General features: G+C 38.9%; 27 protein-coding genes (1 of these 27 running past the window's edge). 17 read left to right on the top strand and 10 right to left on the bottom strand.

All coding sequences use genetic code 11. The annotated features are described in order from the left end of the window. The 7 genes from F6K40_RS08570 to F6K40_RS08540 form a co-directional block, all read left to right on the top strand. A protein-coding gene (locus tag F6K40_RS08570; protein WP_293134153.1) for an anhydro-N-acetylmuramic acid kinase crosses the window boundary here: on the top strand, positions 1-114 show its 3' end. It extends 1,167 nt beyond the left edge of the window; 114 of the gene's 1,281 nt are visible here — the last part of the coding sequence; its start codon lies beyond the left edge, outside the window; the stop codon is at positions 112-114. Between the two features lie 378 nt (positions 115-492). Next, entirely contained in the window at positions 493-1,008 is a 516-nt protein-coding gene (locus tag F6K40_RS08565) for a DinB family protein (protein WP_293134151.1), read from the top strand. 1,772 nt (positions 1,009-2,780) lie between these two features. Next, positions 2,781-4,115 (top strand): P-loop NTPase fold protein, encoded by a 1,335-nt coding sequence (locus F6K40_RS08560; protein ID WP_293134149.1) that lies wholly within the window; start codon positions 2,781-2,783, stop codon positions 4,113-4,115. After that, positions 4,094-4,318, top strand: a complete 225-nt coding sequence (locus F6K40_RS08555) for a hypothetical protein (RefSeq protein WP_293134147.1) — start codon at positions 4,094-4,096, stop codon at positions 4,316-4,318. Before F6K40_RS08560 ends, F6K40_RS08555 begins: the two co-directional genes overlap by 22 nt. Positions 4,319-4,629: 311 nt before the next feature. Further along, positions 4,630-11,223, top strand: coding sequence for an nSTAND1 domain-containing NTPase (locus F6K40_RS08550; RefSeq protein WP_293134145.1), 6,594 nt, complete (start codon positions 4,630-4,632; stop codon positions 11,221-11,223). Between the two features lie 53 nt (positions 11,224-11,276). Beyond that, positions 11,277-11,567, top strand: coding sequence for a ribbon-helix-helix domain-containing protein (locus tag F6K40_RS08545; RefSeq protein ID WP_293134142.1), 291 nt, complete (start codon positions 11,277-11,279; stop codon positions 11,565-11,567). 263 nt (positions 11,568-11,830) lie between these two features. Then, entirely contained in the window at positions 11,831-12,466 is a 636-nt protein-coding gene (locus F6K40_RS08540; RefSeq protein ID WP_293134139.1) for a Uma2 family endonuclease, read from the top strand. 1,447 nt (positions 12,467-13,913) lie between these two features. On the opposite strand, the gene F6K40_RS08535 is transcribed toward F6K40_RS08540, so the two are convergent. After that, a complete protein-coding gene (locus F6K40_RS08535; RefSeq protein WP_293134136.1) occupies positions 13,914-16,916 on the bottom strand; it encodes an endonuclease MutS2 in 3,003 nt (1,000 codons plus the stop codon). Between the two features lie 1,077 nt (positions 16,917-17,993). On the opposite strand from F6K40_RS08535, the gene F6K40_RS08530 reads away from it, so the two are divergent. Further along, entirely contained in the window at positions 17,994-32,990 is a 14,997-nt protein-coding gene (locus F6K40_RS08530) for a hypothetical protein (RefSeq protein ID WP_293134133.1), read from the top strand. A gap of 327 nt (positions 32,991-33,317) precedes the next feature. Here F6K40_RS08530 and F6K40_RS08525 read toward each other — a convergent pair whose 3' ends face one another. From F6K40_RS08525 to F6K40_RS08510, 4 genes are all read right to left on the bottom strand, one after another. After that, positions 33,318-33,446, bottom strand: coding sequence for a hypothetical protein (locus F6K40_RS08525; protein ID WP_293134130.1), 129 nt, complete (start codon positions 33,444-33,446; stop codon positions 33,318-33,320). Positions 33,447-33,556: 110 nt separating this feature from the next. Continuing rightward, the gene (rodA, locus tag F6K40_RS08520) at positions 33,557-34,801 is read right to left on the bottom strand and encodes a rod shape-determining protein RodA (RefSeq protein ID WP_293134127.1); all 1,245 of its coding nucleotides are present in this window, start codon (positions 34,799-34,801) and stop codon (positions 33,557-33,559) included. A 371-nt stretch (positions 34,802-35,172) separates the two neighbouring features. Further along, on the bottom strand, positions 35,173-35,373 hold the full coding sequence (locus tag F6K40_RS08515; RefSeq protein ID WP_293134124.1) for a hypothetical protein: 201 nt from the start codon (positions 35,371-35,373) through the stop codon (positions 35,173-35,175). A gap of 51 nt (positions 35,374-35,424) precedes the next feature. Continuing rightward, on the bottom strand, positions 35,425-35,787 hold the full coding sequence (locus F6K40_RS08510; RefSeq protein ID WP_293134122.1) for a VOC family protein: 363 nt from the start codon (positions 35,785-35,787) through the stop codon (positions 35,425-35,427). Positions 35,788-36,666: 879 nt separating this feature from the next. Here F6K40_RS08510 and F6K40_RS08505 point away from each other — a divergent pair. The 4 genes from F6K40_RS08505 (at position 36,667) to F6K40_RS08490 (ending at position 42,052) form a co-directional block, all read left to right on the top strand. Then, on the top strand, positions 36,667-37,830 hold the full coding sequence (locus F6K40_RS08505) for a GuaB3 family IMP dehydrogenase-related protein (protein WP_293134120.1): 1,164 nt from the start codon (positions 36,667-36,669) through the stop codon (positions 37,828-37,830). A 245-nt stretch (positions 37,831-38,075) separates the two neighbouring features. Continuing rightward, positions 38,076-38,294 carry a hypothetical protein gene (locus tag F6K40_RS08500; protein WP_293134118.1) on the top strand — a complete coding sequence of 73 codons (219 nt, stop codon included), beginning with the start codon at positions 38,076-38,078 and terminating at the stop codon, positions 38,292-38,294. Between the two features lie 1,257 nt (positions 38,295-39,551). Further along, positions 39,552-39,878 (top strand): thioredoxin, encoded by a 327-nt coding sequence (trxA, locus tag F6K40_RS08495; protein ID WP_293134116.1) that lies wholly within the window; start codon positions 39,552-39,554, stop codon positions 39,876-39,878. A gap of 1,370 nt (positions 39,879-41,248) precedes the next feature. After that, positions 41,249-42,052, top strand: a complete 804-nt coding sequence (locus tag F6K40_RS08490; protein ID WP_293134113.1) for an SDR family oxidoreductase — start codon at positions 41,249-41,251, stop codon at positions 42,050-42,052. Positions 42,053-43,006: 954 nt separating this feature from the next. Here F6K40_RS08490 and F6K40_RS08485 read toward each other — a convergent pair. The 4 genes from F6K40_RS08485 to F6K40_RS08470 all read right to left on the bottom strand — a co-directional run bounded on the left by F6K40_RS08485 (position 43,007) and on the right by F6K40_RS08470 (position 51,453). Further along, positions 43,007-46,198, bottom strand: coding sequence for a tetratricopeptide repeat protein (locus F6K40_RS08485; RefSeq protein ID WP_293134111.1), 3,192 nt, complete (start codon positions 46,196-46,198; stop codon positions 43,007-43,009). Positions 46,199-46,696: 498 nt separating this feature from the next. Further along, entirely contained in the window at positions 46,697-47,653 is a 957-nt protein-coding gene (locus F6K40_RS08480) for a bestrophin family protein (protein ID WP_293134107.1), read from the bottom strand. A 1,329-nt stretch (positions 47,654-48,982) separates the two neighbouring features. Next, positions 48,983-49,366, bottom strand: a complete 384-nt coding sequence (locus F6K40_RS08475) for a DUF6173 family protein (protein ID WP_293134105.1) — start codon at positions 49,364-49,366, stop codon at positions 48,983-48,985. A gap of 578 nt (positions 49,367-49,944) precedes the next feature. Further along, a complete protein-coding gene (locus F6K40_RS08470) occupies positions 49,945-51,453 on the bottom strand; it encodes a UbiD family decarboxylase (RefSeq protein WP_293134102.1) in 1,509 nt (502 codons plus the stop codon). A 1,299-nt stretch (positions 51,454-52,752) separates the two neighbouring features. Here F6K40_RS08470 and F6K40_RS08465 point away from each other — a divergent pair. The 5 genes from F6K40_RS08465 (at position 52,753) to F6K40_RS08445 (ending at position 57,161) form a co-directional block, all read left to right on the top strand. Then, positions 52,753-52,995 carry a helix-turn-helix domain-containing protein gene (locus F6K40_RS08465; RefSeq protein WP_293134099.1) on the top strand — a complete coding sequence of 81 codons (243 nt, stop codon included), beginning with the start codon at positions 52,753-52,755 and terminating at the stop codon, positions 52,993-52,995. Positions 52,996-53,131: 136 nt separating this feature from the next. Next, positions 53,132-53,902: a hypothetical protein gene (locus F6K40_RS08460; protein WP_293134096.1), complete on the top strand. Its 771-nt coding sequence runs from the start codon at positions 53,132-53,134 to the stop codon at positions 53,900-53,902. Between the two features lie 14 nt (positions 53,903-53,916). Next, positions 53,917-54,606 (top strand): hypothetical protein, encoded by a 690-nt coding sequence (locus tag F6K40_RS08455; protein ID WP_293134094.1) that lies wholly within the window; start codon positions 53,917-53,919, stop codon positions 54,604-54,606. A 465-nt stretch (positions 54,607-55,071) separates the two neighbouring features. After that, positions 55,072-56,007, top strand: a complete 936-nt coding sequence (locus F6K40_RS08450) for an ATP-grasp domain-containing protein (RefSeq protein ID WP_293134092.1) — start codon at positions 55,072-55,074, stop codon at positions 56,005-56,007. Positions 56,008-56,252: 245 nt separating this feature from the next. After that, positions 56,253-57,161, top strand: a complete 909-nt coding sequence (locus F6K40_RS08445; protein WP_293134090.1) for a DUF1350 family protein — start codon at positions 56,253-56,255, stop codon at positions 57,159-57,161. 289 nt (positions 57,162-57,450) lie between these two features. Here F6K40_RS08445 and F6K40_RS08440 read toward each other — a convergent pair. After that, positions 57,451-57,671, bottom strand: a 221-nt coding sequence (locus F6K40_RS08440) for a hypothetical protein (RefSeq protein WP_293134087.1), incomplete at its 5' end; no start/stop codon positions are given.

Here is a 57,671-nt window from a genome sequence, read left to right as displayed (position 1 = left end):
TTAGCTTATTGGCGTTCCTTAGAAATTAAGAGTAATTTGCCAGAAGTTACAGGAGCAAAAGCCAAAGTCATGTTAGGAGAAATTCATCAACCAATTACAAGGAATAGGGAGTAGGGAGTGTGGGAAGTGTGGGAGGTGTGGGAGGTGTGGGAAGTAATAACAATTCGTAAAAATTATGATGTCAGTAGCTCTAAAGACTCTCCGACACTGAAAGAAAAATCGACAAATTTTGGTTAATTTCCCTATCTTCTTATCCTTTCATATAAAATTTGGTTATTCAATAATTACAAAATTACTTCCTCTTAATGCAGATGTTCTATTGAATACGAATTTAAAAATTCAATAGTTTAAATCCTTTCTTTCTCCTGACTCCTGACTCCTGACTCCTGACTCCATATCCCTTTCTCCCTAAATCGTTAACTTATAACATTTTGAAATAATCCTAGTAGGGAATAGGAAATAGGAAACTGCTGTAAAATAAATGGTTGAAAAATGAATAAAACCGATTATTTTCAAAGATTATCCCAATATAATTATTGGATGAACGAAAAAATCTATCTAGTTTGTGAATCAATACCGGATTCAGTACGTCGGGAAGATAAAGGAGCATTTTTTAATTCCATTCAGGGTACACTTAACCATATTTTATTAGCAGATAAACTCTGGTTAAGTCGCTTTCAAAATTATACTTTTGAGATCGAATCATTAAGACAAGAATTAATTGCTGAATTTAATTTATTGTGGCAAGAGCGTCAAAAAATTGACCGAGAAATTCAGACCTATATAGATTCATTAACAGAAGAAAAGTTAGCAGAATCTTTGACTTTTACAAGTAAGTCTCAGAAAGGAGAATGTAACTTTCCATTGTGGCATTTACTTCTCCACTTTTTCAATCATCAAACTCATCATCGCGGTCAACTTACTACTTTAATTAGTCAATGTGGTAAAGATTTTGGAGTAACAGATTTATTATGGTTGCCAGAAGCAGAATTGACAAACAGGGAGTAGGCAGTAGGCAGTAGGGAATAGGAGAAAATAATTGATTTCCTGTGCATGATTATTAGAGGTGTCTCAAGTAAACGCTCAAAAACTTATCATCTCATTCTGTAAAGCTCCTAAAAAATTTCGCCGAAGGGGTTGCGAATCGCCAAAAACTCTGATAATCTGAAGATTAGAAATGTTAGTTGTGGCAACTTGTCCCTACACATGACTTTTTATTCAACTAAAAAATCAGTAAGGTTGTAAGGAAGATATAGTTCTGAGTATTACCAGATTCAGAGCGATCGCCCTGATTATGACTACTGGTTATTAAACCAATTTCAGAGATATGGAAGTAGGGAGTAGGCAGTAGGGAATAGGAGAAAATAATTGATTATTTTCGAGGGATAATTGATTTCCTGTGCATGATTATTAGAGGCGTCTAAAGCAAACCCTCAAAAACTTATCATCTCATTCTGTAAAGCTCCTAAAAAATTTCGCCGAAGGGGTTGCGAATCGCCAAAAACTCTGATAATCTGAAGATTAGAAATGTTAGTTGTGGCAACTTGCCCATACACATGACTTTTTATTCAACTAAAAAATCAGTAAGGTTGTAAGGAAGATATAGTTCTGAGTATTACCAGATTCAGAGCGATCGCCCTGATTATGACTAATGGTGATTGAACCAATTTTAGAGATATTGGAAGTAGGGAGTAGGCAGTAGGGAATAGGAGAAAATAATTGATTTCCTGTGCATGATTATTAGAGGCGTCTCAAGTAAACGCTCAAAAACTTATCATTCTATGAAGCTCCTAAAAAATTTCGCCGAAGGGGTTGCGAATCGCCAAAAACTCTGATAATCTGAAGATTAGAAATGTTATTAGGGGTAACTTGTCCCTATGCATGATTTTTTAGTTGAATAAAAAGTCAGTAAGGTTGTAAGGAAGATATAGTTCTGAGTATTACCAGATTCAGAGCGATCGCCCTGATTATGACTACTGGTTATTAAACCAATTTCAGAGATATGGAAGTAGGGAGTAGGCAGTAGGGAATAGGAGAAAATAATTGATTTCCTGTGCATGATTATTAGAGGCGTCTAAAGCAAACCCTCAAAAACTTATCATCTCATTCTGTAAAGCTCCTAAAAAATTTCGCCGAAGGGGTTGCGAATCGCCAAAAACTCTGATAATCTGAAGATTAGAAATGTTAGTGGGGGTAACTCGCCCATACACATGACTTTTTATTCAATCAAAAAATAAGTAATGTGGAAAGGAAAAGATAGTTCTCAGTGTTACCTGATTCAGAGCGATCGCCCTGATGATGACTACTGGTAATTGAACCAATTTTAGAGATATTGGAAGTAGGGAGTAGGCAGTAGGGAATAGGAGAAAATAATTGATTTCCTGTGCATGATTATTGGAGGCGCCTCAAGTAAATCCTCAAAACTTATCATTGTGTGAAGCTCCTAAAAAATTCCGCCGAAGGGGTTGCTAATCGCCAAAAACTTTGATAATCTGAAGATTAGAAATGTTACTGGGGGTAACTCGCCCATACACATGATTTTTTATTCAACTAAAGAATAAGTAATGTGGAGTGGATCTAGATTTTCAAGAGGCGATCACGTTTGCAGTTTTAACTTGTTGGCGCTCTTGATAAACTCCCCGTAATTTGCCAGAAGTTATAGGAGCAAAAACTAAAGTTATGTTAGAAGAAAAAGAAGTAATTATTAATTATTAATTGTCAATTATTAATTATTGAAGTAAGTCTTGTTAGATTAAATTTAACTGAAGATTAAAAATATTATGGAACTAGATTTACAGAAATTTTATCAAGTAACAAACCCCAGTCAGGTTCTAAAAGCAGATAGTCCAGAAGACGAAAAATATTACATAGATTTTTCCCAAGTGCGCGGGGGTAAAATCATTGAAGAATTTAGAGATAATATTACATTCTTTTCTCCAGAAGAACCGACTTGTGAACTATTTACAGGTCATATTGGTTGTGGCAAATCCACAGAATTATTACGACTAAAAGCAGCATTAGAAAAAGCAGAATTTCATGTCGTTTATTTTGAATCTTCTCAAGATTTAGAAATGGGAGACGTTGATATTGGAGATATTATGTTAGCGATCGCTCGACGGGTAATAGAAAGTATTGAAAGTTTAGAAAAAATCACTTTACCTCAACTAAGAGGTTTCCAAAGAATTATTGATGGAGCAACCAGACTTTTACAAACAGAAATAGACTTGTCTGCTGAAGTAGCATTGCCTTTAGGAATTGGTAAAATTACCGCTAAAACTAAGAAGAGTCTAGAACTTCGCAAGAAATTGAGAGATTATTTGGAACCACAAACAGAGAATATTCTGGAAACTATCAACACAGAACTAATTGAACCTACTGTCGAGAAGTTAAAGCGATATGGCAAAAAAGGTTTAGTAGTAATAGTCGATAACCTCGATCGCGTAGAAAATATAATTAAACCAGGGGGTCGCCCTCAACCTGAATACTTATTTGTAGATAGAGGAGAAAATTTACGGCAACTCAAATGTCATGTTATCTATACTATGCCTCTGTCTCTAATGTTTTCCAATGATTACAATAGACTAACCAGTCGTCTAGCAGTGGAACCGAAAGTGCTGCCAATGGTGCCTGTGAGACTGCGAGATGGTAATGAATGTGCTTTGGGAATGAAAAATTTACGGCAGATGGTTTTGGCGAGAGCATTTCCTGACTTAGATCCTGAAGTGCGACTCGGTTTAATTTCGGAAATTTTTGATGCACCAGAAACACTCGATCGCCTCTGTCAAATAAGTGGCGGCCATGTTCGGGAATTATTACAATTGCTGCGTGGTTTAATAATGAAAGAACGGAAACTGCCACTTTCTCGTGAATTTTTAGAAAGAGTTATTCAAGATAAGAGTAATCAAATGAAGTTGGGGGTTGATGATAAAGAGTGGGAGTTGTTGCGTCAAGTACAACAAACTCAAGAGGTGAAGGGTGACAAGGAATATCAAATTCTGATTGGTACTAGGTTGGTGTATGAATATCGGGATAGTCAGGGATCTTGGTTTCAAGTGAATCCAATACTAGCAGAATTGGGCAGCTCACACGGATTATGGCACGGATCTGCGGATTAAGAGTTAGGCAGCTCACACGGATTATGGCACGGATCTGCGGATTAAGAGTTAGGCAGCTCACACGGATTATGGCACGGATCTGCGGATTAAGAGTTAGGCAGCTCACACGGATTATGGCACGGATACACGGATTAAGAATTAGAAAGTTCACACGGATTATGGCACGGATACACGGATTAAGAATTAGACGGATTAAGAATTAGGAAGATAAGGAAGACAAGCACTTCGCACAGTTTGAGGTATGCACCCATCCGTGTATTCGTGGCCGAATCCGAGTCTAGCCCCTTAGCGATGCACCCATCCGTGTATTCGTGGCCGAATCCGAGTCTAGCCCCTTAGCGATGCACCCATCCGTGTATCCGTGGCCGAATCCGAGTCTAGCCCCTTAGCGATGCACCCATCCGTGTATCCGTGGCCGAATCCGAGTCTAGCCCCTTAGCTATGCACCCATCCGTGTATCCGTGGCCAAATCCGTGTCTTGCCAACCTTAATAATTAATGGAAAATATAACAAAATGATAGAATTAAACAACCCAGAAAATCTTTCAGAGAAAAATCAAAATTCTTTAGAGCAATTAGCCTTTGCTCTTAATGTTGGAGGTAAAAATTTTTCTCTGATTTTAGCTCGTTGTAATTTCCAAAATTTGCAACAAGAAATCATACAAATACTAACGAATATCTGTTCTGTAAAAATTCAACAACTGCACTTAGAATCTTCGGCGATTACTCTCTATAGCACTATTGAAAAACAAATCGGAAAAGAACAACCGGAGGCTTTAATAGTATCAGGTTTAGAGTCAGCAAAAGCAATTGATAAACTGTTGATAAGTGCTAATAAAATTCGAGGAGAGTTTAGCGATAATTTTCACTTTCCATTGGTGCTTTGGGTGACTGATAATGTGTTAGCTGAAATGATTCGTTTAGCTCCAGATTTTTATAGTTGGGCAGCCACAGTTGATTTTGAAGCTTCCACTGATGATGTAGTTAATTTTATTCAGTTAACTACGGAGGATATCTACAAGAAAACATTGGAGTCTGGGGAGATTTTTGTTGACAATAATAGGTTTGATAGTGCAACAGTTATCCAACTCAAGGCAGCTTATCAAGAATTACTAAAAAATGGTGTCGTATTACCGTCAGATTTATCAGCAAGTCTAGAATTTTCTCTGGGTATATTAGCAAATAATTCGGCAGAATCTCGGCAACATTATGAGCAAAGTTTGAAGCTATGGCAACAAACTAATAATTTGGTAAAACAAGGATATTTATTATTTTATTTGGGTTTATGGTGGCGAAATTATGCTGATATAAATCGCCAGGAATATCAGGAAAGTTGTCAACGTGCAAAAGGTTATTTTGAGGAATGTATAGATTGTTTAGAATTTGATAAAAGAGAGGATTTAGTTGGTAGATTTATTAATTATTTAGCAGAAGTTAATCATCGACTTTTGGATTGGGATGAATTGGAAAAAGTTGCGTCAAAAGCTTTAAATATTCATCAAAGTCATCAAACAAAATTTAGGATAGCTAGAGCTTATGGATTTTTAGCAGAAGTTAAATCGAATCGGAAAGTTTGGCATGAAGCTCAAGAATTAGCTGACAAAGCATTGTCTTTTTTAGAAGAAGCTGTTGCTGAAATATCAAATTCTGGAGAGACATTTAATCAAGTATTAGATTGGGAGCTTCACTATCATAAAGGTTGGTATTTATTTTCCTTAGCTAAAGCTCAAAAAAATCTTGACCGATTAGAAACAGCTATTACAACTTTAGAAGATGCAAAAAAGATAACTAAGCCTGATTACGACCCCGAACTTTATCAGTTGATTCTGAAAGAATTGGGAAGTTGCTATTTCGACAAAGGAGATTATTTAACGGCATTTAATCAAAAACTAGAGCAACAAAAAATTGAGACTCAATTTGCTATTAAAGCTTTTATTGGAGCCGGGAAATTACAGCCAAGAAAACAACGATTAAATTTAGGTTTGTCAGGGATTGAAAAATCAGAAAATATAACTCAAGAAATAGCTACTTCTGGCAGGTTGCCAGATGTGGAAAAATTAGTAGAGCGGATTAAAGTTTCTCATCATAGATTCACAATTTTGTACGGCTCTTCTGGAGTTGGTAAAAGTTCTTTAGTGGAAGCTGGATTAATTCCAATTTTGAAAGGAGACTCTGTAGATACGAGAGATATTTTGCCAGTTTTGCAGCAAGTTTATACTGATTGGAAACAAGACCTTGGTGATAGTTTAGAAAAGGCTATTTCAGAGTTGGAAAATAGGGAATACGATCCCCCTAAATCCTCCTTGGAAAGGGAGACTTTGAAGAACATTGAAAATCCTCCTAAATCCCCCTGGGAAAGGGAGACTTTGAATAATATTGAAAATCCCCCTAAATCCCCCTTGGAAAGGGAGACTTTGAAGAACATTGAAAATCCCCCTAAATCCCCCTTGGAAAGGGAGACTTTGAAGAAGATTGAAAATCCCCCTAAATCCCCCTTGGAAAGGGAGACTTTGAAGAAGATTGAAAATCCCCCTAAATCCCCCTTGGAAAGGGGGACTTTGAACACTTCTCCCTCAGAAAGGGGGTGCTGTGAAGACTCTTCCCTTGGAAAAAGGTACGTTGAAAATCCTCCTAAATCTCCTTTAGAAAGGGAGTCTTTGAAGAACATGGAAAATCCTCCTAAATCTCCTTTAGAAAGGGAGTCTTTGAAGAACATGGAAAATCCCCCTAAATCCCCCTTGGAAAGGGAGACTTTGAAGACTTCCCCCTCAGAAATAGGGTGCTTTGAAGACTCTTCCCTGAGAAAGGGGTACGTTGAAAATCCCTCTAAATCTCCTTTAGAAAGGGAGACTTTGAAGACTCCTCCTAATGATGAGTTGCTGGCAATTTTAAAAGCCCAAGAAAAGCAGAATCGGACGACAGTTTTAATCTTTGACCAATTTGAGGAATTTTTCTTTAATAATAAGGATATAAATAGCCGTCAAGAGTTCTATAAATTTCTCCAAAAATGTCTGCAAATATCTTTTGTAAATGTAATTATTTCTCTGCGGGAAGATTTCATTCATTATCTTTTAGAATGCAATCGAATAGTAAGTTTAGAGCTGATTAATAACGATATTCTCAGTAAAAAGCATATCTATTATATTGGTGATTTTTCTATCGCAAATGCTAAGTCTGTAATTCAAGGAATAACAGCTCAAACTACTTTTACTTTAACTCCAGAACTAATAGATGAATTAGTTAAAGATTTAGCAGGAAATGTGAAAAATGTCAGACCAATTGAATTACAAATTGTGGGGTCGCAGTTACAAAATGAGAATATTACTACTTTAGAAGAGTATCAAGAAAGGGGTCCGAAAAAAGCTTTTGTAGGGCGGTATTTAGAAGAGGTAATTAAGTATTGTGGACCGGAGAACGAAAAGTTAGCAAAAGTAGTTTTATATTTCCTCACAGATGAGAATAATACTCGCCCGCTAAAAAGTCGGGTGGAGTTAGAGGAATATACAGAAAAACCGGAACGGATGGAATTAATTTTGACTGTTTTAGTTAAGTCTGGTTTGGTGTTTAGAATTCCCGCAAGTCCGTCAGATAATTATCAATTAGTTCACGATTATTTGGCATATTTTGTCAGGAAAGAAATGTCCGAAATGGCTCAGATATCTGTTGAATTGGAGAAGGAAAGAGAGCTGCGGAAACAGACAGAAAAAATGTTAACTGAGGCGTTACGAAAACAATTAAATACTGCCCGTCGTGCGGCTATTACTTTAGGGGGAATGGTTCTAACAATAGGAGGAGTTGCTATTGCTGCTACGTTATTCGGAGTTAACACTTATTTGTCAGGTTTAAGTGCTGCTTCTAAGGAAAATACAGAATTAGATCGGTTAGTATCTGCTATTCAAGTAGGAAAGAAATTAAAATGGTTATCTTTAGCAGCAACTCCAGGAACTAAACTGCAAGTTTTGTCAGAATTAAGTACAGCAATTCAGGAAGTAAAAGAGTTTAATAGATTTGAAAAACATAATGATGATGTAACTCATGTTAGTGTTAGTAATGATGAGAAAATGATTGCTACAGGAAGTAAAGATAATACGGTAAAAGTCTGGTCAGTTGATGGTAGTGAAGAAGAGACAACTTTTGATGAACATAGGGATGATATTACCCAGGTTGACTTTAGTTCTGATGGTAAAATGGTTGCTTCTGCTAGTAAAGATAATTTGGCAATAATTAGATGGTTGGATGATAGTAGAGAGCCTATTTCTTTACCACATGATGATGATGTATTGGATGTTAGTTTTAGTCCAGATAATCAATTTGTAGCTACAGGTTGTAAAGATGGAAAAGTGCGAATTTGGAGTTTAAAAGATGGTACGGAAGTTGATAGTTTTGACAGACATAATGCTCCTGTTGCCCACGTTACTTTTAGTCCGAATGCTAAAATTGTTGCTTCTGCTGATGATTATGATAATGTCAAGCTTTGGTTTATTGATGAGGAAGAAAAAGATGTAAACATCAAGAATTATACTACTACTGATATTAAGTTTCTAGATAATGAAACTGTTATATTGTCTAGTCGAGGCAATGATTTTAAAGTTTATAAAGTTGATGGAAAGCTGATTAAAAGGTATGGTGAATCTTTAGCAGATTACGAGCATAATATTATTAGTGATGATCGAAAATTTATAGCTACTGTTGATGATAATGATGATGATGTAGAAATAAAAACAGTAAAACAGAATATCAATATTTCTACAGGTAAAAACACTTCTCTAGACAGTCATAAAGAAAGTATTTCTCATATTAGTTTTAGCCCCAATAATAAATTTATAGTATCAGCCAGCAAAGATGACACAGTAAGACTTTGGAAACTGGATAATTGGTGGAAGTTTTTTTATCATCACGGAGATGGAAATTTTTTGGCTAAAGAACAGAAAAGTAGTTTTGATAAACTCTTAAATGCAACTATTACTCCAGTCAATCAAAGCGCTGTAAAAGTAGAAATTTGGCAGAATAGTCGAAGTTTAATAGCACCTATAATTATGGAAGAATTTGCTTATAATTTGAGTTTTAGCCCTAACAATAAAAATTTCATTACTAGCACTTTTTTTGACTATACTTATGCTCCAAATTTATCAAATATTGAGCGTGGAAAAATAGTTTCAAAAAACAACATTGATTCAGTGAAAAATATCAAAATTAGCCCTGATGGAAAAACAATTGCTGCTATTGGTTATGATAATAATGATAAGTTTATTTATTTATATAGTAGAGAAGGAAATTATATAAGAAAATTACAACATAACCAGGTAGAACAACTCTATTTCAGTCCAGACAGCAAAACTCTAGCTTCTATAAGTGAAAATAAAATTAGGTTTTGGAGTCTGAATGGCAAGTCAATCAGCCCTTTTGAAGGTCATAATGAAAAAATACAAAGAACTATTATAAGTAGAGATAAACAATTAATTGCAACTATAAGCCATAATCAAATAAAACTCTTGAATCTTAATGACAAATCAGTTATCAATTTAGGCGGGCATTATGGAAAAGTTGAAGAGATAATTTTCAGTCCAGATAGTCAGATTATTGCTTCTATTGGTGATGATAATTATGCTAAACTTTGGAGGAGGGATGGTACTGATATTCGCAAATTAGAACACAGAGATCAAGTAAAAAGTTTGTCTTTTAGTCGTGACAGTAAGAAGATTATTACTCTTAGCTACAACGAAAACAGACCGGAAAATAGTACGATTAAATTGTGGCAAAGCGATGGAACTACAATGAAGCAAAAAGATGGGACTCCAATGAAGCAAATTGATGATTACGGCATTAATAATTTTCAGTTGAATCCAGATGGTAATGTAATTGTTTCTACTTCTAATAATTTTGTTAAACTTTGGAGTCTTGATGGAAAATTAATTAAAGTGATCAAGGGACATTATGGAGTAATTAATGACATAGAGTTTAGCCCTGATGGTAAAATAATTGCTACAGCTAGTGACGATAAAACTATTAAGCTTTGGAGTAGCAAGGATGGTCAAGAAATAAAAACTCTTCGAGGGCATAAATACCCTGTTGAATCTATAGAATTTAGCTCTAGTGGAAACATCTTTGCTTCTATTGATGATGATGGTGACTATACTAAGGATAAAGAGACAATCATTTTTTGGGATAAAAAAGGTAATAGACTCAAAACCATAGAGGGAGACAGAATGAGTTTTCAAAACGAGAATAATACTATTACTTCTATTAGTTACAGTCCAAAGTGTGGAACTCTGATATTTTGGGAACGCGATGGCAAAAAACTAGAAGTTCCTGAAGAGTCTCAATTTTGTGAAGAGTTTTCTAGAATTCTAGGTTATAGTTACGATCGCCAAACAATAGCTTGGGGTAAAAGAGAACATCTTCTGAGACTTTGGAATCTTGATGGTGAATTAATCAAAACGCTCAAAGCTGATAATGTTTGGGTGAATAGTGTCAGTTTTAGCCCTGATGGAACAAAAATTGTCTCTGGTGGCGGCGATAAAATTATTAAAATTTGGAACAGCAAGAATGGTGAACAAATAAACACTATTGAAGAAAAGGATGAAGTAAACACTGTAAGTTTTAGCCCCGATGGTAAAAATATTCTCTCTGGCAGTGATGATAAAACGTTAAAACTTTGGAGTTTAGACGGAAGACTTATTCACACTTTTAAGGATCATACAAATGTAGTTACCAAGGCAATTTTTAGCCCTAATGGCAAGATTATTGCTTCAGTTAGTGATGATGTAATATTGTCGGATAGTAAAACTAAGGAAATCAAAAAACGGATTAAGAATGACAAGTCCGTTAAGAGCATCAATTTCAGTTCTGATAGTAATATCCTAGCCATCGAACACGACAATGGCAAAGTAACACTCCATCTACTCAATGGCATATTTACCAAAAAAACCCAACTCTACACAACCAATTCATTCTTAGGCGAAAAATTTAGTCCTGATGGGAAAGCGATCGCTGTACAAAACCAGTCAGGAGTCCTACTATTAAACGCAGACTTAGACGATCTACTCAACCGTGCTTGTAACTGGGCGAGTGCTTATCTCAAAACCACCAAAAATAATCTTTGCGATTAAGACCAGATTCAAAAATCCTACAATGTTCATTAACTTCATTATTATTGGAACGTATGGAAAACCTAACAATTTCTCTACCTGACTCCCTGCGAGTCTACGTCGAAGAACAACTACAACTTGGTAGTTATAAAAATGCCAACGAGTATTTTATTCTCCTAGTGCAGCAAGAGCAACAACGCCAAACCAAGCAACGCTTAAAAACAAAATTAATCGAAGGCATAGAATCTGGCACTGCCGAACCCATCACTGCACAAGACTGGGATGAAATTCGTCAAGCAGTGCGAGAAGCAGTTGCCCAAAGTCAAGAAAAATCAAATCTTTTAAATAACGAGCGCTCGATATAAAACAGGACTTACGCAAATTCTTGGACAATACGCTATCTGTAGAGGGCGAATGCCATTCGCCCCTACAATATCTTTAAATACTGAATATAGCAGTCGAAACAAAGGTTAGGACAGTTATAAATCCTGTTTGCGCAGCATTCCGTAGGAAAACCCTTTGATAGTCTGCTGTTCCCTGTTCCCTGTTCCCTATTCCCTAGCGCGTAGCGCTATAACACCGATGTTACCAGATTTGATATAACTGATAACTCATAACTGAAATACCCATGAACAAAACCCAAACTCAAATACCCACAGACACTTGGATAACTGCCACCTGGCAAGAATACATCCAAACCATTGAAAACTCCAGTTACGAAAAAGCCAAAAGTTACTACAACAACGGAAAATTCCGAATCGAAATGTCACCAGCAAACAAGCACAGTAAAGACCATATAGTTATTACTACCATAGTTAACTTATTTGCGATGGCAAAAAGGATTAAGGTAGATGGCAGAAATGAGTGTACTTATCGCAAAACAGGAATTCGAGCGGCTCAACCAGACGCTTCCTATTATTTTAGAGAAAATGCAGATGTAGTTTCTTGGGAAGCATCTACTATTGACCTAGATATTTATCCTCCACCAAATCTAGTTATAGAAGTTGCCAATACTTCCCTTGCTGATGATAAAGGGGAAAAGCGTTTGTTGTATGAAGCAATGAATGTTGCTGAATATTGGATAGTTGACGTGCAGAAGGTAGAAATTATTGCCTTTGCCATTGCTAATCAAGGCAGTCAAAGAATTAACCAATCTCAAGTTTTGCCTGGTTTAGCAATTTCTTTATTAGAGCAAGCACTGCAACGTAGTCGTCAAGAAAATCAACTCGAAATTTACACCTGGTTATTCAGTCAGTTTCAATAGCAGGGAACAGGGAACAGGGAACAGGGAACAGGGAACAGGGAGAATAGTTTAAAAAAAATTTTCCCTGTCTCAGATTCATCAGTCTATGTTCTAACCAATTTTTTCTTAACTTCAGGATTTTTATATAACGAGCGCTCGATCTTAAATAATCTTTCTGAAAAACCAAAATTTATGACAACAAAGCCACTCATAAGGGAATAGGGAATAGGAATGAGAAACATTTCCGCACTCTAACCAATTCTTTCTTAGCTTCAGGATTTTTAGATAGCGATCGCTCGATCTGAAAAAATCCTGCTATAACAGGACTTACGTAAAGAAACCGGGTTTTTATGATAAATCGTTGTTTTTATAATAGACATCGGCTTTGTTGTAATAGCCATAGAAAATCCGTTCCGCTTTTCGGTTGCCAGAGCCGACATGAAAGGCGAACCTAGTGACAGCTATATCACCCTCTTTCTATAGATTGATGTTTGATTCATTTATTGGCCAATAGTTAAATCGCTCAAAGCCTTTCCAGGTATAAGTTTCAGCCTTTTTTTAGTGCAAGAAAGAAAATATTGATGTTTGATTCATTTATTGGCCAATAGTTAAATCGCTCAAAGCCTTTCCACGTATAAGTTTCAGCCTTTTTTTATATCAAAGATCGATGTTTGATTTATTTCAGGACTTACGCAAAGAAACCCGGTTAAGAAAGTAAATCATTGTTTTTGACAATCAACATCTACGAGAAACCGGGTTTCTGGGTTCCCATGGCTTTAGTCCTGTTGATTTCCTGTTTGGATTATTGGATATCTCGAAAGTAAATGCTCAAGAATTATCATTGTGTGAAGCTCCTAAAAAATTGCGCCGAAGGGGTTGCCTTCCACCAAAAACTCTGATATTTTAAAAATAAGAAATGTTAGTGGTGGCAACTCGCCCATACGCATGATTTTTTATTCAACTCAAAAAAATCACTGATAGATAATTGAAAATTTGATTTCCTGTTTGGATTATTGGATATCTCGAAAGTAAATGCTCAAGAATTATCATTGTGTGAAGCTCCTAAAAAATTGCGCCGAAGGGGTTGTCTTCCACCAAAAACTCTGATAATATCAAAATAAGAAATGTTAGTGGGGTTAATTCGCCCCTACACATGATTTTTTATTCAACTCAAAAAAATCACTGATAGAAAATTGAAAATGACTCAATGAAAAAAAGAAGAGCTATTCACTTTTGAAGTTTTAACTGTCGATAACTCTTCAATCTCGGCTGTGTAGGTAGTTTTTACGTTTCGTTCCTAAATCCATCCGTGTATCCGTGGCCAAATCCGTGTCTAGCTGCTTTCCTACTTCAAATGAGCAATAGTCACCCCACTACCCCCATCACTTTTAGCTGTGTAGGTAGTTATTGCCTTTCGTTCCTAAATCCATCCGTGTATCCGTGGCCAAATCCGTGTCTAGCTCCTCCCCTACTTCAAATGAGCAATAGTCACCCCAGTACCCCCATCACTCTTACCAGCCAACTCAAAACGTTCCACCAAAGGATGTTCCTGCAAAAATTCATGGATACCCTGCCTCAACTTACCAGTCCCCTTACCATGAATAATCCACAACAAACCATATTCGATCGCCTTCGACAACGCCCGATCAACCTCAATTTGAGCATCCGCTACCCGACTCCCACGAACATCAATACTATTTTGAGAAGTACGAACAGCTAAACCACTCGAACTAACTTCCGACTGAGTTTCCTTAGACTTACTCTCTACCTTCTTAGTCTTTTGAGACTCCACATTTTTACTCTTTTTAAAAGACTCAACCTTCTCACCATCAAGAGATTCTACTTCTGCCAAATTAACCGTCATTTTCATCACCCCAAATTTAACAGTTAACTCATCATTTTCATTAGCAGCAGTCAACACCTGAGCAGTTTGCCCAATTTTCGGAATTCTAATGCGATCGCCTACTTTTGGCATAAAACCAGGTTTCTTGGGTGGAGGAGTACGAGAAGGCAAATATTTTTCAGAAATTTCATTAATAGCATTAGTCGCTTTCTGAGCATTTCTCGCAGTCAAGGGACCTTGTTGTAAATTCCGAATAACTGTCGCAATTTCCGCTTTTGCTTCAGCAATTTTTTCCTGTACCGCCACCTCTTGCGCTAATTTTAATTCCCGTTCCCGTTCCTTCAAAGCAGCAGCTTTTCGAGCAACTTCCTGATGCAAAAACTCAGTTTCTTGTAATAATTCAGAAGCTTCTTTTGCCTTAGTTTCTTGTTTTTGTCTTTGCTCTTCCAAACCAGCAATTACCTGATTTACATCCTCAGAACTTTCCCCAACATAACTTTGCGCTCTATCAATAATATCCTGTTTTAAACCTAATCTACCAGCAATAGTCATAGCATTAGAACGGCCAGGAATTCCCCAAAGTAGACGATAAGTTGGTTGTAAAGAATTAGTATCAAATTCTACTGAAGCATTTTCAAATCTTTCATCTTCATATTTGAGAGCTTTTAGTTCTCCAAAGTGAGTAGTTGCTACTGTTAATAATGTGTTGTCTGCCAAATATTTCAATAGAGAAATTGCCAAAGCACTACCTTCAGTCGGGTCAGTACCAGCACCAATTTCATCTAACAAAATTAGACTAGAAGATAAACGAGAATTTTCCTGGTTTTCATCCTCAGAAAAATCATTAACTTCTGAATCACTTTTATTCTCAGAAAAATCATCAGTACCGATTACTTTTAAATCTTGATTTTTGACTTTTAAATTATTTTCATCCTCAGATAAATCATCAAAATCTATTACTTCTGAATTACTTCTCAATTCTGAATTTTCAATTCTGAATTCTGAATTATTTTCATCCTCAGAAAAATCCTCAACTTCTAAATTATTTTCATCCTCAGATAAATCATCAAAATCTATTACTTCTGAATTACTTCTCAATTCTGAGTTCTCAATTCTCAATTCTAAATTATTTTCATCCTCAGATAAATCATCAAAATCTATTACTTCTGAATTACTTCTCAATTCTGAATTTTCAATTCTGAATTCTGAATTATTTTCATCCTCAGAAAAATCATCAACCTCTAAATTATTTTCATCCTCAGAGAAATTCTCAACATCTATTACTTTTAACTTTTGAATTTTGACTTTTGAATTAATAATTACTCCTGACTCCTGGTTTCCAACTCCTGACTCCTGACTCCTGACTCCTGACTCCTCTCCATTTATTGCTTCCAAAATTCTAATAATTCGCCGAATATGACCAGAAAAAGTAGATAAACTTTGCTCCAAAGACTGCTCATCACCAATATCAGCCAATATTTGCTCAAACCAAGGCAACTTGACAGGATCATCAGCAGGAATAAACAACCCTACCTTTGCCATCAGTGCAGCTAACCCCAAAGTTTTCAGAGTCACAGTTTTACCGCCAGTATTCGGACCAGTTATCGCCACCACTCTCACTGGCGGTCTAACATTCACATCAATAGGTACTACCGAACTTCCTTGTTCATGCTTATGTTGCCAAACCAACAAAGGATGTCGCAATTGACGCATAGTCATAACTTGCTCAGAGTCTGGATCAGTAAACTGAGGAGGATTAGCTCCCAACCACACACTATAACGAGCGCGAGCTGTAGCCAAATCAATAATCGTAGCGATCGCCAACAACTGCTCCAAATCTTCCTTAACCTCTGCCACTTGCTCAGTCAGAGCTTGCCGAATAGCTTCCTCCTCTCTTTGAGCTTGACGTTGCAGTTGTCGCATTTGATTATTAAGGTTGACAACTGCATTAGGTTCAATGTATAATGTCGAACCCGTCGTCGAAGTATCGTGGACAATACCAGGAACAGCATCCTTTTGAGGGGCCTTAACAGGAATTACAAAGCGATCGCCCCGTTGAGTAATAATAGGTTGTTGAATAGCATTAGCCTTGCTTTGTAAAATTCTGCGGAGAATATTATCAATGCGATCGCGGAGATGGTGCATTTTTTCCCGAATTCCTGCCAGTTTAGGACTAGCTCTATCCGTAACATCCCCCCGATCATCTATACAACGGTGAATTTCTTGTTCCAATTCTGGATAAGTTCGTAACTCGGCCACCAATTCCGGTAAAACAGACAACTCATATTCTGACTCATAACCATCTATTGTCCGACGCAACTTACGAACACCCGCCAGAGTTGTAGCAATAGCTAAAAGTTCAGCCCCAGAAAGTATACCACCTAATTCTGCTCTTTGCAGAGAATCACCAATATCTTCAATCCCATCAAAAGACAAACCCTGTGGGAGAAGAGTTTCTATTTTATAGACTTCCTGAGTTTGAGCTAATAAATTTATTGTCTCCGTCCTGGTGGACGGAATAGGTAGATGATGAGCTGCAACTACACCCAACTTAGTTGCCGTAAAAGTGGCCAAATGCTGACACAAGCGGGGCCATTCGAGTAATTCTAAAGTCTCAGATTGAATCAAGGCTTATTGATAAAGGATTATGAACTATGAAATATATTGTACTACAATTATCAAAATTGTGTTATAGCAGGGAACAGTGTTCAACAATTAATAATTAATAATTAATAATTAATAATTATAGGCGTAGTGGGCTGTTTTATCTTAAATGCTGCATTAGATTTTAGGTTGTGGGAAGACAAGGAAGACAAGGAGGACAAGGAAGACAAGGAGGTAAGGGAGAAAAAAGCCTATTGCACCATTTAAGATGAAACAGTCCAATAGTTTATTCTGACAAACTTTATCGCCTACATTCTGCACGACAAAACGTAGTATATAAGAAGGAGTCAGGAGAAAATCATAGCTGCCGTGATTGAGTAATCAATAGTCGTAGGGGCGAACGGCCATTCGCCCCTACTTACAGCAGTTTTCATTTCAGTAGACCACAGTAGGGACGTTCCATGGAACGTCCCTACGGGGTTTTGGTTGTGGCGATGTGGTTCATCAATCTGAAAAGCGCTGTAATTTTTGATTTGTAACTTGATGAACGAAAAAAGTAATTGAGATAATTTGCATATAAATACTTAAGAAGACTACGGATTTTATACTAATTTTTATGTTACATGAAGTGCAGAATGTGGGTTATCGGATTTAAAAATAGCAATATAATTTTCATTGTTTTTTATTCAGCTCAAAAAAAGTTAACGTGGCAAGGAAAAAATAGTTCTAACCACCTCATCTCAAAATAGCGATCGCCCATCATACCATTTCTAAAAAAGAATGCTACATAATATTTGCTGGAAAGGATAAGGTGTGAGAATTATGGGATGCTTGAGTAGAGGAAAAGCAGTAAAGAATATACTAAAATGCCTTGGATTGTTAAAAAAACACTTTCAGCCTGGGGAAATATTTGATTATTGAAGTGTAGCATTAGTTTTGGCAATTAGTATTAGATGAGGAGACTTCCCAAAAAGTAGTATAAATCTATTAATATTTAATATGTTAATATGAAATATTAATAGATTTGTAAATTACTAATTCTCCGGTAAAATATTCAAGTATAATAAACATTTAAAATATTTAAATGGATGCATCATGGATATGGAAATTAATAGTAATAACCTCAATGAAGCTTGGGCAATTAATAGCGAAGAGACCGATATATTAAATACTTTATTTCCTTCAGGGGGAGAGATAGGAAGCAATAGAGAAAACAGTATTCCTCTGCTGGCAAAAGATTCAATGGATTTAGTGCCGATAGAAATTTCTGGTTATGGCTATGGAGATTGGCCTGAAGTGGAAATTCTGGCTGAGGATTTAGAGATATCCAGCAATACAGATATTTTGGGCATTTCCGAAGAGCCTCTGGTGGGAGCCTCAGAATTCGAGGGCGATCGCTTACTGGGACCTCCAGCTATACCTAAGTCCCTGGAAGTTGGGGCGCTAAGTACAATTGCTGAAGAAGCGATAAACCAATGGTCCGATACAGAGTTGGGGCGATCGCTACCTATGAATTGGGATGAGGTGGTATTCGAGGTTGCAGATTTGCCGGGAGCAATTTTGGGGCAGGTTCAGGGAAACAGCGTTATTATCGACTCGACGGCTGCTGGTTACGGTTGGTTTGTCGATGAAACCCCGTGGGAGAATACAGAGTTCGACTTGTCTGGTACAGATTTGAAGGCGGAGGAAGGCAGTCCGGCTGAGGGCAAAATTGATTTGCTGACGGTGGTAGCTCACGAGTTAGGTCACTTTTTGGGGCTTGACGACTTGGCTTCAGAAGGAGAGTTGATGAGTGGTTCTTTGGGTGTGGGGGATCGCCGTTTGCCTAGCGATACACCAATAACCATGGAGTTTATCCCAGAAGAAGAGTTGAGTCTGCCTCACAATTTGGTAGTGGGGAATGGTGTGAAAAATGCTTTAGTTAGCGGTATCAATACACTAGCTGAGGAACTTGATAGTTACAGCGAAGATTTGGGCAATCAGTTATTAGCTTCTATTCCTGGTTTATTGAAAGACGGTGGCGAAGCTAATCCAGATGTCGCGGTAGGATTTTTGGGAGAATTTCAACTGGGTGAGTTATTAAAAGAGCAATTGAGCGATCGCCTCGATACAGGACTTATCGCCCAAGACATTGCTGATTTTATCGACGATCTTGATACGACTATCGGCAATCTTCAAATTAATTTTAATGAGGTTAGTTCGACTTCAGCGAGTGGGGAAACTGTTCTGGATTTTACTGTTGATTTAGAATTTAGCGATAACTATAAATTAGATTTAGGTCGCAATGCGGATTTATTTGGCATAGAAATTGATTTAGACACTTCGGCAGATGTTCTTTTGAATTCCACAGCTAGTCTGGATTTGACTTTAGGAGTTGTTGAAAGTAGCAATGATTTTTTCCTACGAGATGTTAATTTAGATGCCACAGCAGATATTAACTCCAGCAATATCAATCTGGATTTGAAAGTCGGTTTCCTGGAAGCTAAAGTCGAAAGTGGCAGCATGACTTTAGATGCTGATGTAAGTGCCAACCTGAAAGATCCCAATAATAGCGATGGCTTAAATCGGATTACTCTTCAAGAATTACAAGATACCGCTACTGACGTCATCATTAATGTTACTCCCACGGGAAATTTCCAAATGAATTTACCTGTAAAAGTTGAGGGAGTTCCTGGTTTGGAAGGAGATTTAGGAACGACGATTGAAGTTGATATTGATGCAGCGGATTTATTTAGCGAGGAAGTAAAACCAGACGGTAGCGACGATCAGCGCAGCGCCATACCTATTTCTGTCAATGATACTTTTGAGAATTTATTGAGTCCTTTTACTAATATTAGCAGTGGAGATATTATTGGGTGGTTTCGACAGTTGGGGAGCGAGTTAGGGCAACTCGAACTTTCCGACGCTCTGAATTTTACAGTTCCTTTTACGGACGGTACCAGTTTGGGCGAGCTTTTGGGATTGTCAGAATCTGTAGAAAGCGGTTTGACTGAGACAATAACTGATACAGAAGAAAGTGCTTTGTTTAATTCAGTTCAAAGTTTGGTAGAACTTTTAGAGTCGGTAGGAGTAGAACTCAATTTTGATAAAGCTACTGGAGAATTAACTTTTGATATTAGTCTAGACGGCAGCGATGCGGGTTTAGAACCAATAGATGTACCGATTGGTTTTGATGTGGATTTAGGAAAACTGGCTGGTTTTCAAACTAATTCAGATGCCAGCATAACTTTGACTCCTGATGTTGGTTTGGATTTTACTTTGGGGGTTGACTTAAATGAGGAAGGGACTCCAGTAGTAGCGATCGCTGCTTTTAATGACGAGTCTAATTTTGTTTTAGCTAGCGATGCAGTTTTTAATCTCAAAGTTGGCGACAACGCTCCTGTGGCAATTATTGTCGAGCAAACCAACACCCAGGATAATACAACTTTCAGCGATTTAGTCACAGATGTCGAAAACGCTTTAGGCAGTGTCGATGTCTCAGTCAGAGCAGTTACTCAAAATAATCAAGGTTTCTTTTTGTCTACAGAGGAAGCATTTTTACAAATAACTGATGTTAATAATGAGGCAGCAAGCAAATTAGGATTACAAGAAGGACAGACAGCAGCACGCATAGCAATGCTAGGTAATGAGGACTTGGTAGATGCGGACGGCAATAGTCAACCTATTGTTTTACCGAGCAATGGAGTTTTGCCAGGGGATGCAACTTTGACGATACAAATCGACGATCGCCCTACCGAAGCGATTACGATTAGTCGCAATGCAAGTAACACCAGTATCGCCGATTTAATTGAGGATATTAATGCCGAATTCAACGCTAATAGCAATTTAGCTGGTAAAGTTTGGGCGGGGGTAAATGGCGATCGCTTAGTAATAGCATTGGATGGCGAGGACGCCAAGCAATTAACCGTCCGAGGTACAAATGATGTCGCGCGAGAAATCGGCATTCCTGAAAATGGTATTGTTCAAGCTAGGAAAGTGATCGACTTTTTCATTGAAGATGCTGTTCTTGATGGCAGCTTAAATATTGCTGGCAACGAACTTGATACTAGGGCAGAATTTGGCTTTGTCGGGTTAAATATTAAAGACATAGAAACCACAGATGTTAAAGCAGAATTTGGCATCGACTTCCAAAATGCTTTGGGAGAAAAACGCTTTAATCTCTCAGAATTATTTGACGAAAACCAAGGAGTTCATTTAGGTGTCATTCTCACTGCTGACAATACTTTACCTGGAAGTGGAGTTCTCAGCAAAGAGGCAACTTTTGATCTGAAATTAGGAGAAGAGACGGTTTCGGTTACAGTTACCCCAGATAGCAACAATCAAACCACAGAAGATTTAATAGCTGATATCCAAAGCGCAGTCAATACCGCTCTTAACGATGCCGAAATAGATGCCACGGTTGAAGTCAAAGAAAATGAAGGCAAATTAGTTTTATCCGTAGGAACTTTAGCGGGATTAACTATGGAAATTACGGATGCTAACAACATAGCGTCCAACAACCTCGGTTTGAAAAAAGGTTTGAGCGCTTCCCAAGATCCTCTGATTGATTGGAGTGGAGAAGTTGCTCTCAAAGAAATTAGCGTTGATGCAGGAGTAACTGGTTTAGAGTTAAGTGGTTTAGAGGTTCCCATCGCGATTTCTAACTCCTCTATTTTCGGTCTCCCGAAACTGACTCCCGATTTTAGCAGTCTCAGCGATTTGACAGACTTTGGCGAATTGAGCTTTAGCAAAATAGTTGGTTATCTCGACGACATCGCTCTTTTCCTGACGGAAAACTTTGAGCAATTTGAATTTTTGAACGACGATCTGCCTTTAATTGGTATTAGCGTTAACGACTTCTTGGGATATATCGATGAATTCCAACAAGTTGTTAATGATTTTCAAGAAAATCCTGGAGGAACCGTTCAAGAATTAAACGTTCGCCTTGCTGAAGCTTTAGGTTTGCCAGAAGGTAGCGATTTGGTTGCTATTAACTATGAGGAAGCTAATTCCGTCTTGACTGTCGATCTCAATTTTGGTGAAAGTTTTACGAAGTCTTTACCCGTCAATTTAGATTTAGCAGAATTAGACTCCAACTTATCTGATGCTTTGAAATTACAAGGTTCAGCAGGTTTAGAAGCAGAGGGGAACGCCAACGCTAAATTTAGTATTGGTATCGATCTTTCCGACGAAAATAACCCAGTTTCTTTTCTGAACCTACCCAACACCGAAATCTCCGTAGAATTAGCTGCTAAAGGAGAAGATTTAGCATTTTCAGCAGGTTTAGGTCCATTAAGCGCGTCGGTAAGAGACGGAGCAGTAACCTTCGATAAAGATGGAAACGCAGAGACAGAAGATTTCGCTTCTTTAGAAGTCGCACTAATCGATCCCACCCCTGGAGACGACCGAATTTTATTTAGTGAAATTAGCCAAATTGATGCCGAATTAAAAGCTGAGGGTGGATTGACTTCTAATTTGCCGATTTTCTTCCCCACCGAGTCAAATCATGTCGGCGATATCGAATTTTCGGTTTCTGACTTACCCGGTTTCTTGAAAAATCCAACCAAAGGCGAGAATTTTGATTATAATTTTCCGGACTTGTCGGGAATTACCGATAATCTACAAAAATTTAGCTTGCTGGATAAAATCAATTTAGCTGTCGAAGGAGTTGACCTCTTCCTAGCAGGATTGCAAAATATTCTCGACGGAGAAATTTTCGGACTGGAGTTGCCTTTAATTGGGGATAATTTGAGCGACGCTAGCGAATTCATTGGAGATTTGCGCCGGAATATTTACGACACCCTCCGGGATACAGTAGATAACGTCGCCAAATCTCCCGAATTAATTCAAGAGAGTTTATTTGAGCTGCTCAACTCCGAAAATTTGCAACTGTTAAAAGATAGCAACGGCGACGGCAACATCACTGCTGCGGATATTGAAATTGTCGGCGATCCTGCCAACGATAATTTCGTTCAGTGGGAAATGACATTGGGAGGTACAGTCCAGTTAGATCGCGCAATTGATTTTGATTTTGGCATTCCCGCACTCGCTCTTGATGCTGAAGGAAACGTCGAATTAGGTTTAGATTGGGAATTAGATTTAGGTTTCGGTTTAAATGAGGAACAAGGATTCTATTTTATTCTCAACGACGAAGAAGACAACCCAGAATTAGAAGTCGATCTAGATTTGACTATTCCCGACTCCAAACTAACTGGTAGCTTGGCATTTTTGAAATTAGAAATCGAGGATAATAAAGAAGAAGGAGGCGACAAAACCAAATTTAACGCTAGTTTCGATATCGACTTATCGAAATCAAAAGGCAGCGACAATCCCAACAAAGTCGGATTGTTTGAAATAGACGACATGGAAATTACACCGAGTCTGACTGGTGGCGCCGACGTTAATCTCGATTTAACTGCTTCAGTGAATGGCGAACTTTTTGACAATCCAGAACTATCGGGAGTATTCCCCGGTATCGTCAGCGACTTCGATTTAGTCTGGAATTTTGACGCTAGCAATTTATCCAAAGACAAGGATTTTGCAACTTTAGAAACCGTCGCCTTTAACAACGTTAGTTTAGACTTGGGTTCCTTTATTTCCGACTTTTTAGGACCAGTTGCCAAAGAAGTTCAGAAAGTCACCAGACCGATTCAACCAGTTATTGACGCTGTAACTGACCCCATTCCGGTGATTTCAGATTTGGCAGGCAAAGATATTAGCTTATTAGATTTAGCAGAAGCTTTCGGTTATGCTGAAGTTGGGATGATTGAGGATATCGCTAACATTATTGAATTGGTGAATGCCATCCCAACTGATGCAGAAAATTTACTCATTCCCCTGGGTGATTTGGAATTAGTAGGACAATCAGGAGGAACGAATCGAACAGTCCGTCGCAGTTCTAGCGCTAGCAGTAACGCAGGTTTTAACTACTTAGACGACATCGCTAACATTGAGGATATTAACAACTTCCCAGGAGTTGATTTACAACAGACGGATGGTATTGATGGATTTATTAACAACTCCAGTGGTCAAACCCAAACTCTACTCCAAGGTTTACAAAATAAACAATACGGTGCTTTTGACTTCCCCATTCTCAGCGATCCGGGGCAAGTATTCGGTTTATTGTTAGGGAAACCAGCAGTTTTGGTGACTTACGATATGTCACCTTTAGAATTTGATTTTGAATACAGTCAAGATTTCCCGATTTTCGGACCTCTGTGGGGAAGGATTGGTGGAGGTGTTGGTGCCAACATCGATTTAGCTTTCGGTTTCGACACCTACGGTATCCAGAAATTTGCCGAAACTGACTACGAATATCCTTTAGATATCCTCCGAGGTTTTTACGTCAGTGATGGTGCCAACCCTGATGGCAGCGGTGCTGACGTTCCCGAATTAGTTTTGAATGGCAGTTTATATGCAGGAGCGCTGATCAACATAGCAGTTGCCAAATTAGGAGTTACTGGTGGTATCTATGGTAATATTGATTTTAACTTAAATGACCCCGATAGCGATGGTAGAGTCCGCATTGAGGAGATTTTGAACAATATCTATTTGGGAGCAAACAGCGATGAAAGCTTTTTGACTGATAACCCAATTACCGCAGTCTTTGATATTAGCGGTCAAGTGGTAGCTAGGTTAAAGTGGTTTATTGAGATATTGTTTGTTCTGGAGGAGGAAGGACAAATCGGACCGGATTTGCCCATACTAGATTTTGACTTGACACTGGAGCGTGAGGAAGTATTGGCAAGTCAAATCGGTGGCGGTGAGTTGCGGTTGAATGCGGGTAACTTTGCAGGCGATCGCCTCCACCAAAACACTGAGGATGCTGCTGAAAACTTTACCATTCGTCAAGAGGGTGGAAATATTATCGTTTCCTCCTTTGGCAACACTCAAACTTATGAAGATGTAACCAGTATTGTCGTTGAAAGCGGGGATGGCGATGATGTATTAGTATTTGACAATGTTAGTGTTCCGGTAGAAATAGACGCTGGTCCGGGTAACGACTTCGTGGACTTCCGAGGTTCCGACAGCAGTAACGTTACCGTTATCGGTGGTTTGGGCGACGATACCGTTCATGGTGGCGGTGGCAGCGACAGTCTCCTGGGTGGTAAAGGTACAGACCATATTACAGGTGGCGGTGGTGAAGACTTTGTTGATGGCGGTGAGGGAGCAGATATCCTCAGCGGTGATAGTGGCAACCCTGGTCAAGATACCATTTACGGCGGTGACGGCGATGATACCATCGGTGGCGGTGGCAACACAGATTATATAGATGCGGGCGCTGGTAACGATATTATCTGGGGTGATTCTTCCTACGATGAAATTGATACGAGAACTAATGCTCCAGCGGGAACTGAGGCAGCAGATACCATTGTCGGTGGTGAAGGTAAAGATACCATTTACGGTGAAGGCGGTACAGATTTAATCGGTGGTGGTATTGATGCTGATGTGATTGATGGTAATTCTGGCGAAGATGAAATTTGGGGCGATTCTGAATTTGAAGTAGATGGCACGCGAATTGCACCTTTGCCTCGTGAGGGAGGACGGGATACTATTTCCGGTGGGGAAGATGGCGATCTGATCTACGGCGAAAACGGCAGCGACTACATTCATGGTAACGCTGGCAATGATACGGTTGAAGGCGGATTTGGTACTGATACCATTTACGGCGACGAGGATAACGACTTGCTTTATGGACAAGGGGACGCCGATTTAATATTTGGTAACGCTGGCGACGACCAAGTGATCGGTCAACAGGGTAACGATGTTCTCTTTGGAGACAGCGGTACTGCTGGAGATACAACTATACTCACCGAAGTTGATGTGGCAACGGACGGCAACGATACTATTGATGGGGGTTCCGAAGAAGATATCGCTTTCGGTGGTGCTGGCGACGATTTGGTTATTGGGGACGAAGCGGAGAATAACGAAATCACCGGAAAAGACGTCCTCATTGGTGACGGAGGTCGTGTGATTATCGAAGAGTATCAGTTCAAATCAATTGAAACTATCGATCCAGAATTTGGTGGCAACGATGAGATTATAGCAAGTAGTGGCGACGATATCGCCTTCGGTGGTGCGGGTAACGATGTTATGCACGGAGCTTATGCAGCAGCGATTGCGGTGAATGAAGAAGCATCTGACGCAGACATTATGTTGGGCGATAACGGCAAGATTGCCTTTGTTGATGGTGAAGTAACGCGCATCGAAACTACGGAACCAGCAACGGGTGGTAACGATAGCATCAAAGGCAATGAAGGCGAGGATGCAATTTTAGGTGGTGCTGGCAACGACAGCATCTCCGGCAACCAAGACCGGGATATTGTCTTGGGCGATAACGGCGTTGTCGTCCGCGATGACGGCAGCGAAGAAGCTAACGATGTATTCTCTACATTCCCTGGCAATAACGGAGAAGACTACATCGAAGGTAACGAAGGTGATGACCTCCTCATAGGTGGTGACGGCAGCGACACTATTTCCGGTAATGATGGCGAGGACGTGGCAGCGGGCGACCATGCTTACATCCAGCGGAATGCCGAGAATATTGTCGAACGGACTACTACCATTGCTGAAGATGTCGGCGGTAACGACAGCATCGAAGGTAACGCGGGCGACGATATGCTAATGGGAGGTTTCGGTGATGACATTATGGAGGGCAATGCAGATAACGATATTATTCTGGGAGATAACGGTCGTGTTGTTGAAAATGATGGTAGTGAGGAAGCTAACGATATTATTAGTCAGTCTCCTGAATTTGGCGGTGAGGATACCATTAGCGGAAATGAGGGCAACGATATTATTATTGGCGGTTCCGGTGGTAACGATACTACCGGAGTCGGAGGCGACCTCTTGAGCGGTAACGTTGGTGATGATGTAGTGGTCGGCGATAATGCCCAAATTATTCGCGACGAAAATGAGGCAACAGAAAAAATTGAAACTATATTCCCAACGGACGGGGGCGACGATAGTATAGAAGGCAACGAAGACGACGATGCTCTCGTCGGCGGTTTCGGGATAGATACCATCCAAGGAGGGGAAGGCAAGGATATCGGTTTAGGCGATAACGGCAAATTTGACTATACCATCGACGGCGACCTCGAAAATCTGAATTTAGTCTCGACTACAGACCCGACTGCTGGTCATCGCGACTTTATCTTTGGCGGTAACGGTAACGATATGCTCTTTGGCGGCACCGACGGCGACGAAATCCGCGCTGGTGCAGACAACGATTTAGTATTCGGCGACCACGGTAAGGCAGAAGGAGTTATCGATCTGGCAGCATTACCGCTTAACCAGGAAGAACCACCATTTACCTTTACAGCGATCGATATTTTAACTGCAGACCAGGGTGGTAACGAACTAATCCACGGCGATGAGGGCGATGACATTATTTTAGGTCAGCAGGGAGAAGATACCTTGTATGGCGACGATGGCGAAGACGATATTATTGGCGGTCACAACGTTGCTGGTGGTCACGACGAGACCGACTACATTGATGGTGGGGAGGACGACGACGCCATAGCTGGCGATAATGCTTCCATCTTGCGACGTCCCGATGCTCTCAGTCCGCGAATGAGGTCTCTCAGTGGTGAAGTTATTTACGACGCAGAAGGTAACGCCCTGGTAACAGACGATGCTCAAACCAACCCTGATGCCACAACAGAACGGGATATCCAGTTGTTAGACCACACGGCAACTACTGATGCAAATAAATTTGGCGCCGATATTATTGCTGGCGGTGCCGACAACGACATAATCTTGGGTCAACTAGGCGAAGATAAAATCCAAGGCGACAGTTCCATTGCCGAAACTATTAGCGCGACAGACCCATCGGTTAGCGCAGATAGCGATGGCGACGATTACATCGAAGGCGGTGGCGACGAAGACCTAATCTTTGGTAACTCAGGTCGCGACGATATTATTGGCGACAGTTCTAGTCTCTTCGGAAACGACACTGCCGAAAAACGTCCTGCTGGAAAAGATTTAATTTTCGGCGATTCCGGTCTGCAAACAGAACGCAACGATGTCGGCGACCAATCTGCGGAAGGTCATAGTCGCGATAACGATGTCATTATCGGCGACAACGGCAATATTTATCGTATCGTTGGGACTAATGGCACCGACAGCGGAGCATATCTGACATTTACCTACGACAGTTACAGTAATTCCAAGCGACTGGTACCTCGCGCAGTCGAACTCCTAGATTACATTCCTGGTGGTGACGCCAACTTGGGAGCAGACGATTTAATTTACGGCGAAGCAGGAGATGACGAAATTTACGGCATGACAGGTAACGACGTAATTTTCGGTAACGCTCAGGATGACAATATTATGGGCGGTGTCGGACATGACCGGATTTACGGCGGTACTGGCGAAGACGGCATTTTAGGCGACGACGGTCTAATTTTAATCAACCGCAACGGCGAAACAGAAACCCTCTACGGTATCGACACAGCAACTCAGCAAAGTAGCATTAACTTACCAGGACCATTTATCGGGGCAGTTATCAATATTAGCGATCGCCTCAACAAACAAGCTCGGTTGCTCGCCTTCGAGTCCGGTGGCAACGACGTTATCTACGGTGGTTTGGGCGACGACTTCCTCCACGGTGGAGCAGAAGACGACGCAATTTCCGGCGCCGAAGCACTCGCCAACTTCTACAACGCCGATCCAGTGAGCGACTTCAATCCTTTGAGATACGACCCGGAAACTCGCAAATTGTTTGCTTACGATGCCGAAAACCCCCGAGTCAAAATAGAAGATTTCTTATTGAACTTTGAAGCGATCGACGAAACTGGCGAGAAAATTGATGACGGAAAAGACCGCATTTTTGGCGATTTAGGTAATGACTGGTTAGTAGGTGGTACTCGCAACGACCGGATGTTTGGCGGTTTAGGCGACGACTTATTAAATGCCGACGACAACCACGACAGCAACGACGGTTTGAACAACCGCCCCGACGACCCCGAATTTGCCGATGCCGACTTTGCCTACGGTGGCGGAGGTTTAGACGTAATGATTGCCAATACTGGAGGCGATCGCTTATTTGACTGGTCTGGGGAATTTAACAGTTTCCTAGTTCCGTTCAGTCCTTTTGGTCAACCCACCATCGTCCGAGCACCTTCTCCTCACGTCGTCGAGTTTCTCTTTGAATTAGGGCAAGCTAGCGGTAGCGATCGGAATTTAACCGAACCCTACGGCGAACTCGGTTTAGTTACCCAAAAAGACGACCTCTGGGGCGAACAACAGGGTGCCCCTCGCGACCCACAACCAGGCAACATACCCGGAGTCCAGCGAGATACCCAAGGCAGTCCCGAAGAAGCACCGACAAGAGGCAATCAGGGAGGTAACGGTAATGGCAATCAACCTTCTAACCCGGGTAACTCCAACCAGGGCAACGGCAATGGGAACAATCAAGGCAACAATCAAGGGAAAAATAATAACTCCGATGAAGACCAAGAGGGTTCAGGATTTGACGACGTACTCATCGGTGGTCAGGGCGCCAATGCTTTAAACGGTCTGGGAGGAGCAGATTATATTGATGGTCGCCAGGGTGATGATGCGCTAGACGGTGGTAGCGGTAAGGATAGTATTAAAGGCGGTGCAGGCGATGACTCAATTTTAGCTGGAGAAGATGACGACGTTGTTAACGGCGGTTCCGGTAAAGATAGCGTTAAAGGTGGAGCAGGGAACGACGAAATAGCAGGCGATGCTAATAACGATTTATTAGAAGGTGAAGCTGGCGACGATGCAATTTCCGGCGGTGCAGGAGCTGACGTTATTAATGGTGGACTTGGCAACGATTTGCTCGGGGGCGATGCTGGTCACGATACCATTGATGGGGAAGAGGGCGACGATCTATTATTAGGAGATAGTGGTAACGACGAACTATTCGGTGGCGAGGGAGAAGATACTTTAGTTGCCAAGTCGGGCAATAACGTTTTGGATGGTGGTCTGGGTAGCGATCGGTTATATGGTGGTTCGGGTCGCGATACCTTTGTTTTGGGAGTTGGTCGCGGACCAGACATTATTTACAACTATGACGAACGCAAGGACACCCTCAGTTATCTCGACGGTTTGAAGAAAAAAGACATTTCTTCGGAGACAGATCCGGAAACTGGGGATACTATTATTACTTACAAACCTACTGGAGAAGTTTTAGCTATTCTCAAGAATGAAACTGCGGAGGTGCCAGAGTTTGTGTTGCCAGAAATTGGTGTTATTTCAGAACCCACGTTACCAACTCAACTGGAGGAGGAAGAACCGAACTCCGAAGTTCCCGCCGAAGATGAACCAGTGAATGAAGTTCCAGAAGAAACAGAGTCACCAACAGAATCTGAGTCACCAGTGAATGAAGTTCCAGAAGAAACAGAGTCACCAACAGAATCTGAGTCACCAGTGAATGAAGTTCCAGAAGAAACAGAGTCACCAACAGAATCTGAGTCACCAGTGAATGAAGTTCCAGAAGAAACAGAGTCACCAACAGAATCTGAGTCACCAGTAAATGAAGTTCCAGAAACAGAGTCACCAACAGAATCTGAGTCGCCAGTAAATGAAGTTCCAGAAGAAACAGAGTCACCAACAGAATCTGAGTCGCCAGTAAATGAAGTTCCAGAAACAGAGTCACCAACAGAATCTGAGTCGCCAGTAAATGAAGTTCCAGAAACAGAGTCACCAACAGAATCTGAGTCGCCAGTAAATGAAGTTCCCGAAACAGAGTCACCAACAGAATCTGAGTCACCAGTAAATGAAGTTCCCGAAACAGAGTCACCAACAGAATCTGAGTCGCCAGTAAATGAAGTTCCAGAAACAGAGTCACCAACAGAATCTGAGTCACCAGTAAATGAAGTTCCCCAAACACCAGCACCTGAGGCACCAGTAAATGAAGTTCCCCAAACACCAACAGCAACACCAACACAACCTGAGTCACCAGTAAATGAAGTTCCCCAAACACCAGCACCAAAACAACCAGAGTCACCAGTAAATGAAGTTCCCCAAACACCAACAGCAACACCAACACAACCTGAGTCACCAGTAAATGAAGTTCCCCAAACACCAACACAAACACCAACACAACCTGAGTCACCAGTAAATGAAGTTCCCCAAACACCAACAGCAACACCAACACAACCTGAGTCACCAGTAAATGAAGTTCCCGAAGAAACAGAGTCACCAACAGCACCTGAGTCACCAGTAAATGAAGTTCCCGAAGAAACAGAGTCACCAACAGCACCTGAGTCACCAGTAAATGAAGTTCCCGAAGAAACAGAGTCACCAACAGCACCTGAGTCACCAGTAAATGAAGTTCCTCAAACACCAGAATCTGAATCTCCAGTAAATGAAGTGCCCGAAACAGAGGAACCTGTGAATGAAGTGCCCGAAACAGAGGAACCTGAATCTCCGGTAAATGAAGTTCCCCAAACAGAGGAACCCACAGAGTCTGAATCTCCGGTAAATGAAGTTCCCCAAACAGAGGAACCCACAGAGTCTGAATCTCCGGTAAATGAAGTTCCCCAAACAGAGGAACCAACAGAATCTGAATCTCCGGTAAATGAAGTTCCCCAAACAGAGGAACCTGAATCTCCGGTAAATGAAGTTCCCCAAACAGAGGAACCAACAGAGTCTGAATCTCCGGTAAATGAAGTTCCCCAAACAGAGGAACCTGAATCTCCGGTAAATGAAGTTCCCGAAACAGACGAACCAACAGAGTCTGAATCTCCGGTAAATGAAGTTCCCCAAACAGAGGAACCTGAATCTCCGGTAAATGAAGTTCCCGAAACAGACGAACCAACAGCACCTGAATCTCCGGTAAATGAAGTTCCCGAAACAGACGAACCAACAGAACCTGAATCTCCGGTAAATGAAGTTCCCGAAACAGACGAACCAACAGCACCTGAATCTCCGGTAAATGAAGTTCCCGAAACAGACGAACCAACAGAATCTGAGGAGCCCGTGAATGAAGTTCCCGAAACAGAGTCACCAACAGAATCTGAATCTCCGGTAAATGAAGTTCCCGAAACAGAGGAACCTGAATCTCCGGTAAATGAAGTTCCCCAAACAGAGGAACCCACAGAATCTGAATCTCCGGTAAATGAAGTTCCCGAAGCAGAAGAACCGACAGAATCTGAGGAACCTGTAAATGAAGTTCCCCAAACAGAGGAACCAACAGCACCTGAATCTCCAGTTGCCAGCGAACAACCGTTGGTGGAACAGCCAGCAGCAGCAGGCCCCATTGGCCTTACAACTCCAAGCATTCTACAGGAAGAATTCCCCGATAGCCCAGAAATATATACAGTCCAGCTACCTGCAGCGCCACCGTTGCCGATCATACCCCAACTTAGCCCAGATGACCTAAGCGATCGCCTAACCATCGCCAACTTCTTAATTGGCCAAGAAGAAAGTGGCCAACATTTAGGTAGCGATCGCAACGACTGGATCGGCAGCTTTGATGGCCATGACTTCATAGCCGCCAACCGAGGCAGCGATATTATCAACGCCGGTTTTGGTAACGATACCCTTCACGGTGGTAAAGAGGGCGACCTCATCAACGGCGAAAACGGCGACGACCTAATCTACGGCGACCTTGGTCCAGATACCCTCTTTGGCCAACAAGGTAACGACACTATTTACGGCGACAACGATAACTCATCTGGTAATGCCAACAACAACGACCTCATCTACGGAGGAGAAGGAAACGATCTTCTCAACGGTAACCGAGGTAATGACCTCATCCAAGGTGGAGAAGGAAACGACACTCAACATGGTGGCAAAGGAGACGACTTCATAGAAGGTGGAGCAGGAGACGACGTACTCCGGGGAGACAAAGGTAACGACATTCTTAGTGGTGGTATCGGCGACAATACCTTAACTGGAGGAAGTGGTAGCGATCGTTTTGTCTTAACAGCAGGCGCCAGCACCAACCTGATTACCGACTTTACGCCAGGTATCGACTCCATAGAATTAATTGTTGAGGATAATAACGTCACCCTAGATCGCTTAGTAATAGAAACCGGCGAATCTGGCGCGATTCTCAAGCTAGATGGTGAAATAGTTGCCATCTTAGAAGACATTGATGCCGATTCTATAACCCTAGAGGATTTGAACCTCAGTATCCATTAATGGCTTTCAGTCTTGGCGAAATACTCCTACGGTTGTTAGTAGGGGAGTAGGGGAGTGGGGGAGTGAGGGAGATGAGGTATTGGGTAATATGGGAGTATTTTTCTTTTCTTTCTCGTATTGCCCTAATCTCACATAAGATTCCGCTCCTCAAAAATCAAATCATATCAAATCCGGTTAAACAGTTATAGATTGGTTAAGTATTTAGGAGTCAGGAGTCAGGAGTCAGGAGGAGAGAGAATCACAAAGATAAGTGTAGTTATGAAGATAGGAGATTTTTTTTATGTCCAATCAAACGGATTTGATATGATATCAAATCCGGTTAAACAGTTATAGATTGGTTAAGTCAAAAGAAATCAGAATCCAGAATCCAGGAGTCATATCATGTCCGGTAGCATCGGTATTGTAAAAGGAAAAATTATTTCTCCTACTTTTCCTGTCTTCCCACACTTCCCACACTTCTCACACTTCCCACACTTCCCACACTTCCCACACTTCCCACACTTCCCACACTTCCCACACTTCCCACACTTCCCACACTTCCCACACTTTGCTTTTTTCAGCAAACCCTACTTAGGTCTGCAATTAGCAACTGACTCTACCAATCCTAGAGCAATAAAATTACTCAACAAAGCCGATCGCCCATAACTAAGTAAAGGTAATGGGATACCAGTCACAGGAGCCAAACCAATATTCATACCAATATTCACAAAAACTTGGAATATCAACATTGATAATACTCCAATAACCATGATAGAACCAAAATTATCTTTAGCACTCTGAGCAATAATCACCAAGCGCATACAAATAAACCAAAAAGCCAAAAGTACAAAAATACAACCAATAAAACCCAATTCTTCACCAATAGCCGAGAAAATAAAATCTGTATGCTGCTCAGGAATAAAATTAAGTTGAGTTTGAGTACCTTGATATAACCCCCTACCAAAAAGTTGTCCAGAACCAATAGCAATACGAGATTGGATCAGATGATATCCTGTACCCAAGGGGTCTTGTTCTGGATTAAGAAATCCTGTTAATCGGTCTTTTTGATAGTCTTTCAACAAATTCCATAATATTTGCCCAATATTTCCAGATAAAAAATTAATCCCCCCAACTATTGGAGCCCATAACGAACCCCAAGGCAAACTCCGCCAAGCAATTAATGCCATCAAAGTTATCCAGGCAACCCAAGCGGGGAAATAAATGTTGTAGAGGATAGCTGAAAAAATCGGAGAGACAAGTAATATTAGCCAACCAGGATTAACATTACCCCAGTAAAGCATTCCTATAGTAATTGCAGCAAATATCAAAGAAGTGCCCAGGTTGGGTTCTAAAAAAACTAATAACCAAGGTACTGCTGTAATGATCAGAACTTTAAAAAAGTCTAGTAACTTTACCCTAGTCTTAGACGAGAGTATTGCTGCCAAGGTAATAATTACCCCAACCTTGGCAAACTCTGACGGTTGAACATGGAAACCACCAACATTAATCCATCTTTGTGCCCCGAGGGCTGAGGTCCCGATGACTTGTACTGCCATCAAAGATATATTGGTCAAAATATAAATTATCCATTTCCAGTTAACCAAAACTTCGTAGCGACAACGAGCAATAATTAAGGCCAAAATTAAGCCTATTCCCCCTGTTAGCCAATGCTGCCACCAATCTGTTAGCCCCTGGTTTCTTTCCACACTTTGGATCATAACTCCACCAAAGATAGTCATTCCTATATAAACCAATAGCAGAGACCAATCTATATGTTGCCAGGGTGAAAGTGGGGATTTTCGGCGATTTCTTAAAACTAATTTTTGGGTCATATTATTAATGTTCAGATACTTTAGACTTTAGAATATTCTCTATAGTTAATACATCTCCTAGAGTGGAATCTCTGCATAAATTGAAGTTTTCTTTGACCGAAAAAATTAGATTGAAGTTTTGCCCTTTCAGGCAGAGTTAATTATTTGTCGTCAGAGAATATTTACAACCGTATATTTTCCCTGAAGTAATTTTGACAGTATTTATAATACTTCTGAATTATACAATTTTTCTCTAATGACAATAAATTGAGCCTGCCCTTAAGCATTTACCCCCTAAAACCCAAAAACATCGGTTGTGCAGAGCGCAAAGTGTGGGAAACGCCCTAGTAGGGCTGGCAAATCTAATCTAAAAGCACTGATATATAAAGTTTTTAGGATTTTTGTCGGGAAAAAAGTGCAAAGAATTCCGCCTTTAAGACCAAAAAGTTAGGACGAAAGACAGACACTTCCCAGAAAGATACAGGTACAATTATTCCTTCTACTTTCGAGCGTCTCCCCACACTTCCGACACTTCCCACACTTCCCACACCTCCCACACTTCCCACACTTCCGACACTCCCCACACCTCCCACTCATGTCGCGTGGCAAAACCAGGGCAGCACTAGCATCAAGAAAATTGTCTTCTAATTATCAACCACGGTTGTTGGTTCATAGAGGTATTCAAACCAGTTACCATCTAAATCTCTGCCATAGAAAGAAGCTGTGCCATCTCGATGTTCATGGACTGGAGATACTTGGACTTTTTGGGCTTGGAGCTGTTCGTAGGCCATTTCCATTTCTGAGCGATCGCTAAACACAAACCCAAAATGTGGCCCTGCTTGATCATATCCAGGGCTCAAAAGTGCCAGTCCATCATCTCCTGCTTTGAGATATGCCCAGTCAGGATCTTTCCAGACTATTTCCATGCCCAAATTTTTATAGAACTCTACTGCTTTGTCAACATCTTGGACGCAGATAGCTACATGACCTAATCTTTTTAATTTCATAGTAAAGAATTCTGAAAATTTATCTATTTCTAATTTTATTGTGACTACTCCATATCATAAGATAATTCTATTTTATTTGATTTAATGTTAGATATTATCGGAGTCAGAACTCAGAAACTAGAATTAATGTAATGGCGAATTAATATTTTTTTTCTATTAGTTAACTTGTAATAATTGCTATAGGTATAAACTTAAATTAATCTGATACTTCTCTCTGCAAAAATTAATCTCAAACCCAGACAAATCCTAATCTAAAACTTAGTTTGTGGAGATATCTATTGAATCAATAATTGTCATAATTCAGCATTTACCCATCAGTTTTATTTATTTTAAAGGATTAAAAAACAGTTGAGATATTTCCAAGAAGTTAAAATTCAGTAGAAGTTAAATCAATACTTGCTTCATTTATTAAAAAGCTGAGAGCTAACCGCTAATAGCTGAATATTTACCAATAATCAGGAAATAAATATATAGCTATTAGCAGAAATTGATTCTAATAAATTAGGGTTTACAGATCAAGTTTTCAACTGACTCGCGCCAATAAATAAGGTCATTTCATTTATCATTTATCAGTACCTCTGGCGCTAATTATTGGAATTGAAATATTGAATAGAATATTCCTAAATAAATTTTTATGATTAGTCAATCCTATCAGTTTCAAGGAGAGGTAATTATTAGTTATTAGTTATTCGTTATTAATTGTTGAAATGCATCCTAAAAGCCTTACTAAGCAATAATGCATGAATTTTGAATTTTGAATTTTGAATTCTGCGTAGCGGCACTAGGAAATTTATTTTGCACGACTACTTAACTGAAACAACTAATACTCCTCTTAATTTGATACCCTAACTAAAATGGTCTTGGGAGTAGGTAAAAGTAGTGGATATATCTATTGGACATGGAAAAACAGCTCGTAGAGCTTACGGAATTGATGAAATTGCCCTAGTTCCTGGGCAAAGAACACTCGATCCAAGTTTAGCAGACACTAGATGGAGCATTGGTGGCATTGAAAGAGAAATACCAATTATTGCTAGTGCAATGGATGGAGTAATTGATGTAAAAATGGCCGTTCTCTTATCAGAGTTAGGAGCAATGGGAGTTCTCAATTTAGAGGGTATTCAAACTCGCTATGCTGACCCAATGCCAATATTAGAAAAAATTAGTTCTGTTGGTAAAGATGAATTTGTGGGTTTAATGCAAGAACTTTATGCTGCCCCCATTCAACCAGAATTAATTTCTCAGAGGATTAAAGAAATAAAAAGTCAAGGTGGCATTGCAGCAGTAAGTTTTACACCCGCAGGAGCACTGAAATATGGGAAAGTAGTTGCTGAAGCTGGTGCAGACTTATTTTTTGTTCAAGCAACAGTTGTTTCAACTGCATTTCTGTCTCCTGAATCAGTGGAAAAGCTTGATTTAGTTAAGCTTTGTCAAGAAATGCCCATGCCTGTCATTTTGGGCAACTGTGTGACTTATGAAGTGGCCTTAAATTTAATGAAAGCAGGAGCAGCAGGAGTGCTGGTAGGTATTGGCCCTGGTGCAGCTTGTACATCTCGCGGTGTTTTAGGGGTTGGAGTTCCTCAAGCAACAGCAGTAGCAGACTGTGCAGCAGCTCGAAATGATTACTACCAAGAAACTGGAAATTATGTCCCAGTTATTGCTGATGGGGGTTTGGTTACTGGGGGTGATATTTGTAAATGTATTGCTTGTGGTGCTGATGGTGTGATGATTGGTTCGCCTATAGCTAGGGCATCTGAAGCTCCTGGACGTGACTATCATTGGGGTATGGCTACTCCTAGTCCAGTTTTGCCACGAGGTACTAGGATTAAGGTAGGTACAACTGGAACTATAAAGCAAATTCTCCGTGGCCCAGCACTATTGGATGATGGCACTCATAATTTGTTGGGCGCTCTCAAGACTAGCATGGGAACTTTGGGAGCTAAGGATTTGAAGGAAATGCAGCAGGTGGAGGTTGTAATTGCCCCTTCCTTGTTAACAGAGGGTAAAGTTTATCAAAAAGCCCAACATTTGGGCATGGGTAAGTAGATTTAGTTGGTTAAGAAAACTTAAGATATCTTATAGTCTTGACAAAATTTGTGAAGTAGTTTTGAAATTTATCAACTACTCTGGAATTATCTGAAAGGAAATGTCACAATAGAGATAGCGGAGATGTATGTTTCCGTTCACTCCTCACACCACGCTCCGCCCGGACTTTTTTTAGTTCGGGCGGTTCCTTCTAGAAATCTGGGTAGTGCCTCAAGGAAGTTTGGGAAGTTTGGGAGGTTTGGGAAGTGTGGGAAGTGTGGGAAGTGTGGGAAGTGTGGGAAGTGTGGGAAGTGTGGGAAGTTTGGGAAGTGTGGGAAGTTTGGGAAGTGTGGGAAGTTTGGGAAGTAGGAGGAATAATTGTACCTGTATATTTTGGGGAAGTGTCTGCCACCCGTCCTAACTTTTTAGTCTTAAAGGCTAAAAAATTTGCACTTTTTTCGCTCCCCAAGTGCCCTCAGCCTTGATATATCAGTGCTTTTAGATTATATTGGCCAGGCATACTAGGGCGTTTCCCACACTTTATTGATGCACAACCGAAATCTGATTCATCTCTACTTCTGGCATTTCTCACAAATTGATTTAAGAAGCCGATCTGAATATTAATAATTTCAATTTTTAAAAAATAAGATAAATTTTGAAGTTAATCCAGATAAAATTCAATCTTTACCATCAAAATTATCCCCTATTGTCTAGTTTTTAAGATTTGATCTACCTAGATTAAGATGACCATTTTTTGAATTCAAAATTCACGCATTCACGCGTTCAAAAATTTTGATTGTAAGTGAATTTAAATCATTGTTTAATTAAGTATTCAAGCCTGGTTATAAAGAACGAAAAAATCAAAAATATTTTCCTTACTTCAAGCCTCTGAGCTTTAGGCAGAGGTTATAATTTTGAATTAATTTGACAAAATCAACTGCTTCTATTATCAGTTATTTCCAGAAAAATTAATTAAACAAATAATATCAAATTCGGTTATATAGTAATTGCAAAATTACTTCCTTTTAATACAGATGTTCTCTTGAAGACGAATTTAATAAATTCATGCTATTCAAATCCTTTCTTTCTCGTGTACGGGCGATTCGCTTGCTCGCCCCTACGACTCCTGAATCCTCAGAGATACGATAACTAATTATCCAGATTCTATAGAAAATGAAAAAACGTCAACTTGTATTTTGAATAGCTTAAATTATAGTTGAGAGTATGAACACTATCAATATAAGATTTTTGTAGATTGTTTTTTCAGACAGAAAATACGATAGTTAAACTTTAAAATATTTATTCAACCCATCAAAATTAATTAAATAGACTAATTAGTATTAATTAGTATGGGAATACTGAGCAATATTGCGCTTCTGCCAACGATTTGCTACTATTAATATAGTTAATACAGTCGAAAAGCTTGCTGTTTCTAGGACTGGTTTTGAATTAGTGACTTACTATGCAATAACCTTAAGTTCAGAAAAAGGTTAGACTGATTAGGCAGGTAGATGAGAAGCAGAAACCGCAAATTATGAAGTTTTCCAATCCCCCTTTGTGGCTAAAGCATAACATTGGCAGGATTGAAATGATGGACTTATGGCAAAATAGACCTTTAGCATAATTTTTCAAAATCTATAAAATTGTGAAAAAGTCTGATTTATCAAAAATTTGATAAATTCCTGTTCCAGATAATGGCATAATTTAACTAACAAAAATCAATATAGAAGGATTACTAAGGAATGTCAGCAGCACAACCAGTAACTGATAGTAGTTTTCAGGAAGAAGTACTTAATAGCCCTCTTCCAGTTTTAGTAGATTTCTGGGCACCTTGGTGTGGGCCATGCAGGATGGTGACTCCTGTAGTGGATGAAATCTCACAACAATATGAAGGAAAAATCAAGGTAGTTAAACTGAACACGGACGAAAATCCTAATATAGCAAGTCAGTACGGGATTCGCAGTATTCCTACCTTGATGATTTTTAAGGGAGGACAAAGAGTTGATATGGTTGTAGGTGCTGTTCCTAAAACTACATTGGCTAACACTCTAGAAAAGCACCTGGATTAATTAAAGAATTGATATGGTTGTGGGTGCTGTTCCTAAGACTACATTGGGTAATACTTTAGAAAAGTACCTTTAATACAGGAGGAGGACATCACTTCTGTTAAAACTGCAGTCACGGCTTATCTGACTGAAGAATCCCGCGCTCTCCATCCCCCCTAACCCCCCTTTGGAAGCTATCCCTGATAAGGAACTCTTGAAACCCTTGTGGGAGGATGGGGAGGATGGGGAGGATGGGGAGGATGGGGAGGATGGGGAGGATGGGGAGGATGGGGAGGAGGGGGAGGAAGAATTCTGTCTACATTCATAAAAAAGAGTATTGAAAAATACTCTTTTCTCCTGAAAAAGCCGATTCAAGACTTAAACATAACTTGTCTATGTTGTCAAGTTTTATGAAAAGAGAAAGATGTTTATAAAGCATAGCTTTGGAAGGGCGGAAGGGAGCGTCGGGAGTATGTCAATTAACTGGTTATCTAAACCTCAAAATTTTCGGGAGGAAGTTATAACGAGGTAAATTTCTCCCCCGATCAAATAACTACTCAGGGATTTTAACTTGTAGCCAAAAAGCTACTATGATTGTCACAAATCTTGAATTGGATGGGCATGATAGTGCTTTTCAGATTGGTAAACCACAAAGTCAAAACCACAACTCTTGTAGGGAGGTTCTATAGAACCTCCCTACTTAATAATTAACAATTAACAATGGCTTTGTTGTATGAAAACATATACTACCGCACAAGATCAAAGCATACTTACTTCATACTTCTACAACTATTGGACAATAAATAAATCAAACATCAATCTTTGATAAAAAAAAGGCTGAAACTTATACCTGTAAAGGCTTTGAGCCGTTTAGCTATTGGCCAATAAATGGTAGCGCATCAATATTTGATAAAAAAAGGCTGAAACTTATACCTGTAAAGGCTTTGAGCCGTTTAACTATTGGCCAATAAATGGTAGCGCATCAATATTTGATAAAAAAAGGCTGAAACTTATACCTGTAAAGGCTTTGAGCCGTTTAACTATTGGCCAATAAATAAATGAATAAAGCATCAATAATCTGAAAGAGGATGATATAGCTGCCACTAGGTTCACCTTTCATGTCGGGGACAACCGAAAAGGGGAACGGATGTTCTATGGCTATTACAACAAAGCCATTAACAATTAATAATTACCTCTTTTGTATGTAATAGAAGCATTGACTAAAAGGAATTTTTTTCTTCTATTGGGCATTAGTAAATCTTGTTTGCGCAGCATTTACCTAGGAAAAACTCAGTCATAGATTGCTTTTGAATTTTGACTTGAGCGTAGTGCAATAGCTTAATTTTTTGGTAAAATTTGAGCTTACTATTAATCTATATTTGCATTTGCAATTTATGTGGCAACACGCAATCATTACAGGTGGTTCGAGTGGTATTGGTAAAGAAATAGCTAAACTCTTAGCTGGTGAAGGAAGCAATATATCAATTATTGCTCGTAACTCTGAAAAATTAGAAGCAGCAAGAGTAGAAATAACTGCTAATGTAGTTAATCCAAAACAGAAAATTATTACTATATCTATAGATGTTGCTAATAGATTAGAAGTAGAAAATGCAATTCACCAAGCGAGCGAGGAAATAGGTGTTCCAGATTTATTAATTACTGCTGCAGGTATTTCTTATCCTGGTTATTTTCGAGAGTTACCAATAGAAATATTTGAACAAACAATGGCGATTAATTATTTTGGTTCTCTCTATTGTGTACGAGCAGTTTTGCCAGTAATGGAAGAACAAAAAAAAGGGCAAATAGTGATGATTTCTTCTGGTGCTGGTTTAATAGGAATTTATGGTTATACTCCCTATTGTCCTAGTAAATTTGCTATTAGAGGTTTAGCAGAATCTTTGCGGGGAGAGTTGAAGTTATCTGGAATTTCTGTTTCTGTTGTTTATCCACCAGATACAGATACGCCACAGTTAGAAGCAGAGAATAAAACTAAACCTTTAGAAACTAAAAATATTACTGCTACTTCTGGATTATGGAATGCAACAAATATGGGTGTTGAAATATTGCGGGGAGTTAGGAAAAAAAGTTTTGTAATTGCTCCTGGTTTAGAAATGACTTTGTTAGATAAATTGCATAGTTTATTAGCTCCAATAATTCATTGGTATATGGATTTAATTGTGATTAAAACTCTCAAGTAAAGTTGAATCAATTTTTAGTAGAGAAAATTCAGGAACTTTTAGGGATAGATGAGAGTATTTTGTGTGAAATAAAGCGCAGAAACCGGTTTTTTTTTAAGCTACACTGTATAACATCTACCTCCTACAAACCCGGTTTCTTATAACACTTCCGTTGCCAAGCGGATTTGATATTATATTATGTCTCGCGCGAATAACTAGAATAAAAAATTTAGGGAGTAGGGGGCGATTCGCTCTTCACCCGTATAGAAGTAGGGAAAAAGGGAAAATTTGTTAGCTCTACATTCCCCAGGAAAAAATATTCTCGCGCGAGAAAGAAGAACATTTTTATTACCGAAACAATTAAACAATTAAACAATTAAACAATTAAATAATTAGATAATTCAGGTTTAAAGCTTTCCCAATAAAGGGGAAGAAAATAAATTTTTTCCTTTTAGTCAATCTTCTCCCTAAAAGGGAGAGGTAATTATCCATTATTCATTATCCATTATCCATTATTGAAAGCGTTCTTGATGAGACTTGATATTAGGTTAGGTTAGCGATCGCTTCTATAGCGCTACGCACAAGTTAAAAGTTAAATGTAATCTCAGACTAGGAAATGTTTTTCCAACTGTTCCCTGTTCCCTACTATATATTTTTTTTCAACTACAATATTGATATTAGAAGCATTAGTTTTTAGAGATGAATTATGTAGAAACTTTCTTTTGATTACAAACATTAAGATTTTGCAGAAAGCAGGCAAATCCTGAGATAAGAATTATATAGAAATATTAAAACTATTCTCTATTTTATCTTCCGGGTTTGCTGCTGCTTATGCTTATTTATTGGGTGCATCTCAAATATTTGCCAAAATACTTTTTTCTTATTCCCTATTCTCTGTTCCCAGTTAAGTGTTCCCAGTTAAGTGTTCCCTAAAAGCAATAAATTTTTAGCTTTCTTATTGCATTGAGATGCACCCTATTTATTTAATTTTTTCATAATTTTCATCACTTCCAAATAATCCTCATTTTGCCCTTTTTTTTGATAGATATCAGCAGCTTTTTGAAAGTCATCTATTCCTCCCTCATAATCTTTAATAAAATAACGAATCATACCCCGATTATAATAAGTTTTAGCATCCGTAGGTTCAAGTTTAATTGCTTCTGTATAATCATCTATTGCCTGCTGATTATCTCCTATTTCATAATTAGAAATACCTCGATTATGATAAGCATCTGCATCATTAGGATTAATCTTAATAGCTTCAGTAAAATCAGCGATCGCTCCATAAAATTCCTTAATTTCATAAAGACAAATACCTCGATTATTATAGGCATCTAAATCTTTAGGATTAGCTTGTATGACTACAGTAAAATCTGCAATGGCAAGTTTATAATTTTTCAGAACATGGTGAAGACGTCCTCTGTTGTGGCAAGCATTAGGATTAGTAGAATCAATTTTAATCGCAGCAGTAAAATCATCAAGTGCTCCCTGATAATCTTCTAAACGGGAACGAGCAACACCTCGTTGATTGAAATAGGCGTAAGCTTTATTGGGATTAAGTCTGAGTGCTTCAGTAAAGTCAGCGATCGCCTCTTGATAATTGCCCTGTTGAGAGAATATTTTGCCTCGCTGGTAGTAGACATGAGCTTGATCTGGATTGAGTCGGAGTGCTTCTGTTAAAGCATCGATCGTCTTTTGCGGATATTTCTCTTGAGACAGAGTTTGTTCTTGCTGAGAGTGAGCATCACTATTTTGAAAATCAGTAATATCAGTCTGAGGTGTTTGAATTAAAGTTTCATCTACCGATACATCTTCCGATTTAGCTGTTTTGAGATTTTCTGGAGATTTTTCCAGTTGTGGAGTTGTTTGAGGTGTTTGAATTAAAGTTTCATCTACCGATACATCTTCCGATTTAGCTGTTTCGAGATTTTCTCGAGATTTTTCCACCTGCGGAGTTGTTTGAGGCGTTTGAATTAAACTTTCATCTACCGATACATCTTCCGATTTAGCTGTTTCAAGATTTTCTCGAGATTTTTCCACCTGCGGAGTTGTTTGAGGCGTTTGAATTAAACTTTCATCTACCGATACATCTTCCGATTTAGCTGTTTCAAGATTTTCTCGAGATTTTTCCACCTGCGGAGTTCTTTGAGGTGTTTGAATTAAACTTTCATCTACCGATACATCTTCCGATTTAGCTGTTTCAAGATTTTCTCGAGATTTTTCCACCTGCGAAGTTGTTTGAGGTGTTTGTGAAGATTTAGCTGTTTTGAGATTTTCTGGAGATTTTTCCAGTTGTGGAGTTGTTTGAGGCGTTTGAATTAAAGTTTGCTCTACCGATACATCTTCCGATTTAGCTGTTTCGAGATTTTCTCGAGATTTTTCCACCTGCGAAGTTGTTTGAGGTGTTTGTGAAGATTTAGCTGTTTTGAGATTTTCTGGAGATTTTTCCAGTTGTGGAGTTGTTTGAGGCGTTTGAATTAAAGTTTGCTCTACCGATACATCTTCCGATTTAGCTGTTTCGAGATTTTCTGGAGATTTTTCCAGTTGTGGAGTTGTTTGAGGCGTTTGAATTAAAGTTTGCTCTACCGATACATCTTCCGATTTAGCTGTTTCAAGATTTTCTCGAGATTTTTCCAGTTGTGGAGTTGTTTGAGGCGTTTGAATTAAAGTTTGCTCTACCGATACATCTTCCGATTTAGCTGTTTCAAGATTTTCTCGAGATTTTTCCACCTGCGGAGTTCTTTGAGGTGTTTGAATTAAACTTTCATCTACCGATACATCTTCCGATTTAGCTGTTTCAAGATTTTCTGGAGATTTTTCCAGTTGTGGAGTTGTTTGAGGCGTTTGTGAAGATTTAGCTGTTTCGAGATTTTCTGGAGATTTTTCCACCTGCGGAGTTCTTTGAGGCGTTTGAATTAAAGTTTGCTCTACCGATACATCTTCCGATTTAGCTGTTTCGAGATTTTCTGGAGATTTTTCCACCTGCGGAGTTGTTTGAGGCGTTTGAATTAAACTTTCATCTACCGATACATCTTCCGATTTAGCTGTTTCAAGATTTTCTGGAGATTTTTCCAGTTGTGGAGTTGTTTGAGGCGTTTGAATTAAACTTTCATCTACCGATACATCTTCCGATTTAGCTGTTTCAAGATTTTCTGGAGATTTTTCCACCTGCGGAGTTCTTTGAGGTGTTTGTCTTAAAGTTTCATCTACCGATCTACCTCTTTGTAAATAACGATTTAACAATCCTTTCACAAAGGTATTAGCTGAATTTTTTGAAGTTTGTAATACTTCTGAAGATTTTTCCTTCTCCACATGACTCTTAGTTTCAGGAGATTTTTCCACCTGCGGAATTGTCTGAGGTGTTTGTCTTAAAGTCTCCTGTGACACTACTTCTGAAGATTTCTCCATCTCCACATCACCCTTAGTTTCAGGAGATTTTTCTACCTGTGGAGTTGTCTGAGGTGCTTGTATTAAAGTCTCCTGTGAAACTACTTCTCTAGATTTTTCTACCTGTGGAGTTGTCTGAGGTGTTTGTCTTAAAGTCCCCTTTGAAACTACTTCTGGAGGTTTTTCCATCTCCACATTACTCTCAGTTTCTGGAGATTTTTCCATCTCAATATTAGTCTGAGGTGTTTTTGCTAAAGTCTCATCTGCAACTCCTTTAGACTGACGATCAATCAATACAAGTATATCCTCTCGTCTTTGAGCAGCTAGATAATAATCAGGATTAATTTTTAGTGCTTCCGTGTAATCTGCAATAGCTTTTTCATAATCTGCACCTGCCTCATATACAAAACCCCTATTATAATAACTATCAACATCATTAGGATCGAGTCTAAGTGCCTCAGTCACATCAGCGATCGCCTCCTGATGAGAACCTATTTGAGAAAAAGCTAAACCACGATTATTGTAGACATTGCCATTACTGGGGTCAATTTTCATTGCTTCAGTGTAATCAAAAATTGCACCCTGATAATCTTCCATTTGATGCTTGGCAACCCCTCGGTTGTAGTAAACTTCAGCATTATTAGGTTCAATTTCTATTACCTTGGTATAATCATCAATTGCATCCTGATAATTTGCTAATTGATAATTCCCTACAGCACGCTCATAAATAGCTGTAACGTCTGTGATTTTATTGCTATAATCAGTTTGAGTCTTTTCCATTTTTTTTGCTGTATTCTTTCAATAAAGATTTAACCTTATCATTATATATTATCTTCCTGGATATTAATCCAAGAGGATAATTTTATCTAGAAAAAATCTAGAAAAAATTATGTATCAGTCAATAATTTACCTGAAAATAGACTCATATTGTTACTTTAGGTATATAAAATTTAACATAAGTCTTAATTTTGTTGTAATTCAGGTAAAATTATTGACAGCAGACAGTGACCCAAAATTAAATATGTATAAATTTAGACAGATGTGGAACTAGGGTTACTGGTCATTTCAGTTATCAGTTATTAGTACCTCCAAGTGAAGCATCAGGATTGAAATACTGAAGTTAATTTTCTCAAGAGGAGATTGGATATGCTTAGGTAACCTATCCATCCCACCCTACGGGAAACTTTCCTTACGGAATGCTATCGCAAACATTAACGACCACTTTTTCATCCCCTTGAAAGGGGAAACTTTAGACTTTTTTTTAGCAAAAGAGTCAAATTAAAAATGATGGTTTTGTGAATTAATCGGTGTACGCTTCCAATGTCTAACGCAAGGCGCTAAAGTAATTAAATCTTCAATATTACGGTACATTGTAGTGCAAATAGCATCCAAAGGTAAATCATTAGGATCGTAGCCAAAAGGATTTTCTATTTCTAGAGCAATTTCTTCAATTCCAAATACAGTAAAACTGACTAAAGCAACTACTATACCAGTCCAAAAATGAAACTCATTTACTATTTGAAATGGCAATGATAGACAGTAAATTAACAATAATTGTCTCAAATGAATTGAGTAAGCTAAAGGAATAGGAGTCTTTAAAATTCCCTCACAACCTGTTAAGGCTTCAACCATTTGATCTAACAACCGAAACATCGCGGTAAGTTGATAGGAATTAATACAACCACGTTCATATTGATGCTGCAGATAATCACCTATTAAAAAAGCAATATGAATAGGAGGATGATTCATTTTTTTTAGCTTTTCATACCATTCTTTAGGCATATATCCCTCTAATTCTCTATTCACATTCTCACCACGCAAATGTAATTTACCAGCTATAGCAAAAGCTACTAATAATCGCATTATTTCTTCTTTTGCCTCTCTATCTGCCGGGTTATTTTCTGCAACTGAAACCCAAATTTGTCGTGCAAAATTCCTAACTGTATTAACAATAGTTCCCCATAACTGTCGCCCTTGCCAGAATCTTTCATAAGCTGTATTTGTTCTAAAAACTAATAGTAAACCTAAGACTAAACTAGGAACAAGACTACTTTTTGTTGGCAAAGTAACTGGAAAATTCAGATAGTAAAGTAGAGAAATAAGAAAACCAAACAATCCGCAGAACGTTACTCTAAAAATAATAGCGGGAATGACCGAATATTGCATTTGCAAAATAACTGTTAACCATTCTCGCTTTTCTCTATAAAAACTATATTTGACTGTGTTTGTAGACATATTAATTTAGCAAAATTAGACAGATCGGAGTAATCTGTATATTCATAGACACTTAAGAAGTCAGAAGTCAGAAGTTAGAAGTTAGAAGTTAGAAGTTAAATTCTGACTGTAACAGGACTTACGCAAAGAAACCGGGTTTTTAAGATAAATAATTGTTTTTAACAATCAACATTGACGAAAAAACCCGGTTTCTAGGTTCGCCTGCGTAAGTCCTGTGTAACTAAATTTGAGAGGAGGGAGAATGTCCTAATAGTAATAGCAACTACTATAAATTAATTTTATACCAAATCCGGTTATCAAAACTACCTTTTTTAAATTCCTCTCTAGTCTTTCTGCACTTTGCTTTCTGCACTCTGCTTTACCTTCATAATAAAGGTTTTTTCTAAACCGGATTGAATATTACTATCCTTATTTGTACAAGATGAAGGTAAGCATGAAAAATGATAATTTTTGATTAAAATTTAACTATAGGCAACAAAAATTAACCTATTTCATATTATTAACGATATCTTTCAATAATTAATAATTAACAATTAACAATTAATAATTAATAATTACCTCTTCTTAAAAAGAAGAGGATTAGTTAAAAAGGAAATTTTTTTCTTTTTTCTCCTTGAAAGCAGAGACTTTAAACCTTGATTTTTCGGTAAAATAATTTTTGTTAATGTAAAGGAAAAGGGAAGCGATCGCTACTTTCACATCCTAAGTTTTAGTTGAAAAATTATTTATTTGTAAGTATTTAGCTATCAGCATTCAGCTTTTTTTTGTGAATACTGAGTACATATTGACTGTGGATAGTATAGAAGTCAGTAGGGGCGAATGGCTATTCGCCCCTAGATTCGCAGCACGAACTATATTTAAGAAGTGTGAGAATTTCCTAACAGTAATGGCGACTATTATAAATTTATTTAGATATATACTAATCCTCAATAATTTGTCAAAAAAAAATTGTAGGGGTTTGCTCTCCAAACCCAATCTAAAATGAGATTTGGAAACCCAACCCCTACGATAAAATCTTACCGAAAAATTCAGGTTTAAAGCCTTCCCTTGGATAGGGAATAATAAATAAAAATTTTCATAATTAGTCAATCCTCTTCTTTTCAACAATGAATAATTATTAATTATTCATTATTAATTATTCATTGTTGAAAACCTATTTAGGATTGCTATAGTTGTAGTGATACTTCAGAATTAAAATTTAGTCTTTTAAAACGGCAGTTATTTTTTTGTTGAGTTTTATCTACCTATTCATATAGCAATCCTATTAGGGTTGTAAATTACAAATCATTGAAAATTGCTATATACCTAAATAATAATCGGGGTAATCTTTCAATTATTTTGAATAAAACCAATTTTTCGTTTAGGTTTTTCAGGTTTTAACTTTGGTAAACGTATCAAAAGCAAACTAATTTGTGAAACATTTTGCATCAATTTAACGGGTTCTCCATTTTCTGTAAATCCATAAAAAATAATCAAACTAGGATTGCGGTAGCTAATTCCTGATACATGAAAAGTTATGCTTTCACCAAATGATACAAGTTTTCCCCCAACTTCATGCTCAGTATCTAAATTACTATCAAACTTTTGCATTTCTGAATAAAGTTGTTCTGCTAAGTTACTAGCACAATTAGCACTGTAAAAATCGGTAAAACGCTTTGTTAATTCAGCAACTTTTAGAGCGCTTTCATCAGGATATACAGGTTGAAGTGACATAAATTATTTTTCAAATAACTACAGATTAAAATTAACAAATTGAATAAAAAAACAACTACAAAAAATGAGTAGAAATTCCCGAATAAAAAGTAGAAATATCCTCACCAGAAAAAGTTGTTTTTCTGTTTAGAGAATTTGTGATGAATATTCCCTTGAATAATATAAAATTTAGCGCATTCTTTTTTGAAAATTGCGACGACAGGAAGCAATCTCTAAAACCCATGAAATTGCTTCCTTCCACAAGTGTAAGTCGCAATGACTTACAATAGATTTGTCGCTTTATAACTTAAAAAATCCTCAAAACTATTGATATGTAAGGATTATAGTAATTAATAAAATCAAAAACCTGAAATTATTACTCTACCTGAGTTTGAGCGATTTTTTTCCTCTATTTAGCGACAAGTCTAATACTAAATCATTCGTTGATATAGGTTGTATCATCTGAAGTAATTATTAATTCAGGACTTACGCACAGGCACTATATATAGTGTAATGGTGCGTTACGCTAGCGCTAACACACCCTACCAATAGGGTTTATGCGTAAGTCCTATAATTATTAATTATTAATTATTAATTGTTCAATGAATATCATATCCAAACAAATTCGGGTCAACCTCCCCTAACTTCAAATCATCTAACCCATATTCTCCCCAACGTCTCTCCACCATTGCTGCTACATCCGGATCAGACTCCAAAGTTGCACCCCATTCATGGTCAGTCTCCGGCGGAATTTTTGTCGTCGCATCTATTCCCATCCGACCACCCAAACCAATTTTCTCGCTCGCAAAATCTAAACTATCGAAAGGTGTATTCGGCAAAATAAACACATCCCTAGAAGGATCGACCTTAGAACTTATTGCCCAAACTACCTGACGCGGGTCGCGAATATTAATCTTCTCATCCACCACAATGACAAACTTTGTATAAGTAAACTGTGGCAAAGCACTCCAAAAAGCTAATGCTGCGCGTCTTGCTTGACCTGGATATGCTTTCTTAATAGAAATAACCGCAGCTTTGTAACTGAGCGCTTCCATCGGTAGGAAAAAATCTACAATTTCTGAAACTTGCTGCCTCAGAATAGGAGTATAGATCCGATTCAGAGCGATCGCCATCATTGCTTCTTCTTTCGGAGGTCTACCACTAAAAGTAGTTAAATAAATCGGGTCTTTCCGGTGAGTCATGCAGTGAAATCTAATCATTGGAGAATCTTCCACTCCACCATAATAACCCATGTGGTCGCCAAAGGGTCCGTCCGGCAATACTTCCCCAGGAGTAATAGTACCTTCAAGAACAAATTCTGAATCTGCCGGCACTTCCAAATCTAGAGTTTTGCACTTATTTAATTTCACACCCGAACCACCATAAAGTCCGGCAAATAACCATTCCGATAAATCTACCGGAATAGGAGTAGCTGCTGCCATAATAATTAATGGATCTACTCCCAGAGCGATCGCTATCTCCAACTTTTTCCCATTTTCTGCCGCCTTCCGTAGATGTCGCGCTCCACCACGCACTGATAACCAATGCACACTCATAGTATTACGAGACTGTAACTGCAACCGATAAACTCCCACATTCGGAGTACCTGTTTCACAATCTTTTGTAATCACCAAACCAAGAGTAATAATTTTACCCGCATCTCCAGGATAGGGGCGAATCATCGGAATTTTGTTTAAGTCAACAGCATCTCCTTCAATAACGACTTGTTGACAAGGAGGAAAAAAGTCGCGCCCTGGTTTTGCCTTGACTACATCAAACAGAACTTTACCAAATTCCACTGCTTGAGAAATCTTTTTTGGTGGTTTGGGTTGTTGCAGCATTCCCAATTTTTTACCCAAGGTTTCCAACTCCTGGGGTTTTTCCATATTCATTGCCCAGCATACTCTTTCTTCCGTACCCAACAGATTTATTGCTAGGTCGTGGTCAGACCCTTTAACATTTTCAAATAGGAGAGCAGGACCGCCCTTTTGTAGCATCCGGTTACAAATTTCTGCTATTTCTAAGTCAGGGTCAACTAAGGCTTTAATTCGGCATAGTTGTCCCCGGTCTTCTAAAATTTTTAGGAATCCTCTTAAATCGCGGGCCATAATTTTATTAATTTTTGTTAAACAATGGTATGATATCACAGACAAGAGTGGAGAGGGTGGGAGGTGTGGAGAGGGTGGGAGGTGTGGGGAGTTTGGGAGGTGTGGGAGGTGTGGGAGGTGTGGGAGGTGTGGGAGGTGTGGGAAGTTTTATCTTATAAATGTAGGTTGGGTTGAGGGACGAAACCCAACAACAATTTTTCTCCCGTACGGACGTTGCATAACAAAAATACGTTTTCTTATAGGGAATGATCCTATTCCATGTCGCGCTGCTAAACGTCCTTACCTTACTCCCCTACTCCCTACAGCAGTTTTCATAATTAGTAAACCACAGTAGGGACGTTCCATGGAAAGTTCCTACAAGATTTTGGTTGTGACGATGTAGTTCATCAATATGAAAAGCGCTGTAATGCAAAGTTTTAGCTGAAACAGTCCAGTAGGGGGAAAGAATTGATCTATATAGCGCGTGGGATTGATTTGATTTTCTCCTCTCACAGAGGTCTATATGTATAGAAACCATTTGGTATCTTTACCCACCTAAAAATTTTTACAGCGGTTTTCATATGAATAAACCACAATGATACTGACTCTTCACTCCTAACTCTTAACTCCTGACTCCTAACTCCTAACTCCTGACTCCTGACTCCTGACTCCTAACAATGAATTTAGTGGTCTACTCAACTGAAAAGCGCTGTAAGGCACTCGTCTAACAGAGAACAGAAAACAGAGAACAAAAAACAGAAAACAGAGAACAGAGAACAGAAAACAGAAAACAGAGAACAAAGAACAGAAAATAGAGAACAAAGAACAGAAAACAGAGAACAAAAAACAGAGATTCGTAGCAAACATTTATCAAACTGGTTAGGACTTACGCAAGCAAACCCAGAAACCGGGTGCAGATCGTCAATGTTATATTGTTAAAAATAACAATTTATCCTAAAAACCAGGTTTCTTTCCCTAAATCCTGCTGGTATTACTGCATATCTATAGTAGTTTCAGAAATATGAAAACTAACATAACTTACGCAGCAACTAAACTTGTATGTTCAGCAGTTTTCATACCAGTAGACGACAGTAGGAGCGTTTTATGTTATCCAGCAAAACGGCCTGCTGGCGCAAAACTCCGCTTTATATGTCGCGCAGCAAAACGCCCCTATAGAGTTTGGGTTTGACGATGTGTTTCATCAATTTGAAAAGCGCTGTTACCTTACGGGAGACTCGACTACAGCTAGCAATAACCCCTGAATGGCGAGTAAGTTCTGAGTAATATAGATGATAGGTTCTAATCTGGAAAAAATTTTTTATGTCCAAAACTATAACTATTTCACGAATAGAAGCAGAAACTCAAGAAATAGACCCCCTAACATTGCTTAATATTCGAGAAGGATTAACCAGAGATTCCTTAGCCTTAATGTTAGGAGTAGCCAGAGATACAGTAGATAAATGGGCAGGAAGAAGACGGCAACCATCTCGGCCTATTCGTCGCCTTGCTGCCGAAATACTAGCACGTTGGGAGCGCGATCGCCTTATTGAGCGAAAAATGTAAATCACTTTTAGGTTTTTGTCCTACACAGTCGATAATTATCAAGTTAAGGTAGATATAGGTGAACAAAAAACACCAAAAAAATCAAAGTTATCAATTTATTTGATGACAAAAAACTACTTTTTTTTAAGGACAAATAATGCTAGTTTCAACATTTGAACTACTCTTAAAAAAGATAACTCCTAATGCAGGAAATCTTCCTAATTCTGACCGTAAAGTTCTACAAGGTTACTTCTTAACCATTGCTAATCCTAATAAGGTTGATGTTAAGCTTCGTCTCCAATTTACAGCTACAACACCTAACTTAAATTTAGCTGATACTATTACAGTTAGTGATGTAACAGGTACTAACATATTTGGGGATTTAATTCCCACCTCAGATCCTCGTAAATTCACCCTTAATGTAGGAATAGCTGCCTACGATACAGGTTTAGTGATTTTACAGCCAGATATTACTACTCTCAATCCAGAGATAGATGCAGATCAAGTCGAAATTCGTGGATTTGTAGAAATATTTTCGTCTGTTTTTCGTGAGAAAATTAGTCTTTTACTAACTCCTGAACACCGAGGCACATTTGTCAATCAAAACCCACCTATTTTTTCTGACTTTGACCAACTGGTTTATCCTCTGCCAACTGCTAATGGAGGTAGTCTATTTCAACTACCATCTATATCTGGCAAAAATATTAAAGAAGTAAAACCAGAAATCAAAGAAGTAAAAGAAATTGAAAAACTTCCTAGAGAAGATATGGAACTAATTCGCTCTAACCAAACAAATCAAGTGGAAGAAACACTAGCTTTAATGGCTCAAAGTATTGATAACATCGAACGACGTCTAGCAATACAAGAAGCTTTTATATCTTCTGAAGAGCGTCCTGTTGTTGGTGAAACTGCTGTTAACAATAGATAAATAGGAGTAGAGTAGTGCTTGTTCTGATTGCTAGTAAATATGACAAGACTGCTCGGTCTTTTGTTGAACATTCGGCAACTGATGGTGTAACGCTACTAACTCCTGAAAATTTATCAGTGGTTGGATGGCGACACCATCTGGGAAATACCCAAAATTCCACGGCGGTACTGGGAGGAAAAATTATAGAAGTTGCACAAATAACAGGTGTGTTAACTCGCCTCCCTGTAGTGTTTCCAGAAGAACTTTTTCATATCGTTCCTGACGATCGCTCTTATGTAGCTGCTGAAATGACGGCATTTTTGGTTTTCTGGTTAAATACACTAAAATGCCGAATGCTCAACAAACCGACACCAACTTGTCTACTTGGATCGAATTGGCGATTGCCCCAATGGATATATGCTGCTGCTCAAGTGGGGATGTTTGTACGTCCTCTACATCAACATATTGCTCTAGGGAAGGAAAATTTACCAGAAAGAACTCCTGAAAATTCAGTAACAGTAACTGTTGTTGGTAAACGTTGTATTGGTGAAGTTAACCCAACTTTAGCAACTCAGGCGAGATATCTTGCTGATGCTGCTGGAGTTGACTTATTGAGTGTTCAATTTAGTAAAGCTGATGCTGATGCAGAATTTATTGATGCTAATTTGTGGGCAGATATTTCTCAACCAGCGATCGCTACTGCTATTCTGGAGTATTTTGACTAGCTTTCAGGTTGTAAGGGCGAATTGCCATTCGCCCCTACTGGCTTAAAATTCCCATCTTTACGCTCGAAAAATAACTTGATATCAAGTCCGTTTAATTGCACATACAATCTGAACATTTACAGGGTTATGTCTGAAGTGTGTAGGCAGTTGAGTGTGAAATTCTTGAAGTAGGGTAGAAACAAGTAATGAGCGTATCTTCTATTGTAGGGGCGATTTCCTAGGTCATGCTCCGCAAACGCGATCGCCCCTACGACTACTAAGTACTGACTACTATAGCAATATGAAATGATTTGTGAGAAAAACTGTAGGAGTTTGGTTTCCAAATCCCATTATGTTTACTAGGGTTTGGATACCAAACCCCTACGATCAAATCTTACAACCTATTTAGGATTGCTATTTTAGGATTGCTATTTTAGGATTGCCATAACTACTGACTATTGACTACTTTTTTAAGGAGGAAAAAAAATGTTAATTCTGTTGTGGGGATTGCCCGGAGATTCCCCATTAGCAGCAGTACAGCAAGAATTGCAAAATTTAGATATACCTCATGTACTGCTCAACCAGCGAGAAATTCTGGAAACCGAAGTTAAGCTTTCTGTCGGGGAAAAAATTATAGGTGAAATCTGCACCTCCAATCACAAAATAGATTTGAGTGAAGTTACAGGAGTTTATTTACGCCCCCACAACTCCTGCAAACTTCCAGAAATCATCGAAGCAGGACCTAAAAGTTATGCTTGGCAACACGCCACCGCAGTAGATGATGCTTTGTTGTCATGGGTAGAAATGACTTCTGCCTTAATTTTGAATCGCCCTTCAGCAATGGCAGCGAATAATTCTAAACCGTATCAGTTACAGCAGATTTGTAAATGGTTTCAAGTACCTGACACTTTAGTTACTACCTCTCCTGATGCGGCACATGAGTTTTGGCAAGATCATGGCAGTGCCATTTACAAATCTGTCAGTAGTACCCGCAGTAAGGTTTCTCAATTACGACCAGAACACGCCGAACGTTTAGCTAATGTTGCTTCTTGTCCAACTCAATTCCAGCAATATATACCTGGTAGAGATTATCGGGTTCATGTGGTGGGTAGGGATGTATTTGCCTGTGCTATTAGTTCTGCGGCAGATGATTATCGTTACGCGGGAATTGCCAATGCTCCTGAAATTTTTAGTTGTCGTTTACCGGAAGATATAGAAAATAAATGTAGACTAATGGCAACAGAAATGGAATTATCTTTAGCTGGCATAGATTTGCGAGAAACTCCAGAGGGCGAGTGGTACTGTTTTGAGGTTAATCCTTCTCCAGGATTTACATATTATCAACAAGAAACAAATCAACCTATTAGCAACGCCATAGCTAAATTATTGGCATCTTTAAAAGTCATATCAAAATCCGGTTAAACAGCCACAGAATGGTTAAGTCGGGAGGAGTCAGGAGTCGTAGGGAAGTTAACTTGAAGGCTTGCTCAAATCCCGGTGACAAAAACAACTTCTGACTTCTGACTTCTGACTTCATTAAAGCCTGTTCCCTGTTATATAGCGCTACGCATTAAGGTTAGGACATTTCTAAATCTTGAAACCCTATTCCCTATTCCCTATTCCCTATTCCCTATTCCCTATTCCCTAGCGCGTAGCGCTATAAAACTATGAATTTAAAATTTAAACCACTTTCTTCCAGTTGGGTAGCACTTCATCCTCAACCTCGTGGAATTATCCAATTTATCGGCGGAGCTTTTTTTGGCAGTTTCCCAACGATTTTTTATCGCTATTTCTTAAGTCAAATGTATGCTAAAGGATACAGCATTATTGCTTTACCTTTCCGCTTTAGTTTCCAACACTGGCCTATTGCTATTAGTTTATTAAAAGAACAAGCTATTTTAGCAAAAGCTATGCCAGAATTTGCTGAAAAATTGGGTTATGAAAATAATATCTATACTGACCAATCAAAATATTTTTGGCTTGGTCATAGTTTGGGCTGCAAATATATTATTCTGCTAGAATTCCTTAGTGAAAATGGATGGCAAGACAGACTAAGCAAATATGTTAATGTTCGCGAGGTAGAAAAAGTAGAAAGAATTTTCCATCAAGTTAATCCCAGTATAACTACTATTTTAAATCAGCATTCTTTGTTAATTTCTCCAGATATTAGTGATACAAATAGCGCTATACCTTTCCCTGCTTTAACAAAATTAATAGAGCAAATTGGTTTAGGAGTAAAACCTAATCGTCAGCAGACTCAATCTTTGATTGAATATAGTGATTTATTTCAGTTAATTTCTATGATTTCTTTTTCTAAAGATACTGTTGCAGGTAGCGCTAAAGATGGAGAAAAAAGTCAAGAAGAGCAAAATAAAAGTGATGTACTTTGGTTAATAAATACCTTGAAAAAACGAGGCTTATTACATCAAGAAATCATAGGCAAACATTTGGAACCAGTCGGAATAAAAGTAGGGAATTATATTGTTGATTTGAATCCTTTAGATAAATTTATTCAACCAATTTCCGGGAGATGTTTAGAACAAATAGCCTTACATTTATTGGAGAATAATGGGTAACAAATATGTAAGCATTCAGCTAGCTCGCAGTCAGCTCTCAGCAATAAAAATGAATGAGCTAGTTTTAGATGAATATAGATTTGAACAACTTTTGTAGTAAGATTTTATTCTAGGATATAGGCAGGACTTACGCATAACCGCCATATCTTGTAGGGGCGATTTCCTACGGAATGCTCCGCAAACGCAAATCGCCATAGATTGTATTCATTGACCTTTCTGTTGAGTCAAATTCTCAGTCAAATGAAATATAAATACTCGATGGAGCCAGATAATTAGCTAGAATCATTCCCTACTTCCCCTCCTGCTCCTTGGAGGGGAGCAGGGCTAATTCTTTGTCTGAGCTAGAATATTTAGGGAGAGGATGGGGAGGATGGGGAGGATGGGGAGGATGGGGAGGATGGGGAGGATAGGGAGGATGGGGAGGATGGGGAGGATGGGGAGGATGGGGAGGATGGGAGGATGGGGAGGATGGGGATACGCAAGCTGTATGAATAAAAGAGGACTTTTCTT

Source organism: Okeania sp. SIO3I5 (genome assembly GCF_010672085.1).
GTDB lineage: Bacteria > Cyanobacteriota > Cyanobacteriia > Cyanobacteriales > Microcoleaceae > Trichodesmium.
The sequence above is the reverse complement of the archived record's forward strand: the minus strand, read 5'-3'. Positions and strand labels throughout refer to the sequence as shown.

Bases quoted from the DNA above. Each gene is read 5' to 3' on its own strand.
- F6K40_RS08565 (WP_293134151.1), top strand. From the start codon at position 493: ATGAATAAAACCGATTATTTTCAAAGATTATCCCAATATAATTATTGG.
- F6K40_RS08465 (WP_293134099.1), top strand. From the start codon at position 52,753: ATGTCCAAAACTATAACTATTTCACGAATAGAAGCAGAAACTCAAGAA.
- F6K40_RS08560 (WP_293134149.1), top strand. From the start codon at position 2,781: ATGGAACTAGATTTACAGAAATTTTATCAAGTAACAAACCCCAGTCAG.
- F6K40_RS08545 (WP_293134142.1), top strand. From the start codon at position 11,277: ATGGAAAACCTAACAATTTCTCTACCTGACTCCCTGCGAGTCTACGTC.
- F6K40_RS08485 (WP_293134111.1), bottom strand. From the start codon at position 46,198: ATGGAAAAGACTCAAACTGATTATAGCAATAAAATCACAGACGTTACA.
- F6K40_RS08550 (WP_293134145.1), top strand. From the start codon at position 4,630: ATGATAGAATTAAACAACCCAGAAAATCTTTCAGAGAAAAATCAAAAT.
- F6K40_RS08555 (WP_293134147.1), top strand. From the start codon at position 4,094: ATGGCACGGATCTGCGGATTAAGAGTTAGGCAGCTCACACGGATTATG.
- F6K40_RS08480 (WP_293134107.1), bottom strand. From the start codon at position 47,653: ATGTCTACAAACACAGTCAAATATAGTTTTTATAGAGAAAAGCGAGAA.
- F6K40_RS08475 (WP_293134105.1), bottom strand. From the start codon at position 49,366: ATGTCACTTCAACCTGTATATCCTGATGAAAGCGCTCTAAAAGTTGCT.
- F6K40_RS08450 (WP_293134092.1), top strand. From the start codon at position 55,072: ATGTTAATTCTGTTGTGGGGATTGCCCGGAGATTCCCCATTAGCAGCA.
- F6K40_RS08490 (WP_293134113.1), top strand. From the start codon at position 41,249: ATGTGGCAACACGCAATCATTACAGGTGGTTCGAGTGGTATTGGTAAA.
- F6K40_RS08470 (WP_293134102.1), bottom strand. From the start codon at position 51,453: ATGGCCCGCGATTTAAGAGGATTCCTAAAAATTTTAGAAGACCGGGGA.
- F6K40_RS08445 (WP_293134090.1), top strand. From the start codon at position 56,253: ATGAATTTAAAATTTAAACCACTTTCTTCCAGTTGGGTAGCACTTCAT.
- F6K40_RS08460 (WP_293134096.1), top strand. From the start codon at position 53,132: ATGCTAGTTTCAACATTTGAACTACTCTTAAAAAAGATAACTCCTAAT.
- rodA (WP_293134127.1), bottom strand. From the start codon at position 34,801: ATGACCCAAAAATTAGTTTTAAGAAATCGCCGAAAATCCCCACTTTCA.
- F6K40_RS08510 (WP_293134122.1), bottom strand. From the start codon at position 35,787: ATGAAATTAAAAAGATTAGGTCATGTAGCTATCTGCGTCCAAGATGTT.
- F6K40_RS08530 (WP_293134133.1), top strand. From the start codon at position 17,994: ATGGAAATTAATAGTAATAACCTCAATGAAGCTTGGGCAATTAATAGC.
- trxA (WP_293134116.1), top strand. From the start codon at position 39,552: ATGTCAGCAGCACAACCAGTAACTGATAGTAGTTTTCAGGAAGAAGTA.
- F6K40_RS08540 (WP_293134139.1), top strand. From the start codon at position 11,831: ATGAACAAAACCCAAACTCAAATACCCACAGACACTTGGATAACTGCC.